Genomic DNA, 57,059 nt, shown 5'->3' on the forward strand with positions numbered 1-57,059 from the left:
CGTGGCGCGGTACTGGTTTGCTTGCTCTATCTCGGACTGAACTGGCTGATCGAGGATGATGGCTATCCGCAATGGGTAACCGAAGCGCGCACATTGCCTCTCGTCGAGCAGGGGGCCGAAACCCTTGTCAGCCTCGTGCCGCCCAAATTGCGACCGAAACTCCGGGACGCCGCCGGGACAGCCGGCACGAATGCCCGCAAGCAAACGGAAAAACTGCTTTTCGAACGTCTGATCAGCCCGCCGGCAAAATCCGATGCGCCGAAGAACGGCGACGGGTATACTGCCGATCAACGTCGGGGACTGGAGAAGGTCATCGAGAGCACGGATTAGCGCTTTCGATGAATGTACCATGGACAGCAACCGGCAGGAGGATGTCGCCGTGACGGATCTGAAACAACCGTTGGACCGGTCCCCCGATTGGGACGACGATCATCTTCATGAGGAATGCGGCGTCTTCGGCGTCTTTGGCGCTCCTGATGCGGCAGCCCTGACGGCTCTCGGCCTGCACTCCCTGCAACATCGCGGACAGGAATCCTGCGGTATCGTTTCCTGGGACGGCGTTCATTTCCATGCCCACCGGGCACTGGGCCATGTCGGTGAAAACTTTGGCGACGAGTCGGCAAAGATCATCAACCAGCTCAAGGGCCATGCCTCCATCGGGCACAACCGGTACGCCACCACCGGCGGGGCCAACCTCCGGAACGTCCAGCCGCTCTTCGCGGATTTCGAATTCGGCGGCATGGCGCTCTGCCATAACGGCAACCTGACCAACGCCATCGACCTGCGCGACAGCCTGGTCCGCCAGGGCTGTCTGTTCCAGTCCACCTCGGACACCGAAACCATCATCCATCTGGTCGCGCGCAGCCCGCAGCACACCGTGCTGGACCGGGTGGTCGACGCCATGCAGAAGATCGTCGGTGCCTATTCCCTGATCTGCCTCTCCCGCGACTCGCTGATCGGCATCCGCGATCCGTACGGCGTTCGTCCGCTGGTGCTCGGCAAGCTGGGCGATGCGCATATCCTTGCCTCGGAGACCTGCGCGCTCGACATCATCGGCGCCGACTATGTGCGTGATGTGGAACCGGGCGAGGTTGTCGTCATCACGAGCAAAGGCGTTCAGTCTCTGAAACCCTTCGCCAACAAGCCGAGCCGCTTCTGCATCTTCGAATATATCTACTTCGCCCGGCCTGACAGCGTGATGGAAGGCAAGAGCGTCTATAACGCCCGCAAGGAAATCGGTGCGGTGCTGGCCACGGAAAGTCATGTCGATGCCGACGTTGTCGTCCCGGTGCCTGATTCCGGCGTTCCGGCGGCCATCGGGTATGCGGCGGCAGCGGGTATTTCCTTCGATCTCGGTATCATCCGGAACCACTATGTCGGCCGGACCTTCATTGAGCCGACGGATCATGTCCGCCATCTCGGCGTGAAGCTGAAGCACAACGCGAACTCCGCCCAGCTCAAGGGCAAGCGCGTCATCTTGGTGGACGATTCCATCGTCCGCGGTACCACCTCGACCAAGATCGTCGAAATGGTCCGGGCCGCCGGGGCCAAGGAAGTTCATATGCGGATCGCCAGCCCGCCGACGACCCATTCCTGCTTCTATGGTGTCGATACGCCGGAGCGGGAAAAACTGCTCGCCGCGAAAATGTCTGTGGAAGAGATGGCGGAGCTTATCGGCGTCGACAGTCTCGCCTTCATCTCTCATGACGGCCTCTACAAGGCCGTCGGCGAGGCCGCGCGCAACAATGAAAACCCGCAATATTGCGATGCTTGCTTCACCGGCGACTATCCGATTGCGCTGATTGACCAGAACGACGGGTCGAACGTCCGGCAGCTCTCCCTGCTGGCCGAGGCTTCCTGACCAAACCACATTTGCTGAGAGTTTCATGACCGGCATTCTCGACGGCCGCATTGCGGTGATCACCGGCGCGTCCCGCGGCATTGGCGCCGCCGTTGCCAGAGCCTTTGCCCGTGAAGGCGCGCATGTCGTGCTCGTTGCCCGCACCGTGGGCGCACTGGAAGAACTGGACGACGAGATCCGGGCGACAGGCGGCAGTGCCAGCCTGGTGCCGATGAATCTGACGGACTATCCGGCCATCGACCGGCTCGGCGCCGCCCTTCATGAGCGGTATGGCAAAATCGACATTCTGGTTGCCAATGGCGGCATGCTCGGCAACCTGACACCGGTCCATCACTACGACCCCAAGCTCTGGGAACAGGTCATCGCGACCAATCTCACCGCCAATCAGCGTCTGATACGCAGCCTTGACCCCCTGCTCCGTCAGTCGGACGCAGGCCGGGCGATTTTCGTGACCGCCGACGCCGCCAGCGGCGAAAAACCTTTCTGGGGCGCCTATGCCGTCAGCAAGGCCGCTCTGGAAGCCATGGTCCGGAGCTACGCGGCGGAAAACGTGAAGAGCAATATCAAGGCAAACCTGCTGAACCCCGGCGCGACACGCACCACATTGCGGGCGACCGCTTATCCGGGCGAGGATCAGGCATCGGTAAAACCGCCGGAAGATCTGGTGCCCCTGTTCCTCGAACTGGCCTCTCCGGACTGCCGGCGTAACGGCGATCTCGTCAATGCGTAACAGCCTTGCCAGGGCCTTCACCCTTGCAGCCGCTCTGAGCACCGGATTTTCCGGTCTGGCCACGGCCGTCGAAATTCAGGGCCATCGCGGCGCCCGCGGTCTCGTCCCGGAAAACACCCTTCCCGCCTTCGAGAAAGCTCTCGATCTCGGTGTGGATGTGCTGGAACTCGACACGGTGGTGACGGCGGACGGCGTTGCCGTCATTCATCATGACCGCGCGCTCTCGAAAGATCACACGCGGCGGGACGGTGCCTGGATCGACCGCGAAATCCTGCTGAACCAGCTGACGGCTGCGGAACTGGAAACATACGATGTCGGCCGGATACGCCCCGGCAGCCGTTATGCGAAGCGTTTTCCCGATCAGGCCCCGGTGGACGGCACCATGGTGCCGAAACTGTCCGATCTGTTCGCCATGGTCGCCGCACGCGGGAACGAGACAATCCGGTTCAATATCGAGACCAAGCGCTCTCCGCTTCAGCCTGGAGACACGCCCGAGCCGGAAGCCTTTTCCCGGTTACTGATCGAGACCGCGCGGGATGCAGGTGTGCTGGACCGGATCACCCTGCAAAGCTTCGACTGGTCGACATTGATCGCCGCAAAGCGGATCGATCCGGCCATCCCCACCGTCTGCCTCAGCGCCGAGGCCCGCTGGCTCGACTCAGCCGAGGCTGGCAAGGACGGGGCATCCCCCTGGCTTGGCGGGCTCGACGTGGATGATTTCGGCGGATCCATACAGAAAGCGGCCAGGGCGGCGGGATGCGCTGTCTGGTCTCCCTATTACCGGAATGTCACGCAGGAAGCAGTCGAGGCGGCTCATGCAGAGGGCCTTCGCGTCATCGTCTGGACCGTCAACAAGGTCGAGGACATGAAACGCCTGATCGCTCTTGGTGTCGATGGCATCATCACGGACTATCCGGATCGGGCCAAAGACCTCTGACCAGAGATCTTCGGTACGCCGCAGAGCGGCATTGCCCGACAGAGCCGCCCTCCTATACTGATAGCCTGTATCTTTGCCACAGGGACACGCGTGACTTATGGATCCAGCGGATGGTGACAATGGTCTGATCGCCGGCATCGGCCTCACTGATGCGGCCGGGGCACAGTCTCTCGACTGGAATGCGATGGCCGATGGCCGCCCCGAGGGCTTCCGCCTCTGCTGGCTGCATCTCGACCAGAAAGAAGAACGCGCCCGCAGTTGGATCAGAAAGCAGGCCGGAATACCGGATATCGCCGCGGCGGCATTGGTGGCCGAGGAAACCCGGCCAAGGGTGCAACGATTCGACAACGGCATCCTGATCGTTCTGCGCGGCGTCAATCTTAATCCCGGCGCCAATCCCGAAGACATGGTCAGTCTCCGGATCTGGATCGAACGCGGCTTCATGATCACGGTCCGGCTGCGCCGCCTGCTCGCGGTTCAGGATACCCTTGCCGCGCTGGAAGACGGGTTTTCCCCCGCCGACACGGATGAGCTGCTGGCCTCTCTCGCCGAGCGCCTTTTCCGGCGCATGGAGCCTGTCATCGACGATCTGGAGGAACGGATCGATCTGGTCGACGAGGAACAGACCGCCAGCGACATGTCCCATCCGACGAGAGAGCTGCAAACCCTGCGGCTGCGGACCATCATCCTGCGGCGCTATATCCTGCCGCAGCGCGATGCCTTGCGCCAACTCACGGCCGACCCGCCATCCTGGTTCGCACAGAAAACCATTAGCGGTCTTACCGAGGCCGCTGACCGGGTCATTCGTTATGTGGAAAGCCTGGATGAAATCCGTGAACGGGCCATGGTCATTCAGGACACGATACAAAACCGCAGCAGCGAGGAACTAAACAGGCGGCTCTACATTCTGTCTGTTATATCGGCTGTCTGTCTGCCCATCGGCCTCCTGACAGGCTTGCTTGGCATCAATGTCGCCGGCATGCCCGGGTCCGAGACCGCATGGGCGTTCTGGGCCGTGACCGTGATCATGGTCGCGATCGTCGGCCTGGAAGTCTGGGCGCTCAGATCCCTTAAATGGTTCAAGTAATCCGAAGGACCGGACAACTGAAAGTCATGCCAAACCGTCTCAAGGCCATACTGGCCCTTCTGACCGTCGCGCTCTGTCTCGGCGGGTTTTCCGTTTCCGCACCGCAGGCTCTGGCCCAGGGCAGCACTGAAAGCAGTACCGTCAACGAAGCAGCCAAGGCCGGGCCGCAACGCCTGCAGTCATTGCTCGACACTCTGAAGGACGAGAGCAAACGTGATGCCCTGATCACCGATCTGGAAACCCTGCTGGCCACCACGGAAGAAAAACAAGAAGAGGAAAAAAGCTCGTCCCTCGCCTCCGCCATGTCGGATGTGGTCACAGGGATCAGCGGGTTCCTGCAAGAGGCGGTGAGCAGGCTTTCCGATACGGCCCTGGCCCTGACTGATGTGAAAAGCCTGATACCGGCTATTTCAGCCATTGCCGCCGATCCTGATGAGCTTTTCCAGATCGGGCAATGGATCGCCATAATCGCCGGTATCGTGGCGCTCGGTCTTCTGGTCGTCCGGTTTTCCACCCGCCTGCTGCGTAATCCCATCGACAGGCTCGAAGCCTGGGTGCTGCGCGGTACGCTGCTGCGCAACCTTGCCGCCTTTGTCCCCCTGCTTCTGCTCCGCTGTGCCCGGGCAGTGATCTTCTTCGCCCTCACACAGGGCATCCTGACAACGGTAAGCAGTACGAATGTGCAGCTGGCCGGCCGGGTGTTCGTGTTTGCAGTGGCCTCCCATCTGGCATGCCTCGCCCTGATCCGCACCCTGTTGAAGCCTGCCGGACTGGTCAGCCGGTCACTGAACATTTCAGACGCAACCGGCGCGTATCTCGGTCTCTGGGCCAACCGCCTGGTCGCGACCGGCATCTACGGTATTCTCAGCCTGCAGAGCGCTTACATTCTCGGCATGCCGGTCACCACTTTCCTGTTCCTGGAAAAGCTCATTTATGGCGCGCTCTGGGCACTTCTGACCGCCTTCATCCTGCAAAACCGCACCAGCTTCGCCCAGGTTATCGCCAATACGGACAAGAGCGGGGCGAGCCGCACCTTCTGGTCCATCCTCTCCGCGGTCTGGCACCTGATCGCCATTGCCTATGTCACGTCCGGTCTGGTGATCCTGATGTCCATGGGGGATGCGGGCTTCATCCGTCTTGGAGAGATCGCCGCCTTCATGATCGTGATCACGATCTTCTGGCGGCTGGCCTGGCTGGCCGTCGATACGGCAGGGCGCTGGGCCTTCTCCGTCTCGCACGAGATGACGGACCGTTATCCGTCGCTTGAACGGCGCGCAAACCGCTATGTCCCGCATCTGCTGGCCGGTGCCCGCGTGCTCATCTCCGTCACGGCTCTTGGCGCATTGCTTGAGGTCTGGGGCATTCAGCTTTCGGCCTTCTTTGCCTCGGAGAACGGACAAATCCTGATCCGGGCGCTTGCCACGGTCATCGTTGTCGGTGGCGGCGCCGTCGCGATAGCTGAGATCATCAGTCTTTTCGTCGAACGGCGCCTGTTCGTCCTGGAAAGCTCCGGCGTTCTGAGCGGCCGCGAACGCACCCTGCTGCCGCTTCTGCGCCGTGCCTCGATCATCATCATCGGGGTGGTCGCGATCTTCGCCATATTGTCTGAAATCGGCGTCGACATCACACCGCTGCTTGCCGGTGCCAGTATCATCGGTCTGGCCATCGGTTTCGGCTCCCAGTCCCTCGTCAAGGACGTGATATCGGGCATCTTCCTGCTGATCGAGGACACCCTGAATGTCGGCGACTATGTGGAAGTCGGCGGCAAGTCCGGCACGGTCGAGGCGTTGAGCATCCGCACCCTGCGGCTAAGGGATGTCGCCGGAGACATGCACACGATCCCGTTCGGCACTGTCGATGTGATCACCAACATGACGAAGGAATATGCCTACGCGCTGGTCGATGTTGGGGTGGCCTATCGCGAGGATGCCGATGCCGTAATGAAGCTGCTGCAGGAGATCGGCAACGAGCTGATCGAGGACGAAATAATCAAACCCTCCATCACGGGTCCCTTTGAAGTTGTCGGCGTTCAGGATCTGGCTGATTCCAGCGTTAATATCCGTACCCGGGTCAAGACCAAGCCCGGCACTCAATGGTCCGTTCGCCGGGAATTCCTGCGCCGCGTCAAGCGGCGCTTCGATGCCGAAGGTGTCGAGATACCGTTCCCGCACCAGACCCTGTATTTCGGCGAAGACAAGGATGGCGGCTCTCCGTCGGCCAATGTCCGCGTAATCCAGGCGAAGCCACAACTTGAGGGCAAGGAATCCGGTCAGGATGATCCTGAATCGGATGCTTATTTCGAGCCGGCCAATCCGGAAATGGCCGACGCGGAAACCGCCCGGAATGCCGAAAGAAACAACCAGGAAGCTGAGCGGAAACGCCTTCTGGAAGAGCGGAAAGAAGCGGCGGAAGAAGCCAAGCAAACGGAGCAGGAGCTTATCGGGGACGATAATGATGACGACAAGTCCGATAAGGCGGACAAATCCCCGTCACAGAAAAAGCCGGTCTAGGTCTGCCCCCGGCCATGCGCACATTTGATTGTCTCATTATCGGCGCCGGCGCCGCCGGCATGATGTGTGCCGCCGAGGCGGGCAAGCGCGGGCGCTCGGTGCTGATTGTCGATCATGCCGATGCACCGGGCGAGAAAATCCGTATCTCGGGCGGTGGGCGCTGTAATTTCACCAATCTGAGAACTGCCCCCGAGAATTTTCTCTCGGAAAACAGGCGCTTCTGTATCTCCGCATTGCGGCGCTATACCCAGCGCGATTTCATCGCCCTCGTCGAAAAGCACAACATCGCCTACCACGAGAAAACGCTGGGCCAGCTGTTCTGCGATGGCTCCGCGAAAGCCATCATCGACATGCTGCTGGCCGAACTCGGCGAAACCGGCGCCCAGATGGAACTGTCAACGCGCGTGGACGGGATCGAACGGCAAGGCGAAGGCTTCCGTGCCGCGCTTTCCAGTGGCCCCGTCGAGGCCGCGTCGGTGGTCATCGCCAGCGGCGGGAAATCCATTCCGAAGATGGGTGCCACCGGCTTTGCGTACAGTATCGCCGACCAGTTCGGCATCAAGGTGATCGAACCGCGCCCCGGCCTGGTGCCCCTCACCTATGAGGCAGCCATGCTGGAACAGCTCAAACCGCTCTCCGGCATTTCCGTCGATGCGATCGTCGCATCCGGCAAAACACACTTCACCGAAGGATTGCTTTTCACCCATCGCGGCCTCAGCGGCCCCTCGATCCTGCAGATTTCGTCCTACTGGCGGGAAGGCGGGGAAATCACCGTCGATCTCGCACCGGGAACGGACATCGCGGAGCGCCTGATCGCCGGCAAAGCGTCAAACGGCAAGCAAGCCGTCCAGACTGCTCTGGCCGAGCATCTGCCAAAGCGGCTGGCCGTGGCGATCGCGGAAGAAGCCAACCTCACCCGCCCGCTTGGCGATCTCAGCGACAAGGTACTTCGTCAGCTTGGCGAGCGGGTGAATCGCTGGCGCGTGAAACCTTCGGGCTCGGAAGGCTACCGGACCGCCGAAGTCACCCTCGGCGGCATCGACACAGCCGCACTCAATCAAAAGACCATGGAGGTGAAAGCCGCGCCCGGCCTCTATTTCATCGGCGAGGCCGTGGATGTGACAGGCTGGCTCGGCGGCTACAATTTCCAGTGGGCATGGTCCAGCGGCTGGAGTGCCGGGCAGGCGGTTTAAACCTGAAGTGCCTTCGCGGCCGGCCTTTGAATACCAAACACGAGTCCGAGCAGAAGCAGCGCACACACGCCCGTCAGCACCCAGAGGCTGACGGTGAACCCGCCGGTCACGTCATGGATGACACCAATGGCGACCGGGCCGGAGACGCCGCCGATTTCCGCCGCCGAGAAGAACAGCCCTCCGGCGGAGCCCGCATTCTTCGATCCGACGCCGCGCGCCTCCACGAGGAATAACAACGCGATGGTCATCATCGAACCGCGCGCCAGTCCCTGGAAGATCAACGCCGGAATCAGCCCGGGGCCCTCTCCCAGTTGCAGCAGCAGGGTGCAAAGCCCCGCCAGCACGAACAATCCGCCGAGTATCGCGCCGCGCCGCTCCGGTGTCGCCAGGCGCGGGATGGTCAGCGAGCCGAGCACACCGACCATGGTCGGCAGCGCCGCCCAATAACCCGCATCGACGGCGCTCATGCCTGTCGATTTGAGGATCTCCGGCAGCCAGTTATTGGTGCCGTGATTGAAGAAGAAAATCCCAACGCTCATGGCGAGGATGACCCGCACCACCGGATTAGCCATCAGTTCCCGGAAGATTTCGAGCTGGGGGCGTTTCGGCGCCGCCTTTTCCGCCATTTCGCGCGCTCGGGCTTCCGGATGCTGCGCGATCAGCAGCCAGAGCAAACCTGCGGCTGCGGTGATCGCGGCATAATCCAGCACCACCATGCGCCAATCACCGTCATGGAACGGCAGTACGACGGCATTGGTCAGACTGAGCGAGAGAATGCCGCCAATGGCCGGGCCGGTGATGTAGATGCCCATGGCGAAGCCGCGCTCCTTGCCTTCGAACCATTCAGCAATGATCTTCGGCGCCCCGATGGAAATCAGCGGGCCACCGAACCCGAAGATACCAACGGCGAGAAACATGGTCAGGTGATCGACGGCGACGGACCGGCAGAGGCCGGAAGCCGCCATGATCATTGCAGCAAGCAACAGAGCCCGCCGGGCACCGATCCGGTCCAGCAGGATGCCGCAGGGCACCGCCGCACCTATATAGATGAAGGGCCATGCCCCGAGCACGGTTCCCATCGCACCATGACTGAGTCCGAGATCCCGCGTGATCGGTCCGACCATCGGCGCCAGCGCGCTGATCGTCAGGCCGAAAGCGGAATAGATCAGCCAGACGCCGAAAAGCATTGCCCAGCGGTAGGGGTGCTGCGAATATGACATTTTGATATGCCTTTTCCATTCACGTAGGAAGGTGCGAGCAAACAGTCATTTGGGAAACTGTATTTCAGAATAATCTATATCGAACCTATTCTGCAGCTGAATGAATAACGAGAGTATTTGATACTGAAAGAAAAGCTGTTGCCCTGCACTTTCTCGAATATGGCTTGATTAACAAACGTGAAATTTGATATTTTTCTAGAACCATATACAACCTTAGATGGCGCATATATTTTCAGCTTTATCTCTAATCGGGAGATGCTCCATGCCAGAAAATGAAAATATTATATCAACGCCAATGCGCATTGTAATTGGCGCAATGGCGGGAATAATTGCTGCGATCGTCAAATTTTATGGCGCTGAGTTTAATGATCTATTTGGCCGGTACGCGCTTCCAAACGCAAATTTGCTAATTAGCACAGTATTGATATCCTATTTTATTTTAGCCATAATTCTATCAATCGTTGGGGCTTTTTGTGCCTTTCTCAATTCTGATGAAACCAGCAAAATAAAGCTCGTCGCTGTTGCAATGTCTGCACCTGCTATTTTTAATAGTTATTACAGCGGAGGGTTTGAAAATGAAAACACCCCGGCGATATCTCAAGTAAAACACATAGAACCTAAGCGCGAATATAATGAATTAAGTTTGCTTGATATTTTTTTCATAAAACGTGCCGTTGCGGATACAGGTCAAATTAAAGACTACTCGAAAAGAACTAGAATCGACGATTTGGGATCCGGGTTTTCATATATCCTTCGAATTGGAGAGCGAAAATGCTGGATTGTGGTTGGCTCGTTGAAAAAATATGATGATGCCGTTGATTTTAGAAAAAAAATTCAAGAAATAGATTCAAAAATGGGTCCATTTGTCGGAATAAAAAGTAACGGATTCTATCCAGTTTTAGTTGGTGGATTTCTTCCCGAAACAGAAGCAAGAAATTTGCTTGCAAGAGCAAATAAAATCCCGCTGATTTCTAATCAAAATCCGTTTCTATCAGGTTGCTAGGGAAAGATAATATTTAAAATACCGCCTTATAAAAACACTTGTCTACTACTTCTCTGTGATTTCCTTCACACCGCGTGCCGCAAGCCGCAAATTACGGGCTGTCTGTTCCATCTCCCGGCGCTGGCGGATTGTCAGATCCTCGTAGCGAAGCGCGTATTCGATACCGTCGGCCCGCTCCTGCAACCGTTTCAACCGGACTTCGTCCTGCACCACGTCACGTCTGCGCTTGGAATTGAACACGGGCGTCTCGACCTTCCAACGGCGGTAATAGCGCTGCTTCTGGCACTCCAGCAGCGTATCGTAGAGGGCGGCGATATCGTCGACCGTAAGCCGGTGACGGGTGATGCGGCGGCGGCTCATGCATGAAGTATGACGGCTAAGCCGCCGCGGGAACAAGACCGGATCGCGGTACTGACGCACTCGCGATCCGGCGTGACGGTTAACGCCTAGAGCAGCCCCTTGCGGCGCCACAGTTCGTGAACCTGGATGCCGTTCACCCGTTCCAGACACTCGGCCGCATCCAGCGTCAGGTCTTCCCGGAAGCGCCGGCCGATGATCTGGACCGACAGCGGAAGCCCCTCGTGATAGCCCGCGGGCGCGATGGAGGCAGGCAGGCCGAGGAAGTTGATCAGCCAACTATAGACGGATGAATCGAAGATATCGCGCACGCCCGCCGAGCTGTCGGCATCCTCGTTCCAGGTGAAACCCGGGCGCATCATGAACGGCGTCAGGACCAGCGGGTATTCTTCCAGGAACACATTCCAGGCCCGCAGATATCGGGTCCGGCGGGACATCGTCCGCAACAGGCCCACGGCATCGGTCGGCGGATAATTCTCGAAATAATAATCGAAGACTTTCTTGATGTCGGCGCTGCCATATTTCTGGATGGCCTCGCCGATGAAGATCTCGCAATCGGCATAGAGTGCCGGAAGGGCTTCAGCCGCCGCTTCCCGGATCATCGGCGGGCTCGCCTCCTCGACGACATAGCCGGCCTTCTCCAGCTCCGCCGCTGCGCCTTCCAGTGCAGCCTCGACTGCCGGATGGATCTTGTAGCCGTTGGTTTCGCGGCAGAACGCCACCTTGATCGGCTGATCCACGGCCGGGCCGTCGAACGGCATCGGGACCTGTAGCGGATCGCGCGGGTCGTGCTGCATCAGCACCCGGGTCGCCAGGCGCACATCGCGCACCTCGCGGGCAATGATGCCCTGAACCGACATCAGCTGCGCCAGCAACGAGCGCTCCTCCGCACCGGACGGATTGTAGGCAGGCACGCGGCCTTGCCCCGGCTTAACGGTCACGGTCCCGGTCTGGTACGCCGGAAAGCGCAGGGAGCCACCGATATCGTTACCGTGTGCAATCGGGCAGAAGCCCGCGGCAACGGCAGAGGAAGCCCCGCCGGAGGAGCCACCCGGGGAATGATTATCGTCCCAGGGGTTGTAGGTCCGGCCGTGCAACTCGTTCACGGTTGTCGGACGAAAGGAGAATTCCGGGGTGTTGGAGCGCCCGACGATGATGGCGCCGGCCTTCTTCAGGCTCCGGACCACCGGGGCATCGTCCGGGGCAATCAGATCCTTGAAAGCCGTCACACCATTGCTGTTGGCGGTGCCCTTTTGATCAACATTGATCTTGATGGCGACCGGGACACCGTGCAGCGGGCCGATCGGGCCGTTCTGCTTCAGGATTTCGTCGTAGGATGCAGCCTGTTCCAGCGCCGCGTCCGTCTGATCGACGACGATGGCGTTCAGATGACCGTTCTCGGCCCTGATCCGGTCGACGACAGAGCTTACGGCATCAGAGGCGCTGACACGCGCATCCCTGATGGCTCCGGACAGCTCCACGGCGCTCCATTGCCATAACGGGGCGGGATTCTTTGATGCGGCGGACATGGCGGGACCTCGATTGGGAAAGGCAGGACCACCATGATGTCCCCTTCCCCACCGATTGCCAAGTCCACTCTGGAATCAGGTGCTTAGTCGTCGTTGACGTAAGGGTTCTTGCTGCCGCGCAGATAGAATCGGATCGGCACCGCGGTGAGCTGGAAGCTCTCGCGCAGGCCGTTCACCAGATACCGGATATAGGCTTCCGGCAGTTCCGTCGGCTGACTGACGAAGGCGGCGAAGGTCGGCGGGCGGGTCTTGATCTGCGTCATGTAGCGCAGCTTGATCCGGCGTCCCTTGGCAAGCGGCGGCGAATGCTGCGCCGTCATGTCCGCGAGCCAGCGGTTCAGCCGCGAAGTGGAGACCCGGCGGTTCCAGGTATCGTAAGTCTCGACAATGGAATGCAGCAGCTTGTCGAGATTGCGGCCGCGTTCGGCGGAGATGGTGATGTAGGGAATCCCCTTCACCTGCGGCAGCGAGGTCTGCAACCGGTCGCGAAGATGTCCGAGGGCCTTTTCGCGATTCTCGACGATATCCCACTTGTTGGCGGCGATGACCAGGGCACGCCCCTCCTCGACCACCATGCGGGCGATGGTCAGGTCCTGCTTTTCCAGCATGGTGCTGGCATCCAGCATCAGCACCACGACATGGGCGAACTGGATGGCCCGGCGTGTATCCTCACCGGAGAGATATTCAAGCCGCTTGGTCACTTTCGAACGGCGGCGCAGACCGGCCGTATCGAACAGCTTGAAGGGCTGCCCTTCGAATTCCCAGTCGCTCTCGATGGCATCCCGGGTGATCCCGGCCTCCGGGCCGGTCAGCATGCGGTCCTCGCCGAGCAGGGCGTTAACAAACGTGGACTTGCCGACATTCGGCCGACCGACAATGGCGAGCCGGATGGTGTCCGGCGCCTTGGCATCGCGCCAGGTCACGGCCCCGTCGGGAGATTCCTCGATGATGTCGTCAACGACTTCCCCGTCATCATCGAAATCACTGTAATCGTCATGCGCGCTTTCGGGCGCATAGGCAGAGAGCGCATCGTAAAGCTCGCTCAGCCCTTCGCCATGCTCGGCGGAAAGCGGCACCGGATCGCCAAGACCGAGCCCGAAGGACTCGTAAAGGCCCGGCTTGCCTGCCTTGCCCTCGCACTTGTTGGCAACCAGAATGACCTTCTGCTTCTCGCGGCGAAGCCAGCGGGCGAAGTGATCGTCCAGCGGCGTGACACCGGCACGGGCATCGATCACGAACAAAACGGCATCCGCTTCGGCAACGGCCGCCTCGGTCTGTTGCCGCATCCGGCCTTCAAGGCTTTCGTTATCGGCGTCTTCCAGACCCGCCGTATCGAACAGGCGGAAGGTCAGGTCACCGACCCGGCCCTCACCCTCGCGACGGTCGCGGGTAACCCCCGGCTGGTCGTCGACAATAGCGATGCGCTTGCCAGCGAGCCGGTTGAATATGGTCGATTTGCCGACATTAGGACGGCCGATTATGGCGACTGTAAAACTCATGGCTGTTCCGTAGTCCCGAGACATGCCTCAGATCAAGCATTGTTGCGGCATAGCCGCCATGCGGGAGCCCAGCCGCTATGCGGAAGCTCAGCCTCCCATCCGGCAAAGGGGCTAACGGTAAGCCTCGAGATCGCCGTTATCGGTCAGGAAGAACACTGTCCCCCCGGCGACGATCGGCGGCACGAAAACCGGTGAGCCGATATCGATCTTGCCAAGAATGTCGCCAGTATAGGGCGAAATCGCATAGATTTCCCCGGTCGAGGCTCCCACCAGCAGGCGGTCGCTTACCAGCACCGGCCCGGCATAGGTGATGATACCTTCCTTGTCTTCGGGGTTCTCGAACACCGGCAATTGCTGGATCCACCGGATCTGGCCACGGCGTTTGGTCAGGGCCAGCACCTCGCCAAGATCTGACACCACGAAGATATAATCACCGGCAACCCACGGGGTCTGGTCTCCGCCGACCCGCGCTTCCCAGACCCGGCGGCCGGACTTCAGGTCCGTCGCCAGCAGACGCCCGGCCTGGCTGATGGCAATGACGAGACCGTCATCCACCACCGGATTGCCGCGAATGTCGGACAGGCGGGAGACCGCGTTGCGGCTTCTGACCGCGCTCAGATTGTCACTCCAGAGCAGGCGGCCATTCTCGACGCGGAGAACGAACAACTCGCCGGAGGAATAGGGAATGATCGCCGAGCCGCCGCTCACCGCCGGACTGGCGATACCGAGCAGGGCGGATTCTTCGGAGATTCCCGTATGGGACCAGACGCGGGTCCCGTCCCTGAGATCGAGGGAGAAAGACTGGTTGCCCAGAATGCTGACGAAGATCCGGCCGTCAATCACAGTCGGCGCGGCACGGACCGGACCGGGCAGCCGGGCCCGCCAGAGTTCCGTTCCATCCTTAAGCCCGAAGGCAATCACCTCACCATAGCCGGTCGCCGCGATCAGCTTGCCTTCACCGGCGGCAATCGCGCCCGGAAAGATGGTCTCGTCCTCGTCGTCCGGCCGGGTTTCCGCGGACCATACCCGGTCCCCGTCCACCACGGAGAACGCCGCGACGTCCCCTTCGCTATCCATCGTGTAGATCAGACCGTCCACGATGATCGGACTCGCGATCAGCTGGGTTTCATCGTCAGAGCCGCTGCCGATGCTGGTCGACCAGATACGTTTGAGCACATCTCCAGCCGCCAGATGCTGCATGGCATGCACTGCATTGCCGCCCGGCTGCGGCCAGTCCTTATTCTCGAACGGCCTCGGCAGAACGATCTTCAGCTCGGCAAGGTCAGGATCCGCGACCAGGCTCTTTTCCAGCGTGAGGATCGGCAGGCGCTCGCCTTCCAGTGGCGGGCCTTCCTTTTCCTCTCCGAAGAACAGGGAGTCGCCGCTGCAGCCCTGCAAAAGAGTTGCCGCAAAGAATGCCAGGCCAAGGGCCCGCCAGGAACGCATGCCGTTCATGGAACGCTCCCGCTCACTCAGCGCCGATGGCGCTGATCAATTCCGTTACCCGGGCACGCTGCTGCCGCGGCGTCGCCGCATCGGCATTCAGTGTCGCCAGGATTTCATGTGCCTTCGCCTTGTCGCCAGCCTTCAGCGCGATCATCGCTTCGGTCTCGCGGGCCAGCGCGCGCCAGGGGCCTGCGGTATTGGCGAGGGCTGAAATCTCACGCGAGAGTTCAGCCGGATCTCCACTGTCGATCCGATGCGAAATCGAAAGCAGGCTGGCAAGGTCGCGGAACAGGGCAGGCACGCCCTGGTCATCGGCCATTTTCCTGTAGATCAGCACAGCGCCTTCGGTATCTCCGGCCTCTATCGAAGCCGCAGCCTGCCGCAGGGTAGCCAGTGCCGCGTAACCGGCATTGCCGTCCTGGGCGAGCGTACCGAACCCGGCTTCTGCAACAGAGGGATCTTCGCCAAGGGCTTTTGCCGCGGCTTCATAGCGGGCGGACTGGGCCGCATACTGTTTCGCCTCATAGGAGTGCCAGAAACGGTATCCGGCGACCGCCGCGATGACCAGGATCGCAAGCGCGATGACATAGGCGCCGTACCGCTTCCAAAGCTTGGCTGCCTTCTCCTGCTGGAGTTCTTCGTCAATCTCGCGAAAAATATCTGCCACGCGTATCTCCGTTGCGCTGCGCCGGTCCCTTTTAGCCCGGCAAGCGGGTTAACCGGCGGACAAGTCCCACCGCCTTAATTCCAGAGAGCAATCAACGCCTCCAGCATCCGGCGGAAGAGCGCAACCTACATGGCGCGCACGCCGAAATCAAACCGCTCTCACGCTCTCCGCACTTTCCGTGATCGCGGCCTTTACGCCGGGCGATTTTTCGGGAAAACTATGCTTCATGAATCGGCAACAAATCCAACGGTGAGCAGCTCATGGCGGATTTGATTCGGCTCAAAAAAAGCCGGTCGCCGCAGCGCGGTCTCTTCTTCACCAAAAAAGAACTCGGCCAACTCCTCGCCCTTTATTCAAGCCGCGTGATCTCCGGCGAATGGCGCGACTATGCGATAGACCATTCCGACGACGGTGCTGCCTTCTCGATTTTCCGCCATAGCCACGAGCTGCCGCTGTTTTCTGTCTCCAAAAGACAGCGCAAGGGACAGCGCCAACCGACCTTCGAGTTAATGGCGGGTTATAAAAAGATCGCCTCCTCACCATCTTTGGTAGACGTTATCTCCCGCTTTGAGAAATTGCCCCGCCTCGTCACCGGTTGAAATCATGTCCTCATTCGATGTCTTCCTGTCTGAAATCCGGAAAGCAGCGCGCCTGCCCGACCGGTCTGCCCCGGCAGTGACCGGTGCAGGTGTCCTCCCCTCCGCCTATGCGGTAACGGATCTGGCGGCCGCCTCCTTCGCCGCCGCCGGAGAAGCCATTGCCACTCTGATCGCCGCACGGCACGACACGGACCCTGCTGTCAGCGTGGACCGGCGGCTTGCCTCCTTCTGGTACAAAAGCTCGCTGCGACCGGACGGGTGGGACTTGCCCGCACAATGGGATGCCGTGGCGGGAGATTACGCAACAAAAGACGGCTGGATCCGGCTTCATACCAATGCGCCACACCACCGAAAGGCGGCTCTGGCGACTCTTGGCGTGCAGGATACGAGCAAGACCGAGCGCGCCGACGTCGCCAAGGCAGTAGCCACATGGAATGCGGCGGAGCTCGAGAACGCCGTGGTCTCGGCCGGTGGCTGCGCCGGCGAGTTGCGTTCCAGCGCTGCCTGGGCCGCCCACCCCCAGGGCAAGGCCGTCGCTCAGGAGCCCCTGCTGCATCACGAAACATTCTCCGGCCCCTCCCCGGCAAACTGGGAGGTGAACCGCGCCCGCCCGCTGGACGGCATCCGGGTGCTCGACCTGACCCGGGTTCTGGCCGGGCCGACCGCCACACGCTTCCTTGCCGGATACGGAGCCGACGTGTTGCGGATCGACCCGCCCCTCGACCTCTGGGACGAAGCGCTGGCGGAGGAAATGAGCCTCGGCAAGCATTCCGCCATTCTCGATCTGCGCAAGGATACGGACAGACAACGTCTGAAAGAGCTGATCGCAGAGGCCGATGTCATGGTGCACGGCTATCGCGGAGATGCACTCGAAGGTCTCGGCCTCGGCGCGTCCGTGCGCCGGTCGTTCAATCCCGGCCTGGTCGATGTCGCGCTTTGTGCCTATGGCTGGACAGGGCCGTGGGCCGGACGGCGCGGCTTCGACAGCATCGTGCAGATGAGCAGCGGCATCGCCGAGACCGGCATGCGCCATTACGGCAAGGACAAACCGACGCCGCTTCCGGTTCAGGCACTGGATTACGCCACCGGCTTTATCGTCGCGACGGCAGCCGTCAGCGGTCTCGCCGAACGCGTCCGGAGCGGGGATGGCAGCCACTTCCGTACCTCCCTCGCCCGCATTGCCGCCCTGCTCGAAAGCCAGAAGCAGAACACCGACGCGCCGGAATTCGCGCCGGAGACGGAAGCAGACCTCGCGCCCGATATCGAGGAAACCCATTGGGGCCCCGCGCGCCGTCTCGCCTCAGCGGTCACCATTGCCGGGGTGCCCGCCTCCTGGGATATCCCGGCCGGCCCCATCGGCACGGCGGAGCCGGTCTGGCCGCTCCGCTAAACACCAGAAAATCTGAGTCATCAACATCCGTCATCAGCTTGTCTGCAACAAATGTTCCTGTTATGTTCTCGCTCTGAAATCCAGCTTGGACATGACGGATGGGACGTTTCAAGGACAAGGCCCTGCAACAGGACGAGCTGCGCAACCAGCCGGCCATACTGGCCGATCTGGCCCGCGCGGGGATCGATGTTTTCTGCTGGTGCCACCGGTGCGGACACAATGCCAAGCTGACAACGGCATTGCTGATCCCGCAACTCGGTCCGAACTTCCCGGTGCCCGAGATCGGCACCCGGATGCGCTGCAGCGCCTGTGCCTCGAAGGATATCGCAACCCGCCCCTCATGGCCGGCCCGTGACCAGGGGCTGGCCAGATCCGGCTAGGATGTCTCCGCGGCCTCAAGCTCCCGGAGCCGGGCGACCAGAACAGTGCCGGTACGGTTGATATGCGCCTTCAGGCAATCGCAGGCCGGAGCTGTTTTCCGCTCCCGGCAGAGAGAAAGGATTTCCCGGTGTTCCTCCTGCGAAGTTGACCGGCGCGGCGTCTCCGCCCAAGTCACGCGCAGATAACGCTCGAAGGCCAACCGCAAATCACCGATCAGTCTCAATGTCCGTGGCGCGGGGCAACGGGCATAGAGGATCTCGTGAAAACGGGCATTGAGATCGAGCAAATCATCCACGGCTGTGGCCGCATCGAGCTCTGCCAGAACGGCTTCGGCGGATGCGAAATCCGCTTCGGTCAAAGCCGGGATCGCCCATTCCAGGGCCTGCGCTTCAAGCAGCCGCCGGAGCGCGGTGATTTCCAATACCTCACCCGAAGATAACGGCCTGATCCGCGCGCCCTTCCGAGGCTCTATATCGAGGAACCCCTCGCCCTGCAAAAGCCGGAATGCCTCCCGGGCGATCGTCTGGCTGACCCCGAACTCCCGCGCAACGGCATCCTGACGCAAACGCTCGCCGCCCGGCAGAGTGCCGTCCACGATCCGTCCCCGCAGCTCAAGAGCAACTGAATCCGCCACAGTCGCGTTAACCGCCTGCCCGCGTCCTGACATCATGGAAAATCCAAACTCACTCTAGCCCCACAACTCCGCACCGCCCTTTCGGAGATACACGATCGGTGTGCGGGATTGACAGCATTATATATTATCGATAATCGATAATTTGATTTTTCATATTCAGACGGAAACCGGCATGTCCTTCACGCTCGACGATTTTGACGTCATCACCTTCGACGTTTACGGAACCCTGATCGACTGGGAGCCATCCATCATCGCCTTTCTCGGCAACTGGGCCCGACGCCATGGCATCACAGAGGACGGACACACGCTCCTGATGGGGTTCGACCAGGCCCGCGCCGTCATTCAGCAGGAACGCCCGGCCCTGCTTTATCCGGATGTCCTGCGCCGCTGCTTCCGGCAGATCTGCGCCGAGCACGATGTTTCCCCGGATCCGGAAACCTGCGAACAATTTGCCGGCACGCCGCATGACTGGCCCGCTTACCCGGACACCCATGACGGCCTTGCAAGATTGCAGAAGCAGGCGCGGATCGGTGCACTCAGCAATATCGACAACGCATCGCTCGCGGCGTCCTGCCGTCATATGCAAATCCGTTTCGATATCACCGTCACGGCGGAGCGCGTCGGCGCCTATAAACCCGACATGCCCCATTTCGAGGCCGCCCTTGCCGATATCGATGCACTCGGTATTCCGCGTGAGCGCATCCTGCATGTCGGGCAAAGCCTGCGCGCCGACATCACCCCGGCAAATCGCTTGGGTCTGACATCCGTCAGGATTCACCGCCCGGACCGCCATCTCGGCCTCACTGGCTTCGGCGCGGAGGAGGCAAGGCCCGACCTGACGGTCTCGACCCTGGCCGAACTCGTATCCGTCCTCACGGACCATTAGGCAGGTCATAGACCGGCAAACCACACCGGGTAAATCTGGCAGCATCAGTCCGGCAGAACTTGCCGGACCGGGTAAGGCCGTGCGCCAATCCTTACAAAAAACAACAAAACTCAAGGCATTTTAGGAAATTGGCGCAGCGCCGGAAAAATGGCACGCAGGTTGCTTACAAAGCGTCATCCACCGCGGGCCGGAACAGAAGGGCCGGAACCGCCAAGAAAACCGCCCATGACAGAAATGAGGCCGTCCATGACGCAATCCCCTGCCCAGCAAGCAAGCCAGTCATTGGCCAATGATCGCCGCCGCGCGCCACGCGCAACTGCCCCGATGACGGCCGTGGTCGGATCGACCCCCTATACGATCGATGACTGGAACGCGCATGGCATCAAGATTGTCGGTTATTACGGCAACCTGAAACCGGATGACCGGGCGGAACTGCGCGTGCTGGTGCCAACTGCCGGACCCGGCGCCCTGTTCAACGCCAAGATCTCCGTCCGGCGCTATGACCCTGAAACCGCAGCCCTTACTCTGCTGTTCGATCCTGCCGAGCCTGTTGCAACGACGACCCTGAACCGCTACTTGCATGAAATGGTCGCGCAAGGATGCGCGTGACCTTTATGCGATGAACAGCTTCAGAGGAGCCGCCAGCCTGATGGCCGACGACCGCACACCCGCCGCGTTCGATCTGCGACGCGACGCCTTCTCTGACGATAAAAAGGAACGCGACAGCGACTCCGCGTTCCCCAGCCTGAAACAGCGCCCCGCCGAAGAGCGGGCGAAAGAGATCGTCGATGACCTGAAAGAGGTCATCCTCAATCCCGGCCGGACCGACGGCAAGACCGGCATGCGCGTCGGCGACTGGACCAAGATCGCCCGCAAGGACATTACCAAAGCGATCCGGGATGCCGAGACCAGCGCCGCTTTCCGCGAGCTGATGTCGGCCAACCGCATCGGCGGGCTCTGCGTCCGTATCGGCTTCCTGCTGATGGCCTCCGTCGCCTCCTTCTTCTCCTTCTGGTACGGCATCGTCTTCATCGGCCGCGAATACGGCCCTCTCTGGGGCTTCGGCGCCACCATGTCCGCCCTCGGCCTCTCCCTCGCCTTCGTCATCGCCGGTCTGGTCTATGGCAGCGAGAACAAGGAACAGGCCCGCGACAAGGCGAAGAGCCGGTTCCAGAAGTAACACCCCAAAAGCATCCGAAGCACACGGACAGGACTTTCCCCGGTGAGCCGCAGCCCCCGGGGAAAGCCCCGATGTGTCACGTCAGGCGAATTGACACCCCGCCATCCGCATCGACGGCACTGCCGGTCACGAAACTGGCTCGGTCCGACAGCAGAAACAGCGCCGATTGCGCGATCTCACGCGGCTCCGCCATCCGTTTCAGAGGATGCAGTCCCGCGATGAATTCCTGAACAGCGGCATCACCTGCCGCCATCCCGGTTTTCGTCCCCCCTGGAAGTAGCGCATTCACCCGGACGTTCTGGGCGCCGTGCTCCGCCGCAAGCGACATGGTCAGCCCGATCATGCCCGCCTTCGACGCCGCATAGGCCCCCATCCCCGGCATGCCCGCATTGGCATGTCCGACAAAGGAAGAGGTGAAGACAATCGAGCCGCCGCCGTTCGCGATCAGGGCCGGGATCTGGTATTTCGCGGCGAAGAAAGCGCTGCTCAGGTTCGTTCCGATCACCGTGTTCCAGTTCTCCGTTTCCATCTCCGGCACCGGCGATAATTCACCAATCGTACCGGCATTGTTGAACGCACCGTCCAGCGAGCCGAATTCCTGCAGCGCGAGCGTGACAAGGGCGTCCGCATAACGCTCATCCGCCACATCTCCCGCCAGCACAACCGCGCGGCCGCCATCCCGCCGGATAGCATCAGCGACACTGTCCAGTTCGGCCTGCCGCCGTGCGCCGAGAACGAGCTTTGCGCCCTCCCCGGCAAAAAGTTCAGCCGCCGCCGCACCGATACCGCTGCTCGCGCCGGTGATGATGAGTGTCTTGTCCTTGAGTTCCATCTGGAATCCCCTCTGTTGCGATGGCTTCCAGATAGGACGGGGGCCGGTTGCAGAAACTCCGCTTCTTGCCCCGGAATTCTTTTCGCCGCCGTGGCAGCGGAACGGGCCGGTGACTCTGTTTCTGTTTCCATTTCGGCTTCTTGCCGTTTTGGCGGATGCCGCACCGCAACATTGCCGCTATAGTCATCCATTCGGACTAGCGAAAATCCAAAAACAGGGGGGAACCATGAAGCTCGATCTAACGGGCAAGCGCGCACTGATCACCGCGGGCGCCGGAGGCATTGGCCGCCGCACCGCCGAGTTGTTCAGCGAAGCGGGAGCCAAAGTCTTCATCTGCGATATCGACCAGAACCAGCTCGAGGACGCGCGGGACAAGATCCCGAACCTGAACGGTATGATCACCGATGTGTCCGACAAGCTCGCCCTCAAGGATATGTTCGAGGCGGCGATCGACGATCTCGGCGGGCTCGATCTGCTGGTGAATAATGCCGGCACGGCCGGGCCGACCGAGCGGGTCGAGGATATCAGTCTGGAAGACTGGCAGACCTGCATCGACATCAACCTGACCAGCACCTTCCTGATGAGCCAGATGGCCGTCCCCTACCTGCGCGACGCTGGCGGCGGGGCAATCATCAATCTTTCCTCGGCGGCCGGTAAGTTCGGCTTCCCCCTGCGCAGCCCCTATTCGGCGGCGAAGTGGGGCATTGTCGGCTTCACCCGCACACTGGCCCTTGAGCTCGGCCCCGACCGGATCCGCTGCAACTGCATCCAGCCGGGTGCCGTCGAAGGCGCCCGGATCGACCGGGTGATCAAGGCCAAGGCAGCGGCAAAAAAGGTCTCCGAGAATGCCATGCGGGATGAGCTTGCCTCCATCACCGCACTCAAGACCTTCGTCACGGCGGACGATATCGCCTCCATGATCCTGTTCCTCTGCTCGAAAGCCGGCGCCCATATCACGGGCCAGGCTGTCAGCATCGACGGCGGCCTCGAAGGACTCGTCTGACCCATGCCAAAAGCAGCGCTCTCCAACAACCTTCAGGGCGCGCTGTGGATCCTCGCCTCCTGTCTGGCGGCGACAGTGATGACCGTCGGGGTCAAAATGGCCTCCGACGGTCTTTCCTCCACGCAGATCGTGTTCGTCCGCTGCGTGTTCTCGTTGGTCATGACGGCACCCTTCGTGATCGGCTACGGCAAGCGCCTGCTGTTCAGCCGGCGCTGGAAGATGCACCTGGTACGCGGCGCCATCGGGGCCATCTCGATGAATGCGGGCTTCTACGCCCTCAGCAACCTGCCGATCACCACGGCCTCCGTCCTGTTCTTCTCGACCCCGCTCTTCATGACCGCGCTCGCGGGCCCGATGCTCGGCGAAAAGGTCGGCATCCATCGCTGGGGAGCCACGCTGGTCGGCTTTGCCGGTATTATCGTCGTGGTGAACCCGACCCTGGACACCATTGAATTCGCGATGCTCGCAGCGCTGATCAGCGCCTCTCTCTTCGCCGTGCTGCTGATCCAGGGCAAAATCCTCTCGAAGGACGATCCGCCCGGCACGCTGATGGTCTATTTCATGGTGATGAGCACGATCGCCAGCGCACCGCCCGCGCTGTCCCACTGGGTGTGGCCGGATCACTCTCTCTGGATTGTCCTGATCGTGCTCAGCGTCGGGGCCACGGCCCGTGTCTATTTCGACATCAAGGCCTACGCCGTCGGTGAAGCCAGCGCCATCTCGGTCTTCCAGTATCTCCGGCTGATCACCATCGCCTTCGCGGGGTATCTCGTCTTCGGAGAAGTTCCGGACGAGCACACCATCATCGGCGCCGGCCTGATCGTCGCCAGCACGCTCTATATCGCCCAGCGCGAGGCCTTCCGGCAAAGACGGGCGCGCATTGCCGCAGCGAAGGCACAGGAGGCGGATTGATCTCGCCGAGGGGGCCGGGTTATCCGGCCAGCTTGCTGTCGAGCCATCGGGCGGTGCGCAGCAGCTTGCCATCCTCTCCCGGCTTACCGACGAGCTGAACGCCGAGCGGCAGGCCATCAACGCTCAGCCTCGGCAAATTCACGCACGGCACGCCGAGATAGGTCCACAATCCGTTGAACCGGGGCGAGCCCGTGCTGGAGAGGCCATGTGGCGCCGGCCCCGGCGCGGGCAAGCAAAGCACCGCATCATAAGTATCGAGCAACGCGGCAAGCGCTTCGTTGAGCGGCTCGCGCGCAAGCAAAGCCACCACATAATCCCCGGCATCAAACTGCCTCGACTCCGCCAGCCGCGCTTTCAGAAGATCGCTGACCTTGTCGGGGCTGGTCTCGGCATGATGCCCGTAATAGGCCAGGATTTCGCCTGCGCCGACGGCCCCGTGAAAGTCGATGATGCGGTCGAAGGGGGATGGCAGGCTCTCCCGCACACACTGTGCGCCCAGCCCGGAGACAACGCCCTCGATGGCTTCCCGTGCTCCGGCATCAGCCTCCGGCCAGGCCGGGGTCTCCAGAAAGGCAAAGCGCGGCGCTGGGGCTTCCTGTTTCATGGCCGAGAGCAGATCCGGATGCCGGGCGCCGTATCTGGAAAGGTTCGCGGCACCGAAATCGGACAGGCTGTCGGTGATCAGCGCCAGGTCCTCGACGGAGCGGCCGAACACGCCGACCGTGTCGAGCGTATGGGACTGCATCAGCACGCCATCGCGCGGGATACGCCCGACAGTCGGCTTCAGGGCATGAATGCCGTTGAAGGAGCCGGGACGGATCACCGAGCCGGCGGTTTGCGTGCCAAGTGCCAGCGGAACATGGAAATCCGCCACCGCCGCGCCGGAGCCCGCGGAGGAGCCGCCGGGCGTATGCTCCGGGTTGTGCGGATTGCGCGTCTTGCTGGGGCAGGTGTTGGCAAGTTCCGTGGTGACGGTTTTGCCCATGATCACCGCACCGGCATTGCGCAGCATGGCGACGCACGCCGCATCGCGTCCGGTATGCTGCCCCCGAAACAGATCCGAGCCGTTTTCCGTCGGCATGTCGGCGGTCTCGATGATGTCCTTGATACCGACGGGCAGGCCATGAAGCGGGCCGGGTGCCCCCCCCGCCTTGCGGCGGGCATCGGCGGCACGGGCGTTGGCGAGGGCAATTTCAGGATCGAGGAATGCCCAGGCCTGCACCGTCTCCTCGCGGGCCGCCACACGGTCAAGACATGCCCGCATCAGCTCCTCGGCCGAGACCTCTCCCGCCGCCAGCATCCGGGCAAGCTCTGTCGCAGTCCGTTCGTTCAATGCAGTCATCGGGGGCCCTCTCCGGTTGACCCGACGACTATCGGCAGCGCCCCGGCCTAAATATCGAGCGTGGTATCCCGCTCCCATTCCGTGAGGTGGGACGCGTAGGAATTCCATTCGCCTGATTTCAGCTTCAGGAAGGCGGCCGAGAATTCGTCGCCGAGAATTGATTTCAGATCCGTATCCTTATCGAACGTCCGCAGCGCGTCCAGCATGTTCAACGGCAGACGTGGTGCATCGGCGGCAAGTTCCGGCTCGGCATACATGTCATTGTCGTAGCGTTTGCCCGGATCCGCCTTGGTTTTCAGCCCATCGAGACCCGCCGCGATAACGACGGCTTGCAACAGGTACGGGTTCACCGCCCCGTCCGGCAGGCGCAGCTCGAAACGGCCCGGGCCCGGCACGCGGACCATGTGGGTCCGGTTGTTGCCTGCCCAGGTGACCGTGTTCGGTGCCCATGTCGCGCCGGAAAGGGTCTTCGGTGCATTGATGCGCTTGTAGGAATTCACCACCGGATTGGTGATCGCGGTCATGCCCTGCGCGTGCTTCATGATGCCGCCGAGGAAGTTCAGCCCCTCCTTGGAGAGACCGAGCTCCTTCTTGTCGTCGGCGAAGGCGTTGACCTTGCCCTTCTTGTCCCAGACCGAGACATGGCAATGGCAGCCATTGCCGGTCAGGTGCTTGAACGGCTTCGGCATGAAGGTCGCGCGCAACCCATGCTTTTCGGCGACGGACTTGACCATGAACTTGAAGAAGGAATGCTTGTCCGCCGTCTTCAGGGCATCGTCGAAATCCCAGTTCATCTCGAACTGGCCGTTCGCGTCTTCATGGTCGTTCTGGTACGGCCCCCAGCCGAGCTCCAGCATGTAATCGCAAATTTCAGAGATAACATCATAACGGCGCATCACCGCCTGCTGGTCGTAGCAGGGCTTCTCCGCAGTATCGAACGGGTCCGAAATCTCGGAACCGTCCGGCAGGATCAGGAAATATTCAGCTTCGATCCCGGTTTTCACCCGCAGCCCCTGCCCGGCGGCAAGATCGACCATCCGCTTCAGCGTGTTGCGCGGCGCCTGTTCGACCGGCTTGTCCTCCATGACGCAATCGCCCGCGACCCAGGCCACGTCCTTCCTCCAGGGAAGCTGGATCACCGTCGAGGCGTCCGGCACGGCGAACAGGTCCGGGTGGGCCGGCGTCATGTCGAGCCAGGCGGCGAAGCCTGCGAAGCCCGCGCCCTCTTCCTGCATGCCGGCAATTGCCTGGGCGGGCACCAGCTTGGCGCGCTGGGCGCCGAACAGGTCGGTAAAGGAGATCATGAAATACTTGACCCCCTTCTCTTTCGCGAAAGCCGCGAGATCCTTCGTCATGAAACCTCCAATGTCCCCTGTCGTCTCCCTCGGCACGCGCCGCGTTGGCCGCAGCGTCTTAGCCCTTTGTCTACTCTATAGGCCGGTCTTGCCCGGTATCCAGTCCGTCCCCGCCAGCGGCACGCCCGCCATGGCCGACGCCTCGATGCTCAGCGCACAGAGATCTTCCGGCTCGAGATTATGCACATGGTTCTTGCCGCAGGCCCGGGCGATGGTCTGCGCTTCCAGAGTCATCACCTTCAGATAGTTCGCCAGCCGGCGCCCGGCGGCAACCGGATCGACCCGCTTCATCAGCTCCGGGTCCTGGGTAGAGATACCCGCCGGATCGCGGCCCTCATGCCAGTCGTCATAGGCACCGGCAGTCGTGCCGAGGGCCTGGTATTCCTCTTCCCAGCGCGGATCGTTATCGCCGATGGCAACCAGTGCCGCCGTTCCGATGGAGACCGCGTCCGCGCCCAGCGCCAGCGCCTTGGCGACATCGGCACCGTTCCGCACACCGCCGGAAATGACGAGCTGGACCTTGCGGTGCATGCCGAGATCCTGCAGCGCCTGCACCGCGGGCCGGATGCAGGCCAGCGTCGGCAGGCCGACATTCTCGATAAAGACTTCCTGGGTCGCCGCCGTGCCGCCCTGCATGCCGTCCAGCACAACCACATCGGCGCCGGACTTCACGGCAAGCGCGGTGTCGTAATAGGGCCGGGCGCCGCCGACCTTCACATAGATCGGCTTTTCCCAGTCGGTGATCTCGCGCAGCTCCTGGATCTTGATCTCCAGATCGTCCGGCCCGGTCCAGTCTGGATGCCGGCAGGCGGAGCGCTGGTCGATGCCCGGCGGCAGGGTGCGCATTGCCGCCACCCGGTCGGAGATTTTCTGGCCGAGCAGCATACCGCCGCCGCCCGGCTTCGCACCCTGCCCGACAACCACCTCGATAGCGTCGGCCCGGCGCAGATCATGCGGGTTCATGCCGTAGCGGGACGGCAGATACTGGTAGACCAGGATCTCGGAATGCCCGCGCTCTTCCTCGGTCATGCCGCCATCACCGGTGGTCGTGGAGGTTCCGGCAAGCGTGGCGCCGCGCCCCAGTGCCTCCTTGGCAGGGCCGGAGAGCGAGCCGAAACTCATTCCAGCGATGGTGATCGGGATTTTCAGCTCGATCGGCTTTTTCGCATGACGCGCGCCGAGCACCACATTGGTCCCGCAAGCCTCACGGTAGCCTTCCAGCGGATAGCGCGAGATCGAGGCGCCGAGGAACAGCAGATCGTCAAAATGCGGTACCTTGCGTTTCGCACCGGCACCACGGATATCGTAGATCCCGGTCGCGGCGGCGCGGCGGATTTCCGACAGCGTGTAATCGTCGAAGGTGGCGGACTGGCGCGGCGTGGTCGGGGGATTTTTATAGGTCATTTGTCCGGCCTCAATACGCGTCGACATTGTCGATGTTGAAATTGTAGAGCGTGCGGGCAGAGCCGTAGCGGGTGAACTCCTCCGGCTTCACGTCCGTGATCCCCGCCTTCGCCAGCAGGTCCGCCAGCAGCGCCAGATGCTTCGGCCGCATCTTCTTCTTCACGCAATCGGCGCCAAGGCTCTTCACCTCGCCGCGCACGAAGAGTTTCGCCTCATAGAGCGAATCCCCGAGCGCATCACCGGCATCGCCAAGCACGACAAGATTTCCGGCCTGCGCCATGAAGGCGGACATGTGGCCGATATTGCCTTTCACAACGATATCGATGCCTTTCATGGAGATGCCGCAGCGCGAGGAGGCATTGCCTTCAATCACCAGCAGGCCGCCATGGCCCGTGGCGCCGGCATACTGACTGGCATCGCCTTTCACCACGACCATGCCGGACATCATGTTCTCCGCCACGCCCGGGCCGACGCTGCCATGCACGGTGATCGTCGCTTCGGCATTCATCCCGGCGCAGTAATAGCCGACACTGCCATGCACATCGACGCGCACCGGCGCATCGATCCCGACAGCCACCGCATGGGCACCGCGCGGATTGACCACTTCGAAACCGGTTTCGTTCTTGCCAGCTTCCACAGCGTGAAGCGCCTGGTTCAGGTCCCGCAGCGGAACCGACGCCAGATCAAAGGTCGGCATCGCTCAATGCTCCCAGAAATAGACAGTTGCGGGCTCGGGCTCCCAGACCCGGGCAGCCTCGATACCCGGCAGGTTGACCAGCGCCCGGTATTCGGAGCCGAAGGCGACATAGCCATCCGTCTCGGCCATTACCGCGGGCTTGCAGGCAATCGGATCGCGCAGCACGCCGAATCCGGACTTGGTGCCGACCACGAAGGTGTAGAAGCCGTCCAGATCGCTCAACCCGCTCTCCAGCGCCGCGCCCAGATTGCTGCCGGTCGCGAGCTTGTGAGAGAGATAGGCGGCGGCGACCTCGGTATCGTTCTCGGTCTCGAAACGGAGTCCGTTCCGCACCAGCTCGCGCCGCAGATTGTTGTGGTTGGAGAGCGAACCGTTATGGACCAGACACTGGTCCGGCCCGGTGGAGAACGGGTGCGCGCCAAAGGTGGTCACAGCCGACTCGGTTGCCATACGGGTATGGCCGATGCCGTGCGTGCCGCCCATCGCGCCGATCTTGAAGCGGGCGGCCACATCCTTCGGCAGGCCGACTTCCTTGTAGATCTCGACACTCTCGCCGCTGCCCATCACGGTGATGCCCGGGCGCAGCTCCTTCAGAGCCGTCCGCGCCGCGTCCAGCTTGCCGCACTCGACGGCAATCACCGCATGGGTCGCCCGGATCGTCACAGAAACGGCAACGCCGAGCTTTTTCGCCAGCGCTGCCTTGAGGCTCTTGAAGTCCGCGGCCGGATCGGCGGACTGGACCGTGATCTTTCCAGAACCCGCTTCGCTCGCGCCATAGATCGCAATGCCGGCACTGTCCGGACCGCGATCCGTCATGGTGATCAGCATATCCGACAGCAGCGCGCCGAGCTGTGGCTCCAGCGCCTTGTCCTTCAGGAACAAACCAACGATGCCGCACATGGCCGGCAACCCTCCGTATCAAGTTCTGAGGAAGGTTAGCAGCCCACCTTCAGGAACTCAATTGCGAAGAATAATAGTTTCTTCTAAAGAATATTTCGTTCAGTCCTGCGATCCGCGCTGGGGATAGGAGATGATCGAGAGATAACGGATCGGCCGGGTGATCAGCTCTTCCGGGCCGTGCGGCGCATCCGCATCGAAGAACAGACTGTCCCCCGGCAGCATCCGGTACGTCTCGTCTCCATGCCGGTACAGCACCTCGCCCTCGAGCATGTAGATCAGCTCGGTGCCCTGATGTTGAAAGGCCGGGAAGATGTCGGAATCCTCGGTCAGGCTGATCACATAGGGCTCGACCAGAACGCCGCTGGTATTGCCCTCGAGATAACCGAGCAGATTGTACTGGTGCCCGGCCCGGGTGCCCCGGCGCTCGACCTGAACGCCCTCGCCCGCTTTCACGAAGACCGCATTGCGCGGTTCCTCGAAGCGCTTGAACAGATCGGTGATCGGCACGCCGAGGGCGCGGGCAACGGCCTGTAGCGTGGTCAGGGACGGAGAGATCGCGCCGTTCTCGATCTTCGACAGCATGCCGACCGAGAGGCCGGTGGCGGTGGCGAGATCCGCGACGGTGATGCCCAGGGCCTTGCGGAACTCCCGCACCTCACGGCCGATCGCCTGCTCCAGGTTGTTTTCCTTGGACTCCTTGACCGCATGCGGGTCCTGGGCAAGGGCGGGTCTGCCGCTGATGCCCGCCCCTTTTGCAGCCTTTGGCTTTCCGGAAGCCATCAGGAATAGCGCGAGAGGCGGTTGAGCAGGCGGGCTAGGAATTCATCCGCGTCGACATCCAGCATCACGGTCGCGTTCGGCACCCCGTCGCCCGCATCCCGGACGATGCTGCGCCCTGCTTCAATGCCTTCGGTGACGATATCGACGCGCCGCGCTTCGCCGGAGAACAATTCCGGCCAGAGCAAGTAGCCGACCGTCAGCACGTCATGCAGGGCCGGGTCATTATCGGAATCGTAGAAGGTCAGCATTCCGGCAGTCGTATGGCCGACCGTCGTATCCAATGCCCGCAATGCCTGGATCCAGTCCGGCTTCGCCCGCACCTGGTGAGTGACGTTCAACCCGTGCATGACAATGGGCGCACCGCTCTCGAACACGATATGGGCGGCGTGCGGGTCGACATGGAAATTGAACTCGGCATGCGGCGTGACGTTACCGGGTCCGGTCGAGCCGCCCATGACAACAATGTTCGAGACTTCCCTAGCGAATTCCGGCCGCGCCGCCAGCGCATGCGCGACATTCGTCAGCGGCCCCACCGGCAGCAGCGTGATGCCGCCCGGCGCTGTGGAAATCTCCTGGCGCAGTACATCCGCGCCATGCCCCGGCGCAAGGTGAGAGGCGGGATCGGGCAGATCGCTTCCGTCGAGCCCGGTCTTGCCGTGAATTTCGTCTGCGGTCTTTAGCGCCTTGATCAGCGGGCGCGGGCACCCGGCATGGATCGGCACCTCGCCGCGCCCGGCAAGATCGCGGATACGCCGGGCGTTGGCCTCCGTCCGGTGCAGCGGTACATTGCCCGCAACCGTGGTGACGGCCTTGACGTCGAGCTCTTCAGGACTGGCGAAGGCGAGCAGCAGAGCCACCGCATCGTCAATTCCCGGATCGCAGTCAATAATGATAGTCTCGCGCTTGATCATCAGCGGAAGATAGGCGTCGACGGAAAACTGCGGCAAGCTGTTTTACCGGAACGCCTTGAACCATCGGCATGGTTCCGCTATTCCCGTCCGCTCAATCGAACAAGGGGAACACCCGTGCAAAAGAGCGAAATCGAAAAAGTTCAGCGCTACCTGCGCCAGACCTTCGGCAACCACGGCATCAGCATCGAAGGACGCCCGAATAAAGACGATTCGGCCGAAGTCAGCCTCGATGGGGAATTCATCGGCGTCATCTTCAAGGATGACGAAGAGGGCGATGTTTCCTATGATTTCCATATGACTATCCTGGAAATGGACCTCGATTAAGGGGTCCATTCGCGCGAGCGAAAAACTCCACAAAACCGAAACACAGGATGTGTCATTCTGTTCCGTACATGGAACGGGGGATGCGGCATGCGTCTGGATGACATTGTTTCGGTAACCTGCACCGATACGGACAAGACCGAACAAGGCAAGGTGGTCCGTCTCGGACGTGACCGCGCCGACATCATGATCGGCCCGGCCGTTATCCAGTTCAGGATGACCAAGCCCGGTTTTTATATCGGCAATATGCACGGGCTTGAATTCACCATGAAGAGCGGGTGAAGCTCCACTCTCGAATCATTTCGAGAGGTCCAACGCCGATGAGCATGATCAGGCTCTCTGCGCCATCCGCAAGAAAACTCCGGCCCCTTCGGTATGGCCAGCGCTTGATATTCACCCGCATGCTTGCGGTATTGCTGATATTATTCTCTTTCAGCATCCCCACCGTCACCGGTGCGCAAACCATGTCACCAGACACAATCTTGAGAACACTTTTCGAGACAGACGAGCCGGATGAGACACGGTTCTCTCCAGCTTTTCTTGCCCAGGTGCCCGCCTCAAGCATCGCACAGCTTCTTTCCCGGCTGCGGCAGAGTTACGGGGCGCTCCAGGAAATCGAAGCGGATGGAGACGGATACCAGCTGCACTTCGAAGGTGCGGATATCCCCGCACAGATCGTTCTCGATCAGGAAGGCCGTATTACCGGTCTCTGGTTCGGCGCTCCGGTGCCGTCTGGATCGATCGAGGAGCATGCGGCAGCCATCACCGGGTTGCCGGGAGCCGTCTCGCTACTTGTTCTCGAAGACGGAGAGCCGTTGATCTCCCATAATGCGAGCGAGCCTCTGGCTGTCGGCTCCGCGGCGAAACTGGCGATACTGAAAGCCCTCGCCCTGGCCGTCGATAATGGCGACAAACAATGGCCCGATGTTGTGGCGCTGCGGCCTGAATGGAAATCCCTGCCCAGCGGATCGCTTCAGGACTGGCCTGACGGCACGCCCCTTACGCTCGGCTCGCTGGCGCACTTCATGATATCGATCAGCGACAATACCGCGACCGATGCCCTGATCCGTCTGGTCGGACGGGATGCGGTGGAGGCCGTCTCGCCACGCAACAGCCCATTCCTGACCACGCGGGAGCTGTTCACCATGAAGAGCCGAGAGCATGCCGGTCTGCGCCTTGAATGGGCAAAGGCGGACGAAACGACACGCAGGCACATTCTGGAGCGCATCGCGGGTATGCCCCTGCCCTCACCCCAGGCACTGGCGCCGGAGCCGACCTACGAGGCCGCTGAATGGTTCTTCACCGCCACCGAACTCTGTGCGCTCTTGGAGGAAACCTCCGCGCTGCCGAGTGGAAGCATCAATCCCGGCCCGGTCGATCCCGGCCAATGGCGGGCATTTTCCTACAAGGGCGGCTCGGAGACCGGGGTGCTTAATCTGTCCAGCCGGGTGGTCGGGGCGGACGGGATCGCACGCTGCGTGGTCGCGACCTGGAACCATCCCTCAGCTCTCGACGAGAACAGCTTGCTGCTGCCCTACCGTGGCATTCTCGACGCCCTGGCCGGTCACAGCCAGTAAGCCTTCTCCATAAAGAAAAGGCCGGATCAGAAACTGACCCGGCCCATTCCTCAAAGATATTTCCAAGCCATCATGACCGATGGCGGGAGATCACCAGTTCGCGGTCAGCGTCAGCTTGATCTCACGGCCGGAGCCGTAGGAGCAGACATATTCCGTCTGACAGCCCGTGACGTAGCGCTTGTCGGCGATGTTCGTCGCCGCAAGGTTCAGAGCCAGGCCTTCGCGAATTTCATACCCGCCATAAAGATCGAAAACCGTCGAGGACTTCACTTTCAGCGTGTTGGTGCTGTTAGCGAAGCTCTCGCCCCTGTGCCGGACACCGGCACCGACGGTCAGGCCGTCGACGAAGTCCTGCAGCTCATATTCGGCCCGCACCGCAACTTCATGCTCAGGTACCAGTGTCGGTGTCTTACCGACGAGAGAGGCGTCGGCATCTTCGGTGACTTCGACATCAAGCACCGTCGCCGCACCGGCAACGGACAGGCCGTTACCGAAATCATAGGCACCTTCCAGCTCGAACCCGCGCGACCGCGTTTCGCCAAACTGATCGAAGTTCGGGAACGCACCCGTCACGGCATTTTCCTGGTCGATCTGGAACACGGCCGCCGTCACATAGAAGTTGCCGCCATGCGGCGCCCATTTCAGGCCCAGCTCGACCTGCTCGCCACTTTCCGGCTTCGTCACGCCGTTAGCAGGCGAGGTGATCAGCGGGTTGAAGAAAGTCGAGTAGGTGACATAGGGCGTGACGCCGTTAGCGAACTCATAGGCGACCGCGCCGCGATAGGATGTCTCGCTGTCATTGCGGGAGAAGCCGGCGGCCCCGTCCTGCTCCGTATCGGCGAAATCATGACGCAGGTTGCCGGTCAGGATCCAGCCGTCGCCAAAGCGGAGCTGATCCTGGAAATAGAGGCCGAGCTGCGCCTGGGTGGTGGTGGAATCCTGATATGGCGGGTTCAGCGTCGGCGTGCCCGGGTTGGACGGGTTCACCACCTGGTTGGTGCCATAGCCAACAGCCTGGGTCTCGTCGAGCCAGTAATGCCGCGCATCGAGACCGAACAGCAGATCGTGGCTGACCTCACCGGTTTCGACGACGCCGTAATACCGCACATCGGTCTGGGCCGTCCGGACCAGCGTGTCATGTTCGAAAGCCAGCATGCTGAGCGTGCCGTTGGAGTCGCTCGGCGTGGTCGCGTAGCCGGAATATCCGAACGGGTACCAGTAGCGCTCCTCGACACTGGCGACACCGCCCCGGCCGATGCCGGTCAGTGTGAAGCCGTTGTCGAACGTGTGCTCGACGATCCCGGAGGCAGAGAATTGCTCGCGGGAATACTTGTCCCAGTCGGAGTCGGAGAAGTTGGCGTCAGGGTCGATATAGCCGAATTCCGCCGTCGGCTGAACCGTACCGGCATAAGGCAGGAACGTGCTGCCGTTGTGCTGTTCCTCGGCGATATGCGCATTGGCCAGCAGCGTCACTTCGGTGCCGGAAGTCGTCGTGAACTTGTAGGACGGGGCCAGCGTACCGCGCAGGCCTGAGTTGAAATCGTCATACATGTCACCGCCCTTGAAGCGGCCGACCACGCGATAGGCCTGCCCGTCTCCGAGCGGATCGCCATAATCGAAGGCGACGGAGCCGGCGGGCGCGTCATCGATACCGAGAATGACTTCCCGGACCCGGTCGCCCGGACGCTTCGAGACATAGTTCAGGATGCCGCCCGGGTTGGAACCGCCGTAAAGCGCCGAGGACGGCCCCCGCAGCACTTCGATGCGCTCTAGAGCATACGGGTCCGTGTAGAAGGAGCCGAAGGCGAAGGCCAGGTTCTGTGCGTTATCGAGGAAAATGCCGGTCTGATCGGCCTGGAAACCACGGATGCGCAGCCAGTCGTAATCATTATCGTCGCCGAACACGTCGCTGGTGACGCCGGCCGTATAGCGGAGCGTTTCACTGACGCGGTCCGCGTTGAAGCGCTTCAGATCGTCTTCGCCCAGGATCGACAGGGACTGGGGAACCTCGGTTGCAAAAACCGGAACCTTGGAGCCGGTAACGGTTGGCGGGTTGTTCGTGTCCGCTGCGGAACCGGTCGTGTCCTCCTGATTCTCAAGGACGACAATGGGTTTGAGGACCGTTGCGCTGGAGTTGTCCTGCGCAATGGCAACCCCGCTGAGCGAAAGACTGAGAAGAGCCGGCAAGATAACGATCTTGCCCGTGCCCCTTGAAGAAAAAATTCGAATCATGGCCTGTCCCCAAACCTGACAAAATGACTGTATGGCTTGCCCCCTCAGGAAGCTGCTTACCTACTAGTTTTGCAGGGACAGGCTGTCTTGAACGTTCGCTCTGCTTTTTGAAGAATTGTATCGCTTGCACCACTGACCGGGCGGCAGGCCGGTTGCGCGCCGGAAACAGCGGCTGAAATGGGCCTGATCGGCAAAGCCGGTATCGTGCGCCACCTGGGAAAGATAAACGCCGTCACAGAGCAGACGCTGCGCATGCTGGATCCGCGCTTCCATCACCCACTGATGGGGTGGCTGCCCCGCCGTTTCCCGGAAGCATTTCGAGAATTGCGACCGTGACATGCCAGCCACCGCGGCAAGCTCTTCGATGCTCAGCCGCCGGTCGAGACTTTCCATCACATGGTCCGTGACGTCATCGAACCAGGCTGGCGCGGCGTCATGTCTCCGGCTTTGGGTATTCAGATGAAAAATCTCGTGGATCACGCTGGCCGCCAACGCCTCGCCATAGCCCGACGGCCGCCGGGGCTTCCGGCATTCATCCGCCAGAAGTCCGGAGAGTTGCTGCAACTCTATGCTGGCTGAGAGAAAAGCCGCCGACTGCATATCCAGGGACTGGCCGACGATCCGGCACAACTGCGCCTGTTCGATATGGATATCGATATGTTCAAGATATCCCGCCGTGAGGATCTTGCTGCAGACGGGCAGGCCCGCCGGAATGTAACAAGCGCCACAGACGATTCCCGCTTCCGCACCGCCATGCTCAAGTGCCACTGTCGCACCGTCAAAAAACACGACGAAGCGCGGATCGGGGGAAACATACTCCCCTGTCGCGCCCGATTTTGCTTCAACCTGCCAATGGTCGATGACCATGTGATCGAACTGCAGATAGTTGACGTCATGGACCGGGACGATGCTCCTGACGGAGGATTTCATGCGCGGCCGATATGACATTTCACATCCTGCGGGTGATACTAAGAATGATTCTCATTTATTAATTAATGTGAAGAGTACTTATGACAGGCCAACTGTCAATGAATCCGAGGCGCGCGCGCTAAATTAATGTGCGGACAGGCCACGGCCCATCTTTCGCACAGGGGGAAGATCAGAGCCTAGAACAGGGAGAAATATTCCCGCTCTTCCCATTCCGAGACAGCTTGGGCGTAGCGATCCCATTCCGCCTGTTTGATGTGGCTGTAATAATCCACATAGGCATCGCCGAGCGTTTTCCGGAAGAAGCTGCTTTGCCGGAACAGCCCGATCGCGTGCTCCAGGCTTGATGGCAGTTTTTCCGCATCGCTGTCATAGGGCCGTTCGACCGGTGCCGGGGCCGCAAGGCTGCGCTCGATTCCGTCGAGGCCAGCAAGGATCTGCGACGCCATATAGAGATAGGGGTTCGCCGTCGGCTCGCCGACCCTATTCTCCACCCGGCTGGCCTTGTCGCCCGGCTTCGCCAGCGCGCGAATCATGGCGCCCTTGTTGTCCCGCCCCCACTGCACCCGGTCAGGTGCCAGCGTGAAGGGCCGGTAGCGTTTGTAACCGTTCACCGTTGGCGTCGAGAGCAGGCAGCTTTCGGCTGCATGCTCCAGCAAGCCCGCAACCCAGTTCCCGCACAACGCAGAGAGCGCTTGCCCCTCTTCCGGGATAAACAGGTTCTCGCCGCTCTCCAGATCAACAATAGACTGATGCAGGTGCCAGCCGCTGGCCATCGCATCCTTGAATTTCGGCCGACACATGAAGGTCGCGTGTAGCCCGGCACGGCGGCAGACCTGCTTCACCATGGAGCGGAACAGGATCATGTTGTCCGCATGTTCCATGGCGGGCGCCGGATGGAATGTCACCTCGCACTGGCTCGGCCCGAATTCGGCCTCAAAGGACCGCACCGGCAGACCGAGCGCCACCGCATTGCGCCGGACCAGATCGAAGACGTCTTCCAGTTGGTCGTACCTGTCCTCGGTCAGATATTGATAACCGTGAGAGACCAGAGCGGTCTCCGGCACCGCTTCCGGCTGCCCGGTATCTGCATGACCGAGCTTCGGATCGGTTACTTCCAGAACATGAAACTCGACCTCGAGCCCCGTGATCAGCTCGTAACCCTGTGCATTCAGCCGCTCCACCGCACGACGCAGAATCCCGCGCGAGCAGACCTCAAGCGGCACTCCATCGGCATCCGTCAGATCCGCCTGCATCCAGCCGGAATGCGGTGACCATGGCAGCACCTTGAAGGTTGCGGGGTCCGGATGCATCAGCACATCCCCGGCCCCCGTCAAGCGCCCTTCACCGAACCCCGCATCTTCCTGCCAGACCGGGAAGACGGTCCGGTGCGAGGTGTCTTTCAGCAGCAGGGTTGATGTCATGGCAATGCCGGAGCGGAAAGCGCTCTCCAGATCGGCCGCCATCACCGTCTTGCCGCGCAAGATCCCGTGCTGGTCCGCGAAGGAAATCCGGACGACTTCAAGACCTTCTTCCGCCACCCGCGCCAGTACGGCGTCGATTGCACCCTGATCCACAGTCAGCTCACTCACGAGAGTGCCGCGTCCCAGGAGCAGGAAGCGCGCCGGCCGGCATCCCGGTCGGTCCAGACGGACTCCCATTCCTCGGTCGGCCCGATGGCATCGATTGAGATCGGCCCCTGAATGTCTTTCGCCGTAGCCTCGTCGATCACCAGCGGCAGCTCCCCCTCGCCCAGCTTCACGCTCTTGATCGCGGCCCGCAGCATGCGCCGGTAGCGCACGATGGCGGCGTCGGAGGAGGCAAGATGCTCCCGGGTGCGGTCCTGGATCATGCCCATGGATTCCACCGCCCACTGGTCATGCACATTGATGTCCAGCCCCATGCCCGTATAGGTCAGCGTCTTCTGCTCTTCCGGGTCGTAGCCATACTCGTTCGACTTGTTCCGGAGCGGCGCATAATCCGGCAGCCGGTGCTCCTTCAGGCGCTGCTCGCGCATCTTTTCCTTGTCCACCGGCGCGCCAAAGCTGGTGAACATCGAGTACCAGTAGCAATGCGTGTCATCCACCGGCACATGCCACTGGGTGATGGTCATCTCGTTCGACATCGGAATGGTGATGGCACAGGGAAACACCTGATTGGTCACCCGGACATGGCGCTGGCCGTTGCCAAGATCGCGCAGCGCGATGATCCGCAGCCCGTAATCGGTCTCCTCGACCTTCAATTCCGGATTATCGAACTCACGCAGCACCTTGGTCATCGGCATGTCGCTCTGGGCCGCCTTGTCCCGGAACTGCTTGCCATAGCCGTCCGCCGGGTCCTCGTCCTGCAGGAAACGGTGCAGGAAGGAGGCGTGCGCGGGATCGATGCCGATCTCCAGCGCCTGCAACCAGTTGCATTCCCACAAGCCCTTGAAGGCGAAGACATGGGTATCGGGCGCGCGGAAACAGTCGAGCGCCGGAAAGGCCGGCGGTTCGCCCGGCCCCATATAGGCCCAGATCACACCGTTCTTCTCCACAGCGGGATAGCTGGAAATCTTGACCCGCTCATGCATGCGAGACCCATCGGGTTCCGCCGGTTGCTCGGTGCATTGTCCACTCTGGTCGAAGTGCCAGCCATGGAAGGAGCAGCGGATACCGCCGCCCTCAAGCCGTCCGTAGCAGAGGTCAACCCCGCGATGCGGGCAGAACCGGCTCATCAGGCCGAGCGTGCTGTCTTCCCGGCGGAACAGCACCAGATCTTCCCCCATCAGCCGGACCGGAGCGACCGGACGCGGGCCGTCAAGCTCGACCGCGAGTGCCGCCGGCATCCAGTAATGCCGCAGCAACTGGCCGGCCGGCTGACCGGCGCCGACCAGCGTGATCTCGTCGTTCTTTTCCTGGCTCATCATGGCTGGGGATTCCTCCGCGTTGAAACGCTTCGACCTGGTATTTTGCTACGGCTACTCAGTACTGACGATCCGGAATTTGAATCCTGATCCCGTCCATTTCAGGCGTGAGTTTGATCTGACAGGACAGACGGCTGGTCGGGCGCACTTCGGCAGCCGCGTCCTCCAGCATCACCGTCTCCTCTTCCTCGGCCTCTGGCAGAAGACTGGAAACCGCATCGTCGAAATAGACATGGCAGGTCGCGCACATGCAGCTTCCGCCGCATTCAGCCTCGATCCCTTCAACATCGTTGAAAACTGCGGCTTGCATGACGGATTCACCCGTCTCCGCCTCAACGGTTTCAACAGATCCTTCCGGCCGAACGAAATGAACGGTGATCTTGCTACCCACGACATGTCTCTCCTTGTCAGCACCCGCCAAGGATTGGCGAAGCTGACATATAGATTTGACCGATTATCGAACATTCGGTCTATTATTGATCAAGTGCAAAAATACACCGCAAACCGATGGTGCGGTCAAGACCCGGGAGCTTCATGATCGCCGACAAGGATATCTCGCTCACCTTCATGAAGGGCATGGAAGTGCTCGAAGCGTTCGAGCACGCAGCACACCCACTGACGATTCCGGAGCTCTCGCGGGTAACCGGCATCAATCGGTCGGTCACGCGCAGACTGGTCCTGACACTGGTCCAGCTCGGCTACCTCCTGGAGGCGAACCGTGCCTACACGCCAAGCCCGCGCGTGCTCCGGCTGGCCAGCGGCTATTTGAAGGAGCGGCAATTCGGCCGCACCGTACAGCCGGTGATGGCCTCCTATTCGAAACGCCTCGGCGATGCGATCTCGCTCGCCGTCAGGGACGGGGTGGACGCAATCTATGTTGCCTATTCCCCCGGCGATCCGGCCCTGATCACCTCCGGCTTCAATATCGGCTCAAGATTACCGCTGACCGCGACGGCAATTGGCCGCGTGCTGCTCGCGTTCGAGGAACCCGCCGAAGTCGACCGCATCCTTGCCGCGCCGTCCGCCGTCTTTACGCCCGCAACCAAAACAGACCCGGCCGCAATCCTGAAAGACCTTGCAGAGATCCGTGTTCGCGGGTTCGCACATGTCACGGGAGAGTACGAGCCCGGCGTCGCCTCCATCGCGGTTGCCGTCACGGGGGCAAACAATATCGCCAAAGCCGCTCTTGGCATCGTCGGGCCAGCGGCGCGTTTCGAAAAGCCGGAGATTTGTGCCGAAAAAGCGGAACTGCTCGCGGAATGCGCGGATACGCTCTCAAGTTTCGTTTAGCGGGATTTCAGGCCGACCCGGACCATACAAGAGTCCATAGAGGAGCCAAGATGCGGCGGACCGCAAACAGAGCTGGTCCGCCGCCCCTGAGCCGATCCCAACGGCCGCAGGAAATCCTTTGGCGCCTCGTCGTCGAGAATGTCGAGGGGCCCTTGCCATAATCTGGCAATTTTAAGATGTGTATTCCGACACCAAAAAAACCATACATCAGTATGCAAATACAAAGCAAGGGTTTAGCCGGGACCTTATCTGAAGCCGTCAGCCTTCCTTGCCGCCACTGAACAGCGCCGACGACAAAACCTGATTTACAACAAATTTTTAAAGAATACCGGCAACATCAGGGCGTCCCCAAACACGAGGGACCAAAAATCAAGCCGTCTAAAAAAACCTCAAAAGTGACCTGAGATTACCTGTCAGATGAAAAGACCAGATCCACTTGCATCGAGTATCTGAAGGTGGATGGGAGTGAGACCTTCAGAAATAACAGGAAACACAGGAAATCCGATAATCCTGGCTCCCTCGGCCTCAGGAATCCGGAAACCCGAGCCAGGGTTCGAGAACCTCAAACGTCTCGTCCATGGCAAATGCTCCCGCGAAGGGAATGGAAACATGGCCATAGCGCAAGGATATCTGTTCTTCCGCAGCCTCTTCGCCATGCTTGGAAACAGCAGCCAGATACAGTGCCGCCGCAAGGCCGCTCCGGTCGGCACCGGCCTTGCAATGAATCAGCAACGGCCTTTGTGCCCGCTCGAAAATCGACAAAAGCTCTTCGGCTTGCGCCTGCGACAATTCAAGTGATGCGGACATGTAAAAATCGACATGGTCGATTCCAAGACGCCCTGCCTCGGCGACTTCCGCCTCATACCAATCTTTTCCGGGATGCTCCCCGCGCAGATTTACGACTGTCTTGATGCCGTAAGCCTGATGGTATCCGGATATATCCGCAGCACTTGGCTGGGCGGACCGGTAAAGCGTTCCGGGAATAACGGTGTGAAAATTACCGGTGAGCTGGAGGCCGCCAAGGTAAAGACCGGCAGCAAGAAGACAGGCGAAGATGCCCCCACCGATAACCCGTAATGCTTTCCTGTATCGCTTTTGCGGCACGGTAAATATCCCACACACTCTTCAGCAGCTTAAGGCCCCTCACGCGGAACCGGCCGAAAATATCAAAAAAACAGCGCAGCATATAGCGCCGCGAAATGGCCGAGAATAAGGCCATGCGACCTTTTCCAGGATACCGCATGTGCCGGAGCCTCACCAAACTCCCCGGACAGTGCGTCAGGCGGCTTTTTTTCCGAAAACCGTTAAGCCCTAACCGTCATCCCGCAAAGTCGTAAGGCCGATCCCTGTCGCTTCGAACCCACCATCGACGGCAAGATGCTGACCGTTGATATAGCTCGCCTTGTCGCTGCAGAGAAAGAAGATCGCTTCGGCCAGTTCCGACTCCAGCCCATAGCGGTTCATCGGGATGGCGGCATGGTAATCCGCGCGGATTTCCGGCGTATGTACCTTCTTCGCCATTGCCGTATCCACCGGCCCCGGGCACACCGCGTTGACCCTGATGCCGATATTGCCAAGCTCGGCTGCCTGCTGCTTGGTCAGATGCAGAACCCCGGCCTTGCTGGTGCCATAAGCAACGCGGAGCGTGCTGGCCCGGAAACCGGAAATGGAGGCGATGTTCACCACCGCGCCGCCACCGGTTTTCAGCATCACCGGCGCGGCGGCGTTGGTGCAGAGGAAAGGCCCGTTGAGATTGGTCGCCATGATCTCGGACCATTCCTCGAAGCTGGTTTCCAGAACCGGCTTGAAATTCGCAATCCCGGCATTGTTGACCAGCGCATCGAGACGCCCGAATGCGGCTTCCACCTCGGCGACAGCACGGCTCACATCTTCCGGTTTGGAAACATCGGCGAAGACCGGCATTGCGGCGTTGCGGTGACCGAGGGCTTCCATGGCGCCCGTCAGCAGGTCCCGTTCCCTGTCGAGCATGGCGACATGCCAGCCCTCTTCGAGAAACTTCTTCGCGGTGGCAAGGCCGATGCCGCGCGCAGCGCCGGTGATCAAGGCGACCTTTGTCGCCTCAAGGGCAGATTCCTGATTCTCCGTCATTCCCGAACGTCCCATCCCTGTTGAGCTTTCGTCGGCGCGGGCCATGACCCGGTCGATCTTCTTGATGAGATCGTTCTAGCGCGGAAAAGCCCCATGCCACAGAGGCGATTTCATCTCGCCTGCAGCATGGGGCTCCACAGTATCAGTCCCGTATCTGTTCCGGGATCAGGCCGCGTCGAGCCTGGCCCTCCGGGGGACGAGCGCGCGCATGATATCCGGCATCTCGATCACGCCTACCGCCTTCCCCGCGCGCATGACGCGGAACCGCTTGTCGATCGCGCCCTCGGCGGCCGCTATAACGCTTTCGAGATTGTCGTTATGGAGCACTTCTCCGGCGATATCGCCCGCAACGTCTCCCTCCCGCATCACCGAGCGGACGCGCAGCACGCGTGCCCGATTGATATCGGAGACAAATTCCTCGATATAGGGATCCGCCGGGTTCAGCAGGATGTGCTGCGGCTCGCCCTGCTGCACAATGGCGCCGTCATTGAGGATCACCAGATGGTCCGCCAGCTTCAGCGCCTCGTCCAGATCGTGGGTGATGAAGACGATGGTCTTGTGCAATTCCTCTTGCAGCTCCAGTAGCAGGCCCTGCATGTCCGTGCGGATCAGCGGATCAAGGGCCGAAAACGCCTCGTCCATCAGCATGATGTCGGAATTAGAGGTCAGTGCCCGGGCGATCCCGACCCGTTGCTGCATCCCGCCCGAAAGCTGGTGCGGATACTGACCGCCATAGCCAAAGAGTCCGACCCGGTCGAGCCACTTGTTGGCTTCTGCCTCGTATTCTTCCCTCTTCTCGCCCTGGGTCGCCAGCGCCGTGCCGGCATTTTCCAGCACCGTACGATGCGGCAGCAGGGCAAACTTCTGGAACACCATGGACATGCCCTTGCGGCGCAATTGCCGCAGCCGGGCCTCGTTCCAGCCGAGAATGTCCTCACCATCGACAAGCACCTCCCCCGCCGTCGGCTCGATCAGCCGGTTGAGGTGCCGGATGAGGGTCGATTTGCCGGAGCCCGAAAGCCCCATGATCACGGTGATCTCACCTTCGCGCATATCGACATTGATGTCGTTGAGGCCCAGCACGTGCTCGTGTTTTTCCAGCAGGTCCGGCTTGGTCATCCCCGCCTTCACCTCGGCCAGCGCCATGTCAGGATCCGCACCGAAGATCTTGTAGAGATTGCGGATCGAGATTTTCACGTTGTTATTCATGTCCGTCTCCTCAGCGCGAAGCCTGGCTTGAATCAATGCGGGCGAGCGAGGCTTTCGTCACCCGGTCAAGCGCGATGGCGAGCACAACAATCCCGAAACCGGCAACAAGACCGACGCCGAGTTCCAGGTTGCGGATACCCCGCAGCACCAGAACGCCGAGCCCCGGCGCGGAGACCAGCGAAGCGATCACGACCATGGCGAGGCTCATCATGATGGTCTGGTTCACACCAGCCATGATGTTCGGCAGCGCCAGCGGGATCTGCACCCCGAAGAGCTTTTGCCGCTCGGTCATGCCGAAGGCGTCCGCCGCCTCGATCACATCCTTGTCCACCAGCCGGATGCCGAGATCAGTCAGACGCACGACGGGCACGATCGCATAAAGGATGATCGCGATGCCGTAGAGCTTCGGCTCGGTCACCGAGAAGAGGAAAATCAGCGGGATCAGATAGACGAAAGGCGGCAGGGTCTGCAGCATATCCAGGACCGGGATCGCACTCTTCTGCATCCGGTCCGAGCGTGACATGGCGATGCCGATGGGAACACCGAAGAGCACGCAGATGAAAGCACAGACGAAGATGATCGCCAGCGTCTCCATTGCCGCGTCATAATGATTGATGAAGGCCAGAAGCCCGATCATCGCGGCGATAAACCCGACCAGTTTGCCTGAGCGGGAGACCATCCAGGTCACCGCCAGCAGCAACGGGATCATGATCCACCAGGGCGTCGAGGTCATCGCCCAGAGCGCGTCCTCAAGCAGCCAGCTGAGTGGTTGGGTCAAAGGATCGACAACGAGCCGGAGCCCGTCACGGATGAAGAGAAAACCCTGCTCCAGCCCCTGCGTCAGATCCCGGGACTGCGGGATCGCTCCGCAGGCATCATGCAGGGCGTCGAGCGAGGGAAAGGGAAGGTCCCAAAGGGACGCGGCCGTATCGGAGCCGCCACTGGTCTGCGCCAACAGATCCGCCATGGACATCGGTCCATCCTTGGCTCCGGCGTCGCACCAGTCTCTGAGGCCAAGCGTGTCGAACACGCCGTCATAGGTAGCCATCTGTCATCCGGACCAGAACGGCCCGCCTCTTATACGGAAAAAGACGGAGCCGGAAACCGGCTCCGTCCTGCAAAGTCTGTACGCGGTGCGAAAATCAGTTCAACAGCTTGACGAGCTTTTTGCGCGCGCCGTCGTTGATCCAGCCCGACCATTCGTCCTTGTAGGCGGTCAGATAATGAACAGCCGTCTCTTCGGCGGACGCATTGTTCTCGTCCTGCCAGGCGAGCAAAGCGCTCATGGTCTGGGTCTTGAAGGTCATCTTCGAGAAGAACGCGGTCACGTCCGGATTCTCTTCAGCGAACTTCGTGGTCACGGAGGTCAGGATCGGCGCGGCCGGGAAGTCGGAAACCTGCGGGTTCGCGGTGTCCTTGTTCTGCAGCTTCGGGAAAGCAGCTTCGTCATACTTACCGAGGGAAACACGGGTCATGTCGTATTTACCCATCGGCACGGTGGGGCCCCAGTAATAGCCGAACCAGGGCTCCTTGTCGGTGACCGCCGCTCCCATGGAGGAGGCAAGCGTCTCGCCTGAGCCGTGGTTGAAGACCTTTATGCCGGAATCCTCAAGCTTCAGCGCGCGGACGAGATTGTCGCTCACGACGCGACAGCCCCAGCCGTCCGGGCAATTGTTGAAGCGGTTGCCGACCCATTCCGGATGCGCCATCACGCCTTCGATGGTCTTCAGTTCCGGATGTTCTTCTGCAAGATAGGTCGGGATCCACCAGCCTTCGACGCCGCCCGGCTCAAGCACCTTGGCAACACGCTTCATGGTGCCGCCGGCCTCAAGTTTCTTGTAGGCGTCGCCTGCGGAGTTCAGCCACAGATTCGTGACCACATCCGGCTCACCATTTTCGGCGACGGAGGTAATGGCGGGAATCGTGTCGGACTTCACCAGCGCGACCTCACAGCCATAGCCCTGCTCAAGCAGGAACTTGGCGACATTGGTCGTCACCTCGGCCGCGGCCCAGTTCATCTGAGCGATCGACACTTCACCACACTGCTCGGCTGCCCTGGCATCGCTCTGGGGTGCAAACGCCATAAAGCACCCGACCACTGCGGCGGCAGCCGTCATCGTCAGCTTCTGCATCAAAATCTCCTGTTTTTTTCGGTATGTCGCGACGCGTCAGACACAGCAAACCAAGCGGTCTCAAATAGAGAAACCACCTATGGTCAGATCACATCTAAAGAATATTGCGACGAACGCCGCACGACATCTGAGGTGTGTCTAGCACATACCAGGAAAAACCTCAAATTAACGCCCTGGAAACAGTCAGTAAATACAGATCAATGGAGAGTACAATACTTAGCCAACTGGATCTTTTTTATAATCAAGTCCAAATTCAGTTCCACTAACGAAACCCATCACTACAAGCGAAAAAAATTTTTAACATCGATATTTATTTTCTTTCCCTTCCCTCCCCCGGTCTCCATCTGAAACCGGGGCCTTCCCGCATGGCGCATCCGGCAGCATTACCCCGTCGATTCCGGATCGCTCTCCGCTCCGATCAGTGACAGGTCGAACGGCGTCGTCTGATAGATCTCGTTGATCCAGTTCGCGAAAAGCAGATGCGCATGGCTGCGCCAGCGATTGAGCGGACGCCGCTCCGGATTGTTCTCCGGGAAATAGTCGTGCGGCACCGCAGGCCTCTCTCCACGCTCGAGATCGCGGAAATATTCCTCACCGAGCGTGTCCGAATCATATTCCAGGTGATTGAACATATAGAGCCCGTTATGGGTTCGGTCTTCGATCAGGCTCGGCCCCATTTCCGGCGAGTCCATCAGTACCGTCAGCCCGGCGCCTTCAGGAAGATCCGCCCCGCGCACCTCCGTCCAGCGGGAAACCGGGACCGAGAAATCGTCGGAAAAGCCGCGCAGAAATGGCGATGCCGGTGCGAGATTGCGATGCCGGTAGACCCCGAATGCCTTCTTCGGCAGCAGATATTTCGGCACGCCGTGGAAATAATTGATCGCCGCCTGCGCGCCCCAGCAGATCATGAAGCTGGAATGCACATGAGTCCTGGTCCAGTCGAAGATACGGCACAGCTCGTCCCAGTAGGACACCTCGGCGAAATCCATCTGCTCTACAGGCGCGCCGGTGACGACGAGCCCGTCAAACTTCTCCGCGCTGACCTCGCTCCAGGGCTGGTAGAAGGAAATCATGTGTTCCTGCGAGGTGTTGCGGGAGACATGATCCGTCATTTTGATCAGGGTCAGCTCCACCTGCAGCGGACTGGCGCCAAGCAGACGGGCGATCTGGGTCTCGGTCCGGATCTTGTCCGGCATCAGATTCAACAAACCGATCTTGAGAGGCCGCACGTCCTGGCGGATGGCGTCCGCCTCGCGCATGACCATAACGCCCTCGGCTTCAAGCGCGGCGAAGGCTGGAAGATCGTTCGGAATCTTGATCGGCATTTAAACGTCCCCTGCTATTTCAACGCATCGAGCAGAGTAGAGCAGACGTTATGGCGAGACCCGTTTAGTTGCCGGTTCGGCCACATCTTCCAGAAGCGGAGCGCCACCTTGCTCGGGGAGCAGGTTGGCGTTGAGCGTCGGCTCAACTCTTGATGCAGAGTGTTTTTTAATCGAACCGGGCGCGTTTGGCAATCTGTCGCCGCGCGCCAAACCACGGCGCACTGCGGAAGGCGGGGCAACCCGCTTCACCTGACGAGAGCGCGGACGGACAAGAAGTCCGAAAATCAAACCCCGGGGGCAAGCCGTGCCGGACGGCGCAGCGCGATAACCAGGCCCAGCGTGGCGAACCCGAGCCCGGCCCATTGCAGAGCACTCGGCAATTCACCGAGCACCGGTATGGCGATCAGGATTGCCATGGAGGGCGCCATTGCCGGAAAGAACGACGCCCGGCCAGGTCCGAGATGATGGACCGCACGGGCAAAGGCAAAAAGAGCAACCACGGCAGACAGAATTCCCTGCACGACGATTTGCTCGATGATTGCCGTGAGCGGTGTTTCCAGCAGGCGTTCCGGCCCCCAGATCAAAAGATAAAGCGGCCCGAAAAGAAAACCGGAGAGAACGGCGACAATGGCGGTCGAGGTCCAGGCGCTGATCCGCCAGCGCCGCACCAGGATCGTAAACCCGGCAAACATCGTGCCTGCGGTGGCGAACAGGATATCGCCCTTCCATGCTTCTGACTGTCCCGAGAACAGACCAGGCCCGGCAATTGCCGCCAAGCCGATGACGAGCAGCGCGAGGCCAGCCAGCTTGGCCGGGGTCAGCCGTTCACCGAACAGAATCGCGGCAAAGCAGACACTGGTCACCGTCATGCCGCCCGGCTGGATAACCGCCGCATGTGCCGCCGGCGCGAAATAAAACCCGCTGGCACCAACGATCAGAAAGAGTGGCCCCGCAAGCATGGCAAGCATCAACGGCTTGAACCAGCCAAGCCCTATCAACTCCCCCCGCCCCGGCTGGCGCAGCAAGATCGGCAACATCACCAGCGCTGCCGATACATAGCGGAGAAAAGCGATGTCCACCGCTTCCAGGCCAAGCACGACCCCATGCCTCGACACCACAAGAAAGCCGCCCCAAATGACGGCCGCCAGCATGCCGAAAGCGATGCCTATATGCGGATGCTCGGCATCGCTGGAGGGGTTGGCAGGGCTTGTGACCATCATGCACTCAATGTCCGGGCTGCTCGAGAGGAAGCACACGGAATTTACGTTGGTTAGGAAAAATGCCGGAATCAGGAAGATACCGGACAAGCAGCGAAGGAAGTCCCCTCGTATAACCGCCGCGGCTCCTCAAGTGCCAACGCAATCGCTTGTGGCTCATGTATATTTGATCGGCATTATGCGACCAATCGGATCGTACAGGCGGCTGGTTACCCGATCTCCAGCCGTTCCGTCCGAACACCGCCGAGCAGCCGCTCCACATCCGCTCTGTGGCAAAGATCCGTGCCCGGCGTCAGCAGCGCGGCCGAGCCGGCCGCGACGGCATATCTGAACGCCACTTCCGGCGCGTCGCCCGATGCCAGCCGCCAGATCATCGCGGCCAGGAAGCTGTCCCCGGCGCCCACGGCGCTGGCGGCTTTCACCGGCACCGCATCCGCGCGCATGCGAAGGTCGCGGGATGCCAGGAACGCGCCCGCCTCTCCCAGGGTCAGCAGAGCGATCTCGGCTCCGCCCGACCGGACCAACTCGGTCGCGGCCTCCTCCCAGTCCGGACGCCGTTCCAGCGGTGCGCCGGTCAGATAGCGCAATTCCTGCAGGTTGGGTTTGGCCAGATAGATGCCATGGCGGAGTGCCTCTTCCAACGCGGGGCCCGAACTATCGACCGCAAGCCGGACGCCACGGCCGGCGAGGCTTTCAGAGAGGATTGCGTAAAAATCATCCGGTACGCCCAGCGGCAGGCTGCCACTCGCGACGACGTAATGCTGCGGTTTGACATGAGCCACGACCGCATCGACACAGGCCCGCCACTCCGCTTGTGTGAGTGCCTCGCCCGGGAGAACGAAGCGATATTGCCCGCCGCTGCGCGCCTCCGTCACGGAAAAGCTCTCCCGCGTTTCGGTGGCAACGTCGATGGCGATCGTCTCGACAGACTGCGCCCGCAGTAATTCCCGGAGCTGCTGTCCGATCGCGCCCCCGGCCGGATAGACTGCCCGGCAGGCGCCGCCTAAACGGTCAACGACACGGGCGACATTGATTCCGCCGCCACCGGGACTGCGGCTGGCATCGCGGCAACGGAGCTTATCGGTCGGCACCACAGTGTCGGTCACGGCCGATACATCAACCGCGGGGTTCATGGTCAGAGTAAGTATGCCGTCCGTCACGAAAACACTCCCGGATCCATCACATGCTGACGTTATTCCGCCAGCATAGCGCGGGCTCCGGCAGGACGGTCGAATTCACTCTCCGGATGGCGCAAGAACGAAGTCAAAGCGGGACCGCCAGGCAACCCCTCCATCCATCCGTTCGAAAGACGCCAAAAGGCTCTGCTTCACGCCGAACACCGCATCGGACGACAGATAGGAATCCCCGTCGACGAATGTGTGGGTCACCAGCTTGCGGTATCCCGGTGCCGTCACCAGGAAATGCATGTGCGCGGGCCGGAAAGGATGCCGTCCCAGCGCATCGAGCATTTTTCCGACGGGACCATCATCCGGAATCGGGTAGGAGACAGGCTTTATACCGACGAAGCTGTAGGCGCCGTCCTCACCGGTGATGAAAATCCCTCTGTTGTTCCATTGGGGTTGCTGCTCCGGCTGCTGCACATCGTAGAAACCATCCGCATTGTCCGACCAGACATCGAGTTTCGCGCCCGCAATCGGCCGCCCCTCAAGATCGAGAACGCGCCCCTCGAACAGGCATTGCTCCCCTTTACCATCAAGACAGATGCTCTCCCCCATCTGCCGGACCGGTGCGCCATCCACATGGAACGGCCCGAAGACCGTACTCTCCGTCGCCCCGGCCGGACGGCGGTTGTTAATCGCATCAACGAGCATGGAAAATCCGAGCGTGTCGGACAGCAGGATGAATTCCTGCCGTTCACCGGAGCAGAGCTGGCCCGTCCGGGTCAGGAAATCGATGCCGAACTCCCATTCTTCCTGCGTGAGATCCACTTCCTTTGCGAAAGCGTGCAGATGCTTCACCAGACACCCCATGACCTCGGCGAGCCTGGGATTGATATCCTCGCCCATGCGATCATTCACCGCCTCGGCGGAAGCCTGTTCGGTAAAATAGCCGGTCATACCCTCTTCCTCCCGTCTCACGGCGCCGTCTTGCGAAAGCCTGCGATCGCGCGATACCCGGCGGCCACCTCTTCCAGCTCTTCCGCCGAAATCAGATCCTCGATCCTGTCATCAGGACCCGTTACCCGTGCGGCGGCAATATCCAGCACTCTTTCGGGGCCCGAGCGGCGGTTGGTCAGAACCAGTTTCGAGGTTACGGGGCACCGCAGTTCCTCATAGACGAGCAGACCGTCCGGGCCAGGTTGTTGAGCCACTATATCCGCGAGAGTACGCGCGTCGATTATCGCCTGGGAGGCGCCATTGGCGCCGATCGGATACATCGGATGCGCTGCATCGCCCAGCAAGGAAACCCGCCCAACAGTCCAGAAACCGACCGGATCACGGTCGACCATCGGAAACTCGGTTACCTGTTCCGTCGCCTCCATGACGGCGGCGACATTCATGTCCGCCAGCGCAAATTCCCTGAATGCCTCGATGAATTCCCGTGTTCCCTGCCGGGTCCAGTCCGCATCCTGAACATGGCGTGGCTGGTCGCGGCGCAACTCCGCCACCCAATTGGTGAGGGATTTCCCCTGCCGCCGGGCCTGCTCGCTGATCGGATAGGAGACGAACTTCACGTTATGATCCCCGGCGATCATCATCGTCCGGCCATCGCCGATCATGTCCGTGTCCACCGCCCCGCGCCACATCATCGTTCCCTCGTAATGCAGCGGCCCTTCATCCGGATGTATCTGTGCCCGGATCGCCGAATGCAGACCATCGGCCCCGATCAGCAGATCGCATTCGGCGCTGTCACCATCCGCGAAATGCACCGTCACCACCGCCTCATCCTGCGAGAAGCCAGACACCTTCTTTCCGGTGATCACGGCATTGCCGCCCAGGCGCTCTTTCACCGCATCCAGCAGCAGGAATTGCAGCTCGCCCCGATGGACAGAATATTGCGGGGCGGCAAAACCCGCCGCCATGTTGCGCGGGTCTGACTGGATCAGATGGCCGTATCTGGTCCGGTATTCGATGCAGCGGGTTTGAATGGCGGTTGCATCCAGCACCTCCGCCAGCCCCAAATCCCGCAAGATTGCCGAGGCGTGCGGCATGACATTGATGCCGACGCCCAGGGGACTTATCGCGTCAACCGCCTCATAGACACGGACAGAGAAGCCCCGTTCGTGCAGACAAAGGGCGGCGGTCAAACCGCCAATCCCTGCTCCCGCAATGCCAATATGCATCACATCCTCCCCTCTCTATTTTCATTATTCAATTTCACCGGATTCTTCGCCGAGATAAATTTCTTCGAGAATCAGGCTCACCCCGGACAGGATCAAGCCACTCTCGTGACAATAAATTGCACTATCTCAATATTTCAGGCGCGCCATGAATGATGCCCCTCTCGACCGGCACCAATATGTCCTGGGCTCCGCGTCCGCTCATGTCGGCCTGCTGAATTGCGAGAGGATCGCCGAGCGCCGCCATATCCACAACTGGAGCGTCGCCCCGCATTATCACGAGGGACTATCTCAACTCTTCCTGTTTGGCAGGGGACATGTCACGGGGCAGATCGATGACCGTCACGCCTCACTGCCCAGCCCCGCGCTGGTCTGGGCCCCGGCTCTGTGCCGTCACGGCTTCGATTACGAGCCGGAAATGCTGGGATGGGTGATTACGATACCGGGCACCGACGTCGCCCGGCTGACGGAAGGGCGGCCATGGCTGCGGGAAAAAGTCCAGAAACCGCAGGTCTTACTGGGAGAAGAACACGCGCCCCTCCTGGCCGAAATGCAGCGTCTGGTGCGCAGGATCGAAGAGGAACACCAGCGCCACGGCATGGATCGCGGCCTGGCTCTGGAAGCTCTGTTCCAGTTGCTTTTACTCGGCCTCTACCGGGGACTTTCAGACGCTCCGGACACCGAGCCCACCGGAGCCAGCCGGGGCAGCCGTCTGGTGCAGTGCTTTCAGGAATTACTCGATCAGCACATGCCCGCCGCCAGATCGGTTACCGCATACGCCGCCATGATGTCCGTCACCCCGACGCATCTCTCCCGCACCGTGAAAGCCGTGACCGGATGCACCGCGGGCGAAATCATTCAGGACAGGATCCTTCTGGAAGCCAAACGCCGGCTGGTCTTCAGCGATCACCCGGTCGCCGAAATCGCCTATGCACTGGATTTCTCCTCACCGTCGTACTTTTCCCGCTTCTTCACGGTACGTACCGGCGAGACACCGGCAGGCTTCCGGCGCCGTGCACGCCATGCGCTCGGCGACAACGAAACCGCATGACCCGGCGCGGATCCTTATGTCCGTGAATGGCTTTCATGCACATAGTGCGAGGAGCGCCTCAGGAATTTTCTCTCGACGAAAATCCAGGACACATATGCCAGACCAAGCGTGATGAAAGCACCTGCGATCAGGGTGCCGTACGGATACAGCTCAAACAGTCCGAAATACTTTAGAAGCTGCAATGTCGGAAAATGGAACAGGTACACCCCGTAGGATAAATCCCCGATCCTGCCAACCCCGACACTCAGCACGCCGATTTGCGACAGGCCTATGACGAACAGCGGATACATAACCATGTTCGCATAATCGGAAATCCCCGGCGGCACATCGAGCAGCAGATAAACCGCGCTCACCAGAAACAACGCATACCGAACCCCGGGCCGGAACTCCTTCGCGGCAAGAAAGCTCCCCATCACAAAGTACGGAAGCTGCCCGGGAAACTGCCGCGCCAGAACCACCCCCATCGGATGGTCGAAGCCATAAGTGAAACAGGTAAACCACAACACCCCGCCCGCGAACATCAGGCAGAACCCAGTGAACATTCCGATCTTTCGATAGAGAAAGACGATCAGGGGAATCAGCAGGTAGAGCATGATCTCTATCTTGATCGTCCAGAGAGCCCCATTGACCGCACTGATAGTCCACCCCTCGAAAACTCCGGGAATGGTCGGCTGCAAAAAATTCAGGAAGATCAAATTGAAGAACAGATATTTGTAGGTGGAGGAGGACGTGAAAAACTCCCCGAAACTCAGGGACGTAATGGCAAGACCGATCAGGAACCCATATCCAATCACGGCACTATATGCCGGATAAATCCGCCTTACTCTTTTTTCAAAAAAGTCATAAACGGACGCGCTGGAAAAATAGCTTTTCGTGACCAGATACCCGCTTATTGCGAAGAAGCCTTTTATTGCGAAATTAAAATCGAAAATATCAGGCCACATGAACGCGCCGGATATTTCCTGCGCATGACTGAAGAAAACGATAATGGCTAAGGTAAGTCTGATTTCGTCAAAGCAGTTTTTCTTCACTGACAAAATCTGCCTCACGTCTTAAGCGACATAAAAATAATAAGGAAACCGCGCGGCGATCTCAGAGACAAGCTATTTGCGTGCCTGTTCAGGAAGCCCGGTGAAGCCTCATTCAGTCATTAGTGCTCCAGTCAGGCGCAACCGCGCCTGACAAATGCCCATATAACCTAAGCCGTTAGAACCTCATTCCCACTCGATCGTCCCCGGAGGCTTCGAGGTGATGTCGTAGGTCACCCGGTTGATGCCTTTGCACTCATTGATGATGCGGGTGGAGACCCGGCTGAGGAAGTCGTGGTCGAAATGGTAGTAGTCCGCCGTCATGCCGTCGGTCGAGGTGACGGCGCGGAGGGCGCAGGCGAAGTCGTAGGTCCGGCCATCGCCCATGACGCCGACGGTGCGGACCGGGAGCAGCACGGCGAAGGCCTGCCAGATGGCGTCGTAAAGGCCGGCATTGCGGATCTCTTCCAGATAGACCGCGTCAGCCTTGCGCAGGATATCGAGCTTCTCGCGGGTAATGTCGCTGCCCGGAATGCGGATGGCGAGGCCCGGGCCGGGGAACGGGTGGCGGCCGACCAGGGTTTCCGGCAGGCCGAGTTCGCGGCCGAGATCGCGGACCTCGTCCTTGAACAGCTCGCGCAGCGGCTCGACCAGCTTCAGGTTCATCCGTTCCGGCAGGCCGCCGACATTGTGATGGCTCTTGATGGTGACGCTCGGGCCGCCGATGAAGGAAACGCTCTCAATCACATCAGGATACAGCGTACCCTGGGCCAGGAACGCGGCGCCCTCGATCTTGTTCGCCTCTTCCTGGAATACGTCGATGAAAAGCGAGCCGATGGTCTTGCGCTTCTTCTCCGGATCGGTCTCGCCAGCCAGCGCGCCGAGGAACAGATCGCTCGCATCCTTGTGGATCAGCGGGATGTTGTAATTGTCGCCAAACAGCCGCACGACCTCTTCCGCTTCACCCTGGCGCAGCATGCCGTGGTCGACAAAGACGCAGGTGAGCTGATCGCCGATGGCCTCGTGGATCAGCACGGCGGCGACGGAGCTGTCGACCCCGCCGGACAGGCCGCAGATGACCTTGCCGTCGCCGACCTGATCGCGGATCTGCTGGATCGCCTGGTCCTTGAACGACGCCATGGTCCAGTCGCCGGCGCAGCCCGCCACCTTGTGCACGAAGTTGGAGAGCAGTGCGGCGCCGTGCGGCGTATGCACCACTTCCGGATGGAACATGGTGGCGTAGTAGCGGCGCTCATCATCGGCCACGACAGCGAAGGGAGCACCCTCGCTGGAAGCGACAACCCGGAAGCCTTCCGGCAGCGCGATCACCCGGTCGCCATGGCTCATCCAGACCTGCTCGCTGGCGCCGATCTCCCATACCCCGTCGAACAGGATGCAATTGTCCTTCACGTCGACAAAGGCGCGTCCGAACTCGCGATGGTCGGAGGTCTCGACACGCCCGCCAAGCTGGTGGCACATGGTCTGCTGGCCGTAGCAAATGCCCAGAACCGGAAGGCCCGAGTCGAAAACGAGCTGCGGCGCCCTTGGCGTTTCCTCGGCGACCACGGAGGCCGGTCCGCCCGAGAGGATATAGGCCTTGGCCCCGAACGCCTCGATCTTCTCGACCGGTGTGTTGAAGGGCATGATTTCGCAATAGACACCAGCTTCGCGGACACGGCGCGCGATCAGCTGTGTGACCTGACTGCCGAAATCGAGAATGAGAATACGATCGGTCATCGGGCACCATTTGGCTGGGCGGGAATGAAGCGCAGGAAACTACCCGAACTGTTGCATTGCGGCAAGGCTGCTTGGCACGGCAGCGGCCAGCCTGAAGGGGCGCGGTCTCCGGCTTGAAATTCACGCCCTGTCAGCGGAAGGGATTAAGCCGATTCCTGACCGGCCCATCTTATCAATAACAGGTGCGGCTACCCTTCCGCACTCGCGAGCCGTTCCTGAAGGACGCGTATATCCGGCCAGCGATAGACCGTCTCTTCGGTCTTCGCCCCCATCACACTGCATTCGACGGGAGCATCGGCGATACCGCCCAGCTTCTCGTAAAACGCAACACCGCCCCGGTTTTCACTCAGGACCGTCAGGACGAGAGAGCCAAAACCGGCAGCGGCCAGTCCGTGCACGACCCGTCCCATCAGGGCCGTCCCGACACCAAGTCCCTGAAAGCTCGGATCCACATAGAGGACATAGATCTCGGCAATGTCGCCGGCTTCGTCCCCTAAGGCGACAATATCCTGCCGGCGTGCACCGCCCTGGCAGAAACCCACGACCTCACCATTCCAGTCGGCGACCTGGAACAGCTCGGCATGCCGGTTCTTGGCGATGGCATTCGACCATTGCCCCGCCGAGCGGACCGCGCGCAACTCCAGCAAAACCCGGTCCGGCAGGATCCCGACATAGGCATCCTGCCAGGTATCGACCTGCACTCTGGCAATCGGGGACGCGTCCTTGGGCTGGACAGGACGTATCTTGATATCTCTCGGATCCGGCATTGCTTTCCTCTCAACGGAATGCATCCGGATCATGATAATGGAGAGACTGCGCCGTTTAAACGCTGAAACGGCGCAGCGGGAACATCCGGGCTTTACTCAGCCGTATCCTTGCCCGTTTCCGTATCTGCTTCTTCCAGCGCACGGCGCTCCAGGACCTGCACGAAGAAACCGTCCGTATCGTGCTTGTGCGGATAGAGCCGCAGTGCGGTGCCTTCACCCGGACAGTCGCCGCCGCCAAGCTCGGAGACCGTCGCGGCCCAGACCGTCGCGATATCCAGTGCCTGGAACTCGCCTTCCCGCGCTTCGAGGAAAGCGTCAACAATTGCCTCGTTCTCTTCCGGCAACAGCGAGCAGGTCACATAGGCAAGCCGTCCGCCCGGCTTCACCAGACGGGCCGCACGCTGCAGGATCACGGCCTGCAACGCGTTCAGTTCGGCAAGGTCCGTCTCGTTATAGCGCCAGCGGGCATCCGGATTGCGGCGCCAGGTTCCCGTGCCGGAACAGGGCGCATCCACCATCACCCGGTCAAACTTCCCGGCGAGCCGTTTCACCCGTCGGTCACTGCCCTCGGCCAGAACATGCCGTTCGATATTGTGCAGACCGGCGCGGCGGGTGCGGACGCCACAGCGTTCCAGCCGGCCTTCCGAGATGTCGAGCGCAAGCACACGGCCCTTGTTCTCCATCAG

Annotated in this window: 54 protein-coding genes, 1 pseudogene and 1 riboswitch (1 of these 56 running past the window's edge); of the genes and pseudogenes, 21 read left to right on the forward strand and 34 right to left on the reverse strand. The window is 60.8% G+C overall.

The genetic code is table 11. From position 1 onward, the window contains the following. The 7 genes and pseudogenes from AAC126_RS03200 to AAC126_RS03230 all read left to right on the forward strand — a co-directional run. A pseudogene (locus AAC126_RS03200) lies at nt 1-330 on the forward strand (hypothetical protein); the annotation flags it as partial. A gap of 19 nt (nt 331-349) precedes the next feature. Further along, nucleotides 350-1,861: an amidophosphoribosyltransferase gene (gene purF, locus AAC126_RS03205; protein ID WP_339849995.1), complete on the forward strand. Its 1,512-nt coding sequence runs from the start codon at nt 350-352 to the stop codon at nt 1,859-1,861. Nucleotides 1,862-1,886: 25 nt separating this feature from the next. Further along, on the forward strand, nt 1,887-2,591 hold the full coding sequence (locus tag AAC126_RS03210) for an SDR family NAD(P)-dependent oxidoreductase (protein WP_339849996.1): 705 nt from the start codon (nt 1,887-1,889) through the stop codon (nt 2,589-2,591). After that, the gene (locus AAC126_RS03215; protein ID WP_339849997.1) at nt 2,584-3,528 is read left to right on the forward strand and encodes a glycerophosphodiester phosphodiesterase; all 945 of its coding nucleotides are present in this window, start codon (nt 2,584-2,586) and stop codon (nt 3,526-3,528) included. The genes AAC126_RS03210 and AAC126_RS03215 overlap by 8 nt, the downstream gene beginning before the upstream one ends. 97 nt (nt 3,529-3,625) lie before the next feature. Then, nucleotides 3,626-4,615 carry a zinc transporter ZntB gene (locus AAC126_RS03220; RefSeq protein ID WP_339850000.1) on the forward strand — a complete coding sequence of 330 codons (990 nt, stop codon included), beginning with the start codon at nt 3,626-3,628 and terminating at the stop codon, nt 4,613-4,615. A gap of 26 nt (nt 4,616-4,641) precedes the next feature. Then, nucleotides 4,642-7,125: a mechanosensitive ion channel domain-containing protein gene (locus tag AAC126_RS03225; RefSeq protein ID WP_339850002.1), complete on the forward strand. Its 2,484-nt coding sequence runs from the start codon at nt 4,642-4,644 to the stop codon at nt 7,123-7,125. A gap of 14 nt (nt 7,126-7,139) precedes the next feature. Beyond that, a complete protein-coding gene (locus tag AAC126_RS03230; protein WP_339850005.1) occupies nt 7,140-8,318 on the forward strand; it encodes an NAD(P)/FAD-dependent oxidoreductase in 1,179 nt (392 codons plus the stop codon). On the opposite strand, the gene AAC126_RS03235 is transcribed toward AAC126_RS03230, so the two are convergent. After that, the gene (locus AAC126_RS03235; protein WP_339850009.1) at nt 8,315-9,538 is read right to left on the reverse strand and encodes an MFS transporter; all 1,224 of its coding nucleotides are present in this window, start codon (nt 9,536-9,538) and stop codon (nt 8,315-8,317) included. The two genes, AAC126_RS03230 and AAC126_RS03235, sit on opposite strands and share 4 nt — an antisense overlap. A 262-nt stretch (nt 9,539-9,800) precedes the next feature. Here AAC126_RS03235 and AAC126_RS03240 point away from each other — a divergent pair, with 262 nt between their 5' ends. Continuing rightward, nucleotides 9,801-10,541: an SPOR domain-containing protein gene (locus AAC126_RS03240; RefSeq protein ID WP_339850011.1), complete on the forward strand. Its 741-nt coding sequence runs from the start codon at nt 9,801-9,803 to the stop codon at nt 10,539-10,541. A 45-nt stretch (nt 10,542-10,586) separates the two neighbouring features. Here AAC126_RS03240 and AAC126_RS03245 read toward each other — a convergent pair whose 3' ends face one another. The 5 genes from AAC126_RS03245 to AAC126_RS03265 all read right to left on the reverse strand — a co-directional run bounded on the left by AAC126_RS03245 (nt 10,587) and on the right by AAC126_RS03265 (nt 16,039). Beyond that, nucleotides 10,587-10,901 (reverse strand): hypothetical protein, encoded by a 315-nt coding sequence (locus tag AAC126_RS03245; protein WP_339850012.1) that lies wholly within the window; start codon nt 10,899-10,901, stop codon nt 10,587-10,589. Between the two features lie 86 nt (nt 10,902-10,987). Next, the gene (locus AAC126_RS03250; RefSeq protein WP_339850013.1) at nt 10,988-12,427 is read right to left on the reverse strand and encodes an amidase; all 1,440 of its coding nucleotides are present in this window, start codon (nt 12,425-12,427) and stop codon (nt 10,988-10,990) included. 83 nt (nt 12,428-12,510) lie between these two features. Beyond that, a complete protein-coding gene (der, locus tag AAC126_RS03255; protein ID WP_339850015.1) occupies nt 12,511-13,926 on the reverse strand; it encodes a ribosome biogenesis GTPase Der in 1,416 nt (471 codons plus the stop codon). Nucleotides 13,927-14,037: 111 nt separating this feature from the next. Then, on the reverse strand, nt 14,038-15,381 hold the full coding sequence (locus AAC126_RS03260) for a PQQ-binding-like beta-propeller repeat protein (RefSeq protein WP_339850018.1): 1,344 nt from the start codon (nt 15,379-15,381) through the stop codon (nt 14,038-14,040). A gap of 13 nt (nt 15,382-15,394) precedes the next feature. Next, on the reverse strand, nt 15,395-16,039 hold the full coding sequence (locus tag AAC126_RS03265) for a tetratricopeptide repeat protein (RefSeq protein ID WP_339850020.1): 645 nt from the start codon (nt 16,037-16,039) through the stop codon (nt 15,395-15,397). Nucleotides 16,040-16,299: 260 nt separating this feature from the next. Here AAC126_RS03265 and AAC126_RS03270 point away from each other — a divergent pair, with 260 nt between their 5' ends. From AAC126_RS03270 to AAC126_RS03280, 3 genes are all read left to right on the forward strand, one after another. Then, nucleotides 16,300-16,638, forward strand: coding sequence for a DUF2794 domain-containing protein (locus AAC126_RS03270; protein ID WP_339850021.1), 339 nt, complete (start codon nt 16,300-16,302; stop codon nt 16,636-16,638). Nucleotides 16,639-16,642: 4 nt separating this feature from the next. Next, nucleotides 16,643-18,028, forward strand: a complete 1,386-nt coding sequence (locus tag AAC126_RS03275; protein ID WP_339850023.1) for a CoA transferase — start codon at nt 16,643-16,645, stop codon at nt 18,026-18,028. Nucleotides 18,029-18,126: 98 nt separating this feature from the next. After that, on the forward strand, nt 18,127-18,408 hold the full coding sequence (locus tag AAC126_RS03280) for a hypothetical protein (protein WP_339850025.1): 282 nt from the start codon (nt 18,127-18,129) through the stop codon (nt 18,406-18,408). Here the strand turns inward: AAC126_RS03280 and AAC126_RS03285 are convergent. Beyond that, nucleotides 18,405-19,079, reverse strand: a complete 675-nt coding sequence (locus AAC126_RS03285; protein WP_339850028.1) for a GntR family transcriptional regulator — start codon at nt 19,077-19,079, stop codon at nt 18,405-18,407. The two genes, AAC126_RS03280 and AAC126_RS03285, sit on opposite strands and share 4 nt — an antisense overlap. A gap of 136 nt (nt 19,080-19,215) precedes the next feature. On the opposite strand from AAC126_RS03285, the gene AAC126_RS03290 reads away from it, so the two are divergent. From AAC126_RS03290 to AAC126_RS03300, 3 genes are all read left to right on the forward strand, one after another. Continuing rightward, complete coding sequence (locus tag AAC126_RS03290; protein WP_339850031.1) at nt 19,216-19,929, forward strand: HAD-IA family hydrolase; 714 nt, start codon at nt 19,216-19,218, stop codon at nt 19,927-19,929. A 246-nt stretch (nt 19,930-20,175) separates the two neighbouring features. Further along, nucleotides 20,176-20,538, forward strand: a complete 363-nt coding sequence (locus tag AAC126_RS03295) for a hypothetical protein (RefSeq protein ID WP_339850034.1) — start codon at nt 20,176-20,178, stop codon at nt 20,536-20,538. After that, nucleotides 20,510-21,109 carry a hypothetical protein gene (locus AAC126_RS03300; RefSeq protein WP_339850037.1) on the forward strand — a complete coding sequence of 200 codons (600 nt, stop codon included), beginning with the start codon at nt 20,510-20,512 and terminating at the stop codon, nt 21,107-21,109. The genes AAC126_RS03295 and AAC126_RS03300 overlap by 29 nt, the downstream gene beginning before the upstream one ends. Before the next feature lie 76 nt (nt 21,110-21,185). On the opposite strand, the gene AAC126_RS03305 is transcribed toward AAC126_RS03300, so the two are convergent. Further along, nucleotides 21,186-21,941 carry an SDR family oxidoreductase gene (locus AAC126_RS03305; protein WP_339850040.1) on the reverse strand — a complete coding sequence of 252 codons (756 nt, stop codon included), beginning with the start codon at nt 21,939-21,941 and terminating at the stop codon, nt 21,186-21,188. 226 nt (nt 21,942-22,167) lie between these two features. Here AAC126_RS03305 and AAC126_RS03310 point away from each other — a divergent pair, with 226 nt between their 5' ends. After that, nucleotides 22,168-22,944, forward strand: coding sequence for an SDR family oxidoreductase (locus AAC126_RS03310; RefSeq protein WP_339850041.1), 777 nt, complete (start codon nt 22,168-22,170; stop codon nt 22,942-22,944). 3 nt (nt 22,945-22,947) lie between these two features. Continuing rightward, the gene (locus AAC126_RS03315; RefSeq protein WP_339850044.1) at nt 22,948-23,856 is read left to right on the forward strand and encodes a DMT family transporter; all 909 of its coding nucleotides are present in this window, start codon (nt 22,948-22,950) and stop codon (nt 23,854-23,856) included. Nucleotides 23,857-23,875: 19 nt separating this feature from the next. On the opposite strand, the gene AAC126_RS03320 is transcribed toward AAC126_RS03315, so the two are convergent. From AAC126_RS03320 to AAC126_RS03350, 7 genes are all read right to left on the reverse strand, one after another. Next, nucleotides 23,876-25,198: an amidase gene (locus tag AAC126_RS03320; protein ID WP_339850047.1), complete on the reverse strand. Its 1,323-nt coding sequence runs from the start codon at nt 25,196-25,198 to the stop codon at nt 23,876-23,878. Between the two features lie 47 nt (nt 25,199-25,245). Next, on the reverse strand, nt 25,246-26,553 hold the full coding sequence (gene glnT / locus AAC126_RS03325) for a type III glutamate--ammonia ligase (protein WP_339850049.1): 1,308 nt from the start codon (nt 26,551-26,553) through the stop codon (nt 25,246-25,248). Nucleotides 26,554-26,628: 75 nt separating this feature from the next. Then, on the reverse strand, nt 26,629-27,957 hold the full coding sequence (locus AAC126_RS03330) for an FMN-binding glutamate synthase family protein (protein ID WP_339850050.1): 1,329 nt from the start codon (nt 27,955-27,957) through the stop codon (nt 26,629-26,631). Between the two features lie 10 nt (nt 27,958-27,967). Further along, nucleotides 27,968-28,654, reverse strand: coding sequence for a GXGXG domain-containing protein (locus tag AAC126_RS03335; RefSeq protein WP_339850052.1), 687 nt, complete (start codon nt 28,652-28,654; stop codon nt 27,968-27,970). A gap of 3 nt (nt 28,655-28,657) precedes the next feature. After that, nucleotides 28,658-29,554, reverse strand: coding sequence for a glutamine amidotransferase family protein (locus AAC126_RS03340; RefSeq protein ID WP_339850054.1), 897 nt, complete (start codon nt 29,552-29,554; stop codon nt 28,658-28,660). A 99-nt stretch (nt 29,555-29,653) separates the two neighbouring features. Next, on the reverse strand, nt 29,654-30,334 hold the full coding sequence (locus AAC126_RS03345) for a helix-turn-helix domain-containing protein (protein ID WP_339850055.1): 681 nt from the start codon (nt 30,332-30,334) through the stop codon (nt 29,654-29,656). Beyond that, nucleotides 30,334-31,281, reverse strand: a complete 948-nt coding sequence (locus AAC126_RS03350; protein WP_339850058.1) for a nucleoside hydrolase — start codon at nt 31,279-31,281, stop codon at nt 30,334-30,336. The genes AAC126_RS03345 and AAC126_RS03350 overlap by 1 nt, the downstream gene beginning before the upstream one ends. Nucleotides 31,282-31,359: 78 nt before the next feature. Here AAC126_RS03350 and AAC126_RS03355 point away from each other — a divergent pair, with 78 nt between their 5' ends. The 3 genes from AAC126_RS03355 (at nt 31,360) to AAC126_RS03365 (ending at nt 33,143) form a co-directional block, all read left to right on the forward strand. Then, entirely contained in the window at nt 31,360-31,569 is a 210-nt protein-coding gene (locus AAC126_RS03355) for a DUF3126 family protein (RefSeq protein ID WP_028465617.1), read from the forward strand. Between the two features lie 87 nt (nt 31,570-31,656). After that, the gene (locus AAC126_RS03360; protein ID WP_339850065.1) at nt 31,657-31,848 is read left to right on the forward strand and encodes a hypothetical protein; all 192 of its coding nucleotides are present in this window, start codon (nt 31,657-31,659) and stop codon (nt 31,846-31,848) included. 182 nt (nt 31,849-32,030) lie between these two features. Beyond that, entirely contained in the window at nt 32,031-33,143 is a 1,113-nt protein-coding gene (locus tag AAC126_RS03365) for a serine hydrolase (RefSeq protein ID WP_339850067.1), read from the forward strand. A 90-nt stretch (nt 33,144-33,233) separates the two neighbouring features. Here the strand turns inward: AAC126_RS03365 and AAC126_RS03370 are convergent, their stop codons facing one another. From AAC126_RS03370 to AAC126_RS03390, 5 genes are all read right to left on the reverse strand, one after another. Beyond that, a complete protein-coding gene (locus AAC126_RS03370; protein WP_339850070.1) occupies nt 33,234-35,375 on the reverse strand; it encodes a TonB-dependent siderophore receptor in 2,142 nt (713 codons plus the stop codon). Nucleotides 35,376-35,438: 63 nt separating this feature from the next. Then, nucleotides 35,439-36,323, reverse strand: coding sequence for an AraC family transcriptional regulator (locus tag AAC126_RS03375; protein WP_339850072.1), 885 nt, complete (start codon nt 36,321-36,323; stop codon nt 35,439-35,441). 158 nt (nt 36,324-36,481) lie between these two features. Then, a complete protein-coding gene (locus tag AAC126_RS03380) occupies nt 36,482-37,894 on the reverse strand; it encodes a glutamine synthetase family protein (protein WP_339850074.1) in 1,413 nt (470 codons plus the stop codon). Then, nucleotides 37,891-39,210 carry a Rieske 2Fe-2S domain-containing protein gene (locus AAC126_RS03385; protein ID WP_339850077.1) on the reverse strand — a complete coding sequence of 440 codons (1,320 nt, stop codon included), beginning with the start codon at nt 39,208-39,210 and terminating at the stop codon, nt 37,891-37,893. Before AAC126_RS03385 ends, AAC126_RS03380 begins: the two co-directional genes overlap by 4 nt. Before the next feature lie 55 nt (nt 39,211-39,265). Beyond that, nucleotides 39,266-39,598 (reverse strand): 2Fe-2S iron-sulfur cluster-binding protein, encoded by a 333-nt coding sequence (locus AAC126_RS03390; protein ID WP_339850079.1) that lies wholly within the window; start codon nt 39,596-39,598, stop codon nt 39,266-39,268. 143 nt (nt 39,599-39,741) lie between these two features. Between AAC126_RS03390 and AAC126_RS03395 the strand changes: the two genes are divergently transcribed. Beyond that, nucleotides 39,742-40,497, forward strand: coding sequence for an IclR family transcriptional regulator (locus AAC126_RS03395; RefSeq protein ID WP_339850081.1), 756 nt, complete (start codon nt 39,742-39,744; stop codon nt 40,495-40,497). A 525-nt stretch (nt 40,498-41,022) separates the two neighbouring features. On the opposite strand, the gene AAC126_RS03400 is transcribed toward AAC126_RS03395, so the two are convergent. The 10 genes from AAC126_RS03400 to AAC126_RS03445 form a co-directional block, all read right to left on the reverse strand. Next, nucleotides 41,023-41,601 carry a tyrosine-protein phosphatase gene (locus tag AAC126_RS03400; protein WP_339850083.1) on the reverse strand — a complete coding sequence of 193 codons (579 nt, stop codon included), beginning with the start codon at nt 41,599-41,601 and terminating at the stop codon, nt 41,023-41,025. 207 nt (nt 41,602-41,808) lie between these two features. Then, a complete protein-coding gene (locus tag AAC126_RS03405) occupies nt 41,809-42,606 on the reverse strand; it encodes an SDR family oxidoreductase (protein ID WP_339850084.1) in 798 nt (265 codons plus the stop codon). Between the two features lie 165 nt (nt 42,607-42,771). Next, nucleotides 42,772-43,815 carry a betaine/proline/choline family ABC transporter ATP-binding protein gene (locus AAC126_RS03410; protein ID WP_339850086.1) on the reverse strand — a complete coding sequence of 348 codons (1,044 nt, stop codon included), beginning with the start codon at nt 43,813-43,815 and terminating at the stop codon, nt 42,772-42,774. Nucleotides 43,816-43,825: 10 nt separating this feature from the next. Then, on the reverse strand, nt 43,826-44,863 hold the full coding sequence (locus AAC126_RS03415) for an ABC transporter permease subunit (RefSeq protein WP_339850088.1): 1,038 nt from the start codon (nt 44,861-44,863) through the stop codon (nt 43,826-43,828). 94 nt (nt 44,864-44,957) lie between these two features. Further along, nucleotides 44,958-45,947: an ABC transporter substrate-binding protein gene (locus AAC126_RS03420; RefSeq protein WP_339850090.1), complete on the reverse strand. Its 990-nt coding sequence runs from the start codon at nt 45,945-45,947 to the stop codon at nt 44,958-44,960. A 383-nt stretch (nt 45,948-46,330) separates the two neighbouring features. Continuing rightward, on the reverse strand, nt 46,331-47,272 hold the full coding sequence (gene metA / locus AAC126_RS03425; RefSeq protein WP_339850093.1) for a homoserine O-succinyltransferase: 942 nt from the start codon (nt 47,270-47,272) through the stop codon (nt 46,331-46,333). Between the two features lie 54 nt (nt 47,273-47,326). Beyond that, a riboswitch (SAM-I-IV-variant riboswitch) is annotated at nt 47,327-47,433 on the reverse strand. Between the two features lie 123 nt (nt 47,434-47,556). Continuing rightward, complete coding sequence (locus AAC126_RS03430) at nt 47,557-48,492, reverse strand: DMT family transporter (RefSeq protein WP_339850095.1); 936 nt, start codon at nt 48,490-48,492, stop codon at nt 47,557-47,559. A gap of 206 nt (nt 48,493-48,698) precedes the next feature. Further along, nucleotides 48,699-49,649, reverse strand: coding sequence for a 1-phosphofructokinase family hexose kinase (locus AAC126_RS03435; RefSeq protein ID WP_339850098.1), 951 nt, complete (start codon nt 49,647-49,649; stop codon nt 48,699-48,701). 75 nt (nt 49,650-49,724) lie between these two features. Next, nucleotides 49,725-50,567, reverse strand: coding sequence for an intradiol ring-cleavage dioxygenase (locus AAC126_RS03440; RefSeq protein WP_339850099.1), 843 nt, complete (start codon nt 50,565-50,567; stop codon nt 49,725-49,727). Between the two features lie 17 nt (nt 50,568-50,584). After that, on the reverse strand, nt 50,585-51,793 hold the full coding sequence (locus AAC126_RS03445) for an FAD-dependent monooxygenase (protein WP_339850102.1): 1,209 nt from the start codon (nt 51,791-51,793) through the stop codon (nt 50,585-50,587). Nucleotides 51,794-51,938: 145 nt separating this feature from the next. On the opposite strand from AAC126_RS03445, the gene AAC126_RS03450 reads away from it, so the two are divergent. Next, the gene (locus tag AAC126_RS03450) at nt 51,939-52,841 is read left to right on the forward strand and encodes a helix-turn-helix domain-containing protein (RefSeq protein WP_339850104.1); all 903 of its coding nucleotides are present in this window, start codon (nt 51,939-51,941) and stop codon (nt 52,839-52,841) included. Nucleotides 52,842-52,855: 14 nt separating this feature from the next. Here AAC126_RS03450 and AAC126_RS03455 read toward each other — a convergent pair whose 3' ends face one another. The 4 genes from AAC126_RS03455 to AAC126_RS03470 all read right to left on the reverse strand — a co-directional run. Next, nucleotides 52,856-53,872, reverse strand: a complete 1,017-nt coding sequence (locus AAC126_RS03455; RefSeq protein WP_339850144.1) for an acyltransferase — start codon at nt 53,870-53,872, stop codon at nt 52,856-52,858. Between the two features lie 183 nt (nt 53,873-54,055). Continuing rightward, the gene (gene guaA / locus AAC126_RS03460) at nt 54,056-55,606 is read right to left on the reverse strand and encodes a glutamine-hydrolyzing GMP synthase (protein WP_339850107.1); all 1,551 of its coding nucleotides are present in this window, start codon (nt 55,604-55,606) and stop codon (nt 54,056-54,058) included. A gap of 188 nt (nt 55,607-55,794) precedes the next feature. Further along, nucleotides 55,795-56,373 carry a GNAT family N-acetyltransferase gene (locus AAC126_RS03465; protein WP_339850109.1) on the reverse strand — a complete coding sequence of 193 codons (579 nt, stop codon included), beginning with the start codon at nt 56,371-56,373 and terminating at the stop codon, nt 55,795-55,797. Nucleotides 56,374-56,465: 92 nt separating this feature from the next. After that, nucleotides 56,466-57,059: the end of an RsmB/NOP family class I SAM-dependent RNA methyltransferase gene (locus AAC126_RS03470; protein ID WP_339850110.1), read on the reverse strand. Its footprint extends 780 nt past the window's final position; 594 of the gene's 1,374 nt are visible here — the last part of the coding sequence; its start codon lies off the right edge, out of view; the stop codon is at nt 56,466-56,468.

Source organism: uncultured Nisaea sp. (assembly GCF_963974195.1).
Lineage (GTDB): Bacteria > Pseudomonadota > Alphaproteobacteria > Thalassobaculales > Thalassobaculaceae > Nisaea.

Excerpts from the sequence above, each read along its gene's own strand:
- purF (WP_339849995.1), top strand. The coding sequence starts at position 350 with ATGGACAGCAACCGGCAGGAGGATGTCGCCGTGACGGATCTGAAACAA.
- AAC126_RS03210 (WP_339849996.1), top strand. The coding sequence starts at position 1,887 with ATGACCGGCATTCTCGACGGCCGCATTGCGGTGATCACCGGCGCGTCC.
- AAC126_RS03215 (WP_339849997.1), top strand. The coding sequence starts at position 2,584 with ATGCGTAACAGCCTTGCCAGGGCCTTCACCCTTGCAGCCGCTCTGAGC.
- AAC126_RS03220 (WP_339850000.1), top strand. The coding sequence starts at position 3,626 with ATGGATCCAGCGGATGGTGACAATGGTCTGATCGCCGGCATCGGCCTC.
- AAC126_RS03225 (WP_339850002.1), top strand. The coding sequence starts at position 4,642 with ATGCCAAACCGTCTCAAGGCCATACTGGCCCTTCTGACCGTCGCGCTC.
- AAC126_RS03230 (WP_339850005.1), top strand. The coding sequence starts at position 7,140 with ATGCGCACATTTGATTGTCTCATTATCGGCGCCGGCGCCGCCGGCATG.
- AAC126_RS03235 (WP_339850009.1), bottom strand. The coding sequence starts at position 9,538 with ATGTCATATTCGCAGCACCCCTACCGCTGGGCAATGCTTTTCGGCGTC.
- AAC126_RS03240 (WP_339850011.1), top strand. The coding sequence starts at position 9,801 with ATGCCAGAAAATGAAAATATTATATCAACGCCAATGCGCATTGTAATT.
- AAC126_RS03245 (WP_339850012.1), bottom strand. The coding sequence starts at position 10,901 with ATGAGCCGCCGCCGCATCACCCGTCACCGGCTTACGGTCGACGATATC.
- AAC126_RS03250 (WP_339850013.1), bottom strand. The coding sequence starts at position 12,427 with ATGTCCGCCGCATCAAAGAATCCCGCCCCGTTATGGCAATGGAGCGCC.
- der (WP_339850015.1), bottom strand. The coding sequence starts at position 13,926 with ATGAGTTTTACAGTCGCCATAATCGGCCGTCCTAATGTCGGCAAATCG.
- AAC126_RS03260 (WP_339850018.1), bottom strand. The coding sequence starts at position 15,381 with ATGAACGGCATGCGTTCCTGGCGGGCCCTTGGCCTGGCATTCTTTGCG.
- AAC126_RS03270 (WP_339850021.1), top strand. The coding sequence starts at position 16,300 with ATGGCGGATTTGATTCGGCTCAAAAAAAGCCGGTCGCCGCAGCGCGGT.
- AAC126_RS03275 (WP_339850023.1), top strand. The coding sequence starts at position 16,643 with ATGTCCTCATTCGATGTCTTCCTGTCTGAAATCCGGAAAGCAGCGCGC.
- AAC126_RS03280 (WP_339850025.1), top strand. The coding sequence starts at position 18,127 with ATGGGACGTTTCAAGGACAAGGCCCTGCAACAGGACGAGCTGCGCAAC.
- AAC126_RS03285 (WP_339850028.1), bottom strand. The coding sequence starts at position 19,079 with ATGATGTCAGGACGCGGGCAGGCGGTTAACGCGACTGTGGCGGATTCA.
- AAC126_RS03290 (WP_339850031.1), top strand. The coding sequence starts at position 19,216 with ATGTCCTTCACGCTCGACGATTTTGACGTCATCACCTTCGACGTTTAC.
- AAC126_RS03295 (WP_339850034.1), top strand. The coding sequence starts at position 20,176 with ATGACGCAATCCCCTGCCCAGCAAGCAAGCCAGTCATTGGCCAATGAT.
- AAC126_RS03300 (WP_339850037.1), top strand. The coding sequence starts at position 20,510 with ATGAAATGGTCGCGCAAGGATGCGCGTGACCTTTATGCGATGAACAGC.
- AAC126_RS03305 (WP_339850040.1), bottom strand. The coding sequence starts at position 21,941 with ATGGAACTCAAGGACAAGACACTCATCATCACCGGCGCGAGCAGCGGT.
- AAC126_RS03310 (WP_339850041.1), top strand. The coding sequence starts at position 22,168 with ATGAAGCTCGATCTAACGGGCAAGCGCGCACTGATCACCGCGGGCGCC.
- AAC126_RS03315 (WP_339850044.1), top strand. The coding sequence starts at position 22,948 with ATGCCAAAAGCAGCGCTCTCCAACAACCTTCAGGGCGCGCTGTGGATC.
- AAC126_RS03320 (WP_339850047.1), bottom strand. The coding sequence starts at position 25,198 with ATGACTGCATTGAACGAACGGACTGCGACAGAGCTTGCCCGGATGCTG.
- glnT (WP_339850049.1), bottom strand. The coding sequence starts at position 26,553 with ATGACGAAGGATCTCGCGGCTTTCGCGAAAGAGAAGGGGGTCAAGTAT.
- AAC126_RS03330 (WP_339850050.1), bottom strand. The coding sequence starts at position 27,957 with ATGACCTATAAAAATCCCCCGACCACGCCGCGCCAGTCCGCCACCTTC.
- AAC126_RS03335 (WP_339850052.1), bottom strand. The coding sequence starts at position 28,654 with ATGCCGACCTTTGATCTGGCGTCGGTTCCGCTGCGGGACCTGAACCAG.
- AAC126_RS03340 (WP_339850054.1), bottom strand. The coding sequence starts at position 29,554 with ATGTGCGGCATCGTTGGTTTGTTCCTGAAGGACAAGGCGCTGGAGCCA.
- AAC126_RS03345 (WP_339850055.1), bottom strand. The coding sequence starts at position 30,334 with ATGGCTTCCGGAAAGCCAAAGGCTGCAAAAGGGGCGGGCATCAGCGGC.
- AAC126_RS03360 (WP_339850065.1), top strand. The coding sequence starts at position 31,657 with ATGCGTCTGGATGACATTGTTTCGGTAACCTGCACCGATACGGACAAG.
- AAC126_RS03365 (WP_339850067.1), top strand. The coding sequence starts at position 32,031 with ATGTCACCAGACACAATCTTGAGAACACTTTTCGAGACAGACGAGCCG.
- AAC126_RS03370 (WP_339850070.1), bottom strand. The coding sequence starts at position 35,375 with ATGATTCGAATTTTTTCTTCAAGGGGCACGGGCAAGATCGTTATCTTG.
- AAC126_RS03375 (WP_339850072.1), bottom strand. The coding sequence starts at position 36,323 with ATGTCATATCGGCCGCGCATGAAATCCTCCGTCAGGAGCATCGTCCCG.
- AAC126_RS03385 (WP_339850077.1), bottom strand. The coding sequence starts at position 39,210 with ATGATGAGCCAGGAAAAGAACGACGAGATCACGCTGGTCGGCGCCGGT.
- AAC126_RS03395 (WP_339850081.1), top strand. The coding sequence starts at position 39,742 with ATGATCGCCGACAAGGATATCTCGCTCACCTTCATGAAGGGCATGGAA.
- AAC126_RS03405 (WP_339850084.1), bottom strand. The coding sequence starts at position 42,606 with ATGACGGAGAATCAGGAATCTGCCCTTGAGGCGACAAAGGTCGCCTTG.
- AAC126_RS03410 (WP_339850086.1), bottom strand. The coding sequence starts at position 43,815 with ATGAATAACAACGTGAAAATCTCGATCCGCAATCTCTACAAGATCTTC.
- AAC126_RS03415 (WP_339850088.1), bottom strand. The coding sequence starts at position 44,863 with ATGGCTACCTATGACGGCGTGTTCGACACGCTTGGCCTCAGAGACTGG.
- AAC126_RS03420 (WP_339850090.1), bottom strand. The coding sequence starts at position 45,947 with ATGCAGAAGCTGACGATGACGGCTGCCGCCGCAGTGGTCGGGTGCTTT.
- metA (WP_339850093.1), bottom strand. The coding sequence starts at position 47,272 with ATGCCGATCAAGATTCCGAACGATCTTCCAGCCTTCGCCGCGCTTGAA.
- AAC126_RS03430 (WP_339850095.1), bottom strand. The coding sequence starts at position 48,492 with ATGATGGTCACAAGCCCTGCCAACCCCTCCAGCGATGCCGAGCATCCG.
- AAC126_RS03440 (WP_339850099.1), bottom strand. The coding sequence starts at position 50,567 with ATGACCGGCTATTTTACCGAACAGGCTTCCGCCGAGGCGGTGAATGAT.
- AAC126_RS03445 (WP_339850102.1), bottom strand. The coding sequence starts at position 51,793 with ATGCATATTGGCATTGCGGGAGCAGGGATTGGCGGTTTGACCGCCGCC.
- AAC126_RS03450 (WP_339850104.1), top strand. The coding sequence starts at position 51,939 with ATGAATGATGCCCCTCTCGACCGGCACCAATATGTCCTGGGCTCCGCG.
- guaA (WP_339850107.1), bottom strand. The coding sequence starts at position 55,606 with ATGACCGATCGTATTCTCATTCTCGATTTCGGCAGTCAGGTCACACAG.
- AAC126_RS03465 (WP_339850109.1), bottom strand. The coding sequence starts at position 56,373 with ATGCCGGATCCGAGAGATATCAAGATACGTCCTGTCCAGCCCAAGGAC.